This is a genomic window from Methanobacterium sp., assembly GCA_030017655.1.
Taxonomy (GTDB): Archaea; Methanobacteriota; Methanobacteria; order Methanobacteriales; family Methanobacteriaceae; genus Methanobacterium_D.
In genome coordinates this window covers 57672-114533 of the sequence record JASEIM010000002.1, presented here as the reverse complement: position 1 = coordinate 114533, position 56862 = coordinate 57672, and the positions used below count along the sequence as shown (strand labels likewise).

The following is a 56862-nucleotide window of genomic DNA, read 5'->3' as shown; positions in this document are numbered from 1 at the left end:
ATCCAATGGGGAGATTGCAATATCTTTTGTTGGTTTATGTTCTCCTAATTCACTATCTTTTATTAATTCAACATGTCCAAACCACCAGAATTTACATGTAAATCCTGAATTATCACCGAAATTGAAACGGCATTGATATTCACTGCTAAATTCCCCTTCTGTATAATGCAGTATATCTGCACCCATTCCAAGATTTAACAGCAAGTTATAACCATCTGAAAGCTTGAAAAAGATCCATTTTCCTTTATTATATATATTCTCAATGCTTTTTCCTATTATTTGCCTTTTAAAATTATCTGATTCCATGTTCAGGCATTTTTCCTGAATTACATCAACAGATTCAAACTTTTTTGATTTCAATTCATTATTCATTTGCTTGCTTAAAATTAAAATTTCGGGAAGTTCTGCCATTTAAAAACCTCGTATTTCAGTTCATGGATGGGAAATATTTATTAACAGTTTCTTTCACATCTTCTAACCATAATTCTCGTTCCTGAGGAGTGCTTGTGACAATAATTCTGTACATTTTTCTGTAAAAGTTTTTCACACCGCAGAGATCGAAAATACAGTTTTTCCAGATAGTTTCTAATGGATCTCCGAATACATTCATTTCTCTTTCCTTTGAAGTATTCGCCGTGTTGAATACAAGCGCGGATTCTGCTTTTAATAGACCATTTGGGACTCCTTCACCACTATCGCCTTCCAAAAACTCGTAAGCTACTCCTGCACGTATCACACGGTCAACGTAACCTTTTAAAATTGCAGGGGGTTGTCCCCACCAGTTTGGGTGAATAATTATTATTCCATCAGCCTCCGAGATTTCTTTGCAGTAATTTTCAATAATTGGATCTAATTCTGCTTCTTTAGGGATTTCTTCACTTAAAAGGATTGGATCGAACTTTTCGGCATATAAATCGTGAAAAATAACTTCATGCCCATTATTTTTTAGAGTTTGAACTGCAGAATCAGCAATAGCATGATTAAAGCTTTCTTTTGTTGGATGAGCTAAAATTATCAGTATCATTTTATCATCTTAGTATCCTGATTTTTTTCCGGTTAATTCTGTTATTTCCACTTTAATTACTGCTGTTTTGTTAAGAGTATTTTGGGAATATTCAAATAATCCATTATCACTGTATTTTTGCATTATAATATCTAAAGCTTCCTTTTTTTCATTAACATCTTCTACAAAATGTGCTTTTCCGAAGCCAATCACACTGTAGTATTTCATTCCCCAATTACATGCTATTTCTGACTTTACAACTTCATTTTCAATATCCACTTCAAAGCAAATGTTATTGTTTTTATTTAGAATATCTATTTTTTGTCCTTCAGATGCTGAATGGAGATAGAGGCAGTTATCTTTAAAACCAAAGTTCACTGGTACAATATAAGGTTTATTATCATTACAAAGTGCAATTCTACATACTTGAGCTTCTTTCAGTATCCATAGAATGGTTTCTTTGTCTTTTATTTCTTTATCATTTCTTCTCATTAATCTGCACCGTAAATACTTAGAATTATCCTCTTATTTAAGATTAATGAAACTGGAATCAAATATTGGAGTATAAAACGTGAATTCATTGAGAAATGATCATTAATTAATTACAGAATAATATTTAGCAAGGAAAAAAACTATATGACAAAAATATCTATCCGGGTAAATTGATTAATCAAATAATGGTTTTAATGTTGATTTACGTCTGGATAAGTATAAAGAACCTCTAAATGATGTTATTGATAGAGATTCTAAAGATTTTGGAAATTATGTATTTGATAAAAATAATGGATCAGTAATGAAAAGATTCATGAGAGCGAATTAGATGAAAAGTTTATGGATGCTTATTATATTATTGAAAAGAATAATGATGTGTTGTACTTTGAAATCATTGAGTATGTATGGAAAGATAAGGGCAAAGGACGTAAACGTGACTTAATAGAAAATTAAGTGATTATATCGGTAAATATTGTACATTAGAAATTGATTTTTCAAAAGAGCCCCAATATCATGATAAATCATTTATTTAATTATAATAATTATTTTTTGAATTTTTTTTACTAACGTTCGTTCGTTAGCTTTATATACTATAGGTGATACAAGTATAGTCAAGAAGCTAACGTTCGTTAGTTTATTGGAGTCATTATCATGAAAAATCAAACATCAAAAAAACCTACAAAAGAAATAATATTTGATGTATCTATCGATTTATTTTCAAAAAAAGGTTTCAATGCAGTATCAGTCCGTGAAATCGCAAGAGGAGTAGGAATAAGGGAAAGTTCGATATATAATCATTATAAAAGCAAAGAAGCAATTCTGGATGCCATAATTGACTATTTCAAATCGGAATTAGCAAGTAGCAGCCCTCCAGAGGAAGAAATGGAGAAATTAATGGAAACACCAGAAATGTTTTTTGAAGTAGGGGCAAAGGCATTTATTGAAAGAATGAGTGTACCAAAGATTGAAAAAATCTGGAGAATTATATCAATAGAACTCTACCACAACGAAAAGATAAGAGAGTTCTTCAAAAGGGAGCTTTTAGAAGTCCCACTTATTGCATGGGAGCAAACTTTCAAGAAAATGATGGAAAAAGGATCCATTAAACCCGTAGATCCAAAATTAATGGCACGTGAGTATTTTTACTTTGCAATTTTCCTTTATTTCGAATATTTTGTCTTGAATTATCAAGAGAGTGACGAAAATTTCATGGAAATGGCCTTGGAAAGGATTTCAAATCATTCTAAATTTATTTTAGATGCTGTAAAAATTTAAACATCTTGAAAAATAAAAATTATAAGAGGATCATTCATGAAAAATAATCCAAAAGTTTTGTTATTGGGCTACAATGGAGCCAATAATACAGGATCTGAAGCAAGATTACTCTCTATAATAGAGGATGTAAGGTCAATTTTAGGTCCTAAAACTCTTATCACTGTTCCCACATTAAATGAAGCTAATTTAAGGCGGTATCTTAAGGAAGATGGATTTTTGAAAATCGCGCCAATTGCCTCAATATTCTTTTTTGATATAAGAAGACTGGTTAAAGAACACGACATTCTTATTTTAGTTGAAGGTAGCTGTTACATGGATACATGGACATCAGCACTTCTCTGGGCGTTTCTATGGGGCACAAGGTGTGCAAGCAATTTTAAAAAGCCAAGCTTAGCATATGCAGTGGATGTGGGGCATTTATCTAATTTTAACAGGTGGTTAGTCAAGCGAGAAGCCAGTAAAACTGATTTAATTGTAACAAGGACTGGAATGGCAGCAAAAGAGCTTAAAGAAATTGGAGTCACTGCTCCAATAGATGTAACAGCCGACTGTGCATTTACATTTAAAACAGAAGAAAAAGATGGAAATATTTTAAAAGAAAGTTGGCCAGGTCAGGATTCAAGTGTTGTCGGATTGGCGCCAGTTGATTTTTATCTGTGGCCGGTGGTGATGCGTCCATGGGGCAAAAAGGAAAATCAGTATAAATGGCCCTATTATTTCTCCCGTTCAAAGGATAGAATTAAAAAAAGTGAAGAACTTGCTCTTAAATGGGCCCAGGGAGCAGATAGAATCATTGAAAAACATGGTAAAAATGTAGCATTAATCTGCATGGAAGAGGTGGACGAACCACTGGCAAAGTGCATAAAAGAAAGGATGAAAAATCCTGAAATGGCTAAAATATACTCATCAAGAAATTATAATGCATCTGAGATGACAAGCATTCTAAGAAGCCTTGAACTTCTTGTAACTTCACGTTATCATGCAGGAGTTTTATCTCTTGAGGGTGAAATCCCCCAGATAGCCATAGGACATGACACACGTCTTAGAGGATTTTATGGAGAACTCGGATTGGGAGATTATCTGATAGATTATATGTCATCTGAAATCTGGGATAAATTAAGGCAAAAGGTGGATGAATTACTCGAAAACCCTGGAATTCAACAAGATCTTTTAAAACAGGGAATTATTGAGCATCTTAATCGAGCCAATAAAAATCCTGAAATTTTAAAGAATTTTCTCCAAAAATATGGCTGGAAAGTGAGAAAATGAGTAATATTATACTCCTTACTGGTGCAAATGGTTTTTTAGGCACACAAATTGCTTTAAATATCCTTAAAAATCACGATGATAATATTATAGCTTTGGTAAGGGGTAAAAATAAAGAAGATGCTGTAAATAGACTACGCAGATCTTGGTGGGAGTTTCCAGAGCTTTTACAGGAAATGGATAAGAAAATTCAGGTATTAAATGGGGATATTACTAAAAATGATCTTGGATTGGAAAAAAGCGAATATGATGATCTGGTTCAAACAGTTACTCATGTAATCCATACTGCTGCAGACTGGAGATTGAAAGCTACCCTTGAAGAACTTGAAAAAACCAACGTTCAAGGAACCCAAAATGTACTAAAATTGGCCCATCTCGCACATGAAAACCATGGATTAGGGCGATTTTCTCATATATCCACTGCATATGTGGCGGGGGGTAAAGAAGGTACAGTTTCTGAAGATTCTCTCACACCAAAGTACGGATTTTTAAGTGATTATGAAAAAACCAAGTATGAAAGCGAAATTGAAGTAAAGAAATCATCATTTGATGTATCTATTTTTCGTCCGAGCATGATTGTCGGTGAATCATCCACAGGATATATAAAAACATTTAACACGGTTTATGTACCTCTCAGACTTTATTTAAATGGAAAATTAAAACTAATTCCAGTTTCATCAGCAATGAAAATTAATTTGGTGCCAGTAGATTATGTTGCAGATGCTGTAGTTAAATTAACATTTGATAAAAGGGCCACAGATAAAACTTTTCATTTAACAGCCCCTAAAGAATCATTACCTACAGTAAAAGAGCTGATTCAATTTGTTAAAGTATGGAGTCAGGAAAATCTCAATCTCAAACTAAATGATCCAATATATGTGTCATCAAGTAGTTCTATTATCCAAAAATTTGCATCTTTTGGCCATCTATTTGGAAAAGGAACTTCCAGATTGCTTGAAACTATGAATACACTTTCACCTTACTTCAATGAAAATAGGGATTATCTAAGAGATAATACGGATGAATTACTTGGGTCCTATAATTATAGATGGCAGGATTTAATGCCTAAAATCCTGGAATTTGCAGTCTATTATGGATTTTTCCACAGGTCTGACCGTACTGTTCATGAACAGGCCCTATTCCGGCTTAAAAGCAGCAGCAAACCCGTTAATTATTATGATGTGATAAAGAAAGAATTTAAAAAGAAGAATTCAATTGACGTTTATAAGGACATACTTAGTGCTACAAAATCACTTAAAAGTTTAGGAATCAGTAAGGGAGATAGAGTAGCAGTTGTAGGATTTAATAGCACACGTTATTTAACCATAGATATGGCAATTGGTTTAAACGGTTCTGTGAGCGTTCCACTTTATTATACCAGCCCATTAAATGAAATTGAAGAAATACTGGCTGATAGTGAAGTAAATGTTCTTTTTGCAGGTACTCCTGACATAATTAATCAATTAAAAAAACTTGAACTAGAAATTCCTATAGTTTCCTTCTGCCATGAGGAAACTAATCTTCCATCTCATATAATTCCATGGAATAAATTCCTGAAAATGGGCAAAAATGAAAAAAATATAACTAATGCACCTGTACACTTCAATGATACTGCCACCATCCGATATACATCCGGAACAACTGGAAAACCAAGAGGTGTAGTTTTCAATCATGGAAATCTACGTTGGATGGCTGAATTTATTGCTTCAATGCCTCCATGGAAGGATCGAATTAATGAAGTTTCTTATCTTTCATTTCTCCCTATGAATCATGTGGTTGAAGGAATTATGGGGATATATTCTCCTTATTATGCTCCTGCATCTTTAAAATTATATTTTTTAGAAAATTTTGGGGATCTTGGAGAAATTCTTCCAAAAGTAAGACCAAAAATTTTCTTTTCAGTACCCCGTTTTTACGAAAAAGTATGGTGTAATGTTTTGGAGTCCGGAATTGGCAAATTTTACCTTAATTCCAGCGGATTTTTAAAGAAAACCTTAGGAAAATTAATTAAAAGACAGATTCTTAAAAAAGCAGGTCTGGATAAATGTGCTCAGTTAATTGTTGGTTCGGCCCCAATAAGCGATGTTCTACTTCAATCTTATCATGAAATGGGCATTGAAATCCATAATGCATATGGATTAACAGAAGCACCTCTAATTACAATAAACAGATCTGGAAAGAACAGGATAGGTACAGTAGGTGAACCACTTCCATCTACTGACATCTGTATAGATAAAGATGGAGAAATACTGATAAAAGGGCCGCAGGTGACATCTGGATATTTTAAGGGGGATTCAGATTCTCTTTTTAAAGACAGCTGGCTTTGTACTGGCGACTTTGGCCATTTAACCCCTGATGGTTATCTGGTAATTACCGGGCGCAAAAAAGAAATTATTGTTAATTCCTACGGAAAAACTATAAGTCCCCTCAAAATTGAGGGATTATTGAAAAGTATCCCGGGAATTGATGAAGCAATGGTAATTGGCGATAGTAAACCGTACTGTAGCGCATTTTTATGGGTGGAAAAAGCAGAATTAAATCTAAATGATATTGATAATTCCATTAAAAGAATAAATGAAAAACTTTCAAGACCAGAAGAAATTAAAGCATGGGTAATTTTGAAAAATGACTTATTTATAGGTGAAGATTTGACTGCAAACCTTAAACTTAAACGAAAAGCAATTATTGAACGTTATGATGATGTAATTAAATTTATTTACAATTCTGGATTAAGACCGGATAGTATATTATATTATGGCCGTGCTGAGGTGCAATCATGAGTATAAGACTAAAAATTGCATCATTCTGGCTTCCAGATTTTATTTTAAAGAGAGAACTTGATAATGTGGCTGAAAAAACAATAACAGGTTTGAATAATGTTTTAAAGCAACATAAGCCTGAGAAAATGGAAGAAATTATTAAAAAGGACCAAATTTTAAGGGGTAATCTGGAAGAAAGAAGATCTATAATGGCAAGTATCCATAATAATCGTGTTAATGCATTAATTGAAGTGTTAGGATATGAAAAAGCTATTGAATTTGGAAGAAATGCCATGTTTAAGGTTGGTTATCAATTAGGACAGGATGCTCGCCGAAGACTTGGAGTTGGAACCAGTTTCGAGGATCTTGAAGCTGCGGCTAAGATATTATACAGAATACTTGGAATTGAATTTAAAATAAAAAATAAAGGTGGAAAAATAATCATGGTTGTGAATAGATGTGCATTATCTAAATATTATTCTCCTGAAGCCTGTATGGTTCTAAGTGCTGCAGATGAAGGTGTAGTCCGTGGTTTAAATAATAATATGAACATGAAATTTAAAGAAAGGATTACTGAAGGAGCATTAGATTGTATAGCTTATATAAATGAGGTAAAAGTATGAGGGCAATAGTCATAGGAACTGGTGCTGGGGGAGCAACCGCTGCACGTGAATTAGCAAATAATGGCTATGAAGTTATAATACTGGAGGCAGGAAAACCATTTAAACCATTCAGACGGCTTTTATCATTTGCATCTCCTCTGCGAAGGACTGGCCTTTTAGGAAATGAGAAAAATATCACCCGACTATTTCCTCCGATGGATACAATGCGTTCATCAAATGATCTGGTACTTGTGAGGGGTATAACAACAGGAGGCTCTACTGTACTTTCATGTGGAAATATGGTGCGTGCAGAACATGGGTTAAAGGAAATAGGGCTTGATCTTACACCAGAATTTGAAGAGATTGAAAGAAATATTGGAATAGCTGAATTTCCAGTTAAAAGATGGCGGCCAGTCACCAGAAAGATGTTTGAAGTTGCAGAAAAACTTGGTCTGAAACCAAAAGCTACTCCAAAAGCTGTAGATAGTGTTAAATGCGTATCATGCGGGTTATGTGAACTTGGATGCACTACTGGTGCAAGATGGGATTCCAGAGCCTTTTTAGATGATGCGATCCGTGCAGGTGCAGTTCTACATACCTCGTCACCCGTTGAAAGAGTTATAATTGAAGATAGTCAAGCAAAAGGAGTTATTGTTAAATCAAGAGCCATTAAAGCAGATATTGTAGTTTTAGCTGCAGGGGGAATTGGTACTGCGCAGATACTAAAAGCCTCAGGATTGCCTGCTAAGGATAACTTATGGGCAGATATAGTTCTTACATTAGGTGGAGTCCTTAAGGGGGCAAATCAGCTTAAAGAACCTCCCATGGTGTGGTATACAAAACATAAAGATTATATTCTCTCTCCTTATCTGGATATTCTCTCCCACTGGTTCCATAAACCATGGCGGGATGTTTCTATTGAGGATAGGGTCGGTATTATGGTAAAACTTGCAGATATAGAAGAGGGAGCAGTTTTCGCTGATGGAAAAGTGCAGAAAGCCATTAAAAAAGAGGATCATATTCATCTCAATGAAGCAGTTGATGTAGCTAAAAAAATTATGGAATCTGCCGGTGTTTCAGGTCCTTATATTAATGGTGTACATAATGGGGGTCATTTAGGTGGTACTGTTCCTCTTAAAGCAGAAGATGTTAGTTCGATGAAACCTTCATGGTTACCTAAAGACTTATGGGTTGCTGATCTCTCTTTAGCGCCCCGATCACAGGGTTTACCTACAATATTGCTTACTGCAGCGCTTGCATTAAGGGTTGCCCATAAGATACTTGAAAATGAAAGGATTTAATAGGTGTTAAGACCTATTATAGAATAAATATGGATAGTTAAAGGGGTTTTCAATATGTCTGTAAATCAGAATGAGGCTAATTTAGAAGCAATAACAGTTACAATTGCCCATTTAGAAAAGAGTAAAAAATGCGATGAAAAAGTAATTGAAGCGCTTAAAGAGGAGAGGGATAGGATTCTAAGGGAACTGAATGTGCATAGTCCTTGAATGGAAAATAAATAGGATTTAATTTTAAAATATTTTTGTTTTTATTAGTTATCAATCATTTATCTGATTAAAATAAAAAATGATAGGTAGTTTGTAATTAAGATTATTCAGCCTTCAATTTTTCCAATTTAGCTTTAGCTTTTCTGAATGTACTTAAAAACGAGTCTTCATCCTTTGTTGGAATAATTTCCAGCCCTAATTTTCTTTGTTTGTCAATCCAGTCAGTGGTAAATACTGGAAGATCGATTTTGATAGGTTCCTGTGTAGGATTAACTACTATAATGTTCCTGTAAGGGAAATCAACTTCAACTATGTATCCGCCGACACTTATAATGTGGAGGGGTCTTACTACGAATTTCATATTATCTAATCCTTTGATGTATTATGTTTTTATTAAATTAATGGGTTATAAGAATGCTGCAACTATTGCAAGCACTCCTAAGATTGATGTGGCTGCCACGACAGGATAAAACTGTCTGAATGTGAATATTGGGGAAAATGCACTCATAACGGCCATAAAAACAGGGAATAATATGGCTACTGCAATTGTTACCAGTATTCCTGGGTTGAATATATTTGGTGGTATTCCAAGGAACATTGTTGCAAACAGACTTGCAAGTACAAATATCAGAAATCCTCTTGTGATGTAGGTGTATGCCCTATATTTGGACATATACTCAAGATATGGCCCTTCCATGACATCTGCTTTGGTTTTCATTATTGCAAATGGGTATTCATTCATTAATATCATGAAACCGATGAAATAGACAATTGCACCTATAGCTCCCGCTACAGTAAAGAGTACTGGCCCGTTTAACTGTTGGAATGCAATTATATCTTTAAGGTATATACTTCTAGCCATTGCAACAGGCACGAAAAGCGCAATGTACAATGGGAATGACCCAAATGCTATAAGACGGAATGCTCTGAGGGTACTGATCTCTTCGATAAATGATCTTGTTGCATCAACATGTTTAGCGCCTTTTACAAGGTCTGGAAAGGGCATATTCACTGATAACACTGATTTTGATAGTGAACCCATAAACATGTACATAATCTCTTCAACTTTAAGTAACCCTACAACAGCTATAATGCTTGCTAAAGCACCTAAAAAGTACATTTGGGGCATTAGGAATAATAATATAAACACCACTATGATTAAACTGATTAAAGGGAGTGCATTGTATAATTGGGGCATAGGAGAGTTTGGAGTCATTGCCTGTTTAAAGAAGAATTTAATTGGGGCCATAAATCCGGGACTTGAAATTGGAGGGCCGACTCTCTGCTGTATTCTTGCTTGAACGAATTTTCTTTCAATACCTGGAAGCCATACACTAACTGCAAACGCTACGATTAACGTTCCAATCACTGCTGCTAGCGAAATTAAAATCATTGATATATCAGTATCCACTATTTGCATTCCCATTTCTCCTGTTAATTCTATTTAAATAAATTTAAGAGATCAGATTTCTTTGATCTTATATAATTCTATTTTTCCTAAATGGATGATCCACTATTTGTATCGCACGGTCGGTGCATGTAAAGCATGGATCACATTGAACTACTGCTAATTGTGCATCTGTAATGTGCGTTCCTATACATGCAAACTCCATTGTATTTATATTTGTTATGGAAGGTGTCCTAATTATTGAATTTCTTAATCTCCCATCTTCAATTTTATAAGAGTGATAAAGTTTACCTCTTGGAACTTCGATGTAACTCCTTATAATGCCTGTATCCTGCATTTCCCAGCTTCTGTTTGTTATTTTTCCTTCAGGAAGGTCTTTAATGGCTTGTCTAATTATTTTTATACTTTCTGGGATTTCAAGGACACGCATAAGAAGGTTTGCTTTAACATCTCCAGTATCCTGAGTGATCACATCGAATTCAAAAGGTTCATATTGTTCCATGTCACGTCTTAAATCCACTTCTATACCTGTTGCTCTAAGAGTAGGGCCGGTTGTGGCTAATCTTCGAGCATCGGCTTTTGTAATAGCTCCTATACCGCTTATACGGGACATGACCATTGGATCTCTAATGAATCTATCTGCAAATTCAAGAACTTTTTCTTCAATATAGTCCATACCCTCTTTGATCTTCTGGATTCTCATTTCATTTAGTTCACATCTGGGTCTTACGCCACCAATGATTGAAGCTCCATATTGTACACGGTTACCTCCAATCATACGGAGAAGTTCCATAACGGTTTCTCTAATATAGAAGAGTCTCATTGAAAATGTTTCATGCCCCAGTACTTCGCTACCGTGGGCAAGGTAGAGAAGGTGGCTGTGTAATCTTTCCAGTTCTTCCATGATAATTCTGATATATTCTGCACGTGGAGGAACATCAATCTCAAGCCCTTTTTCAGCTACAAGACATGAGTTCCAGATATGGCTATTGGAACAGATACCACATACTTTTTCTGTAAGGCTATTTGCCTTTTCAACAGGTAATCCTTCCATTATTCTTTCAATTCCTCTATGATTAACACCTATTGTTAATTCAGCGTCTCTTACAATTTCATCTTCAACGAATAACCGCAGTCTGTAAGGTTCTAAAGCGGCAGAGTGAACAGTACCCATTGGAACTTCTGTTTCGATTACTTGAGTTGTGATTTTGTTATTATTATCCATAATGACACCCCTTAGCCAGAAAATAGCTCTGACTTCATTTATTATAAATTATTCTGCATTTAATAGTAAAGGTAATGCTGCAACTACTCCTGAGAGTACATCTTCAGGTCTAACTGCACATCCTGGAACTTTAGCAGCAACAGGTATAATTTCATCAACCGGTCCTGATATCTCTTCAGAGGGTATGTCTCCATGAATGTTCTTGTAGACACCACCCATTGTTGCACAGGCACCTGCTGCAACAACAGCTTTAGGTTCAGGTATTGCTTCATAAATTGCTTTTAATGGCTCTTCTACATGCTTTGTAACAGGCCCTGTTACGACAAGCACGTCAGCTTCCCTCGGATTCCATGTTAAAAAGACTTTATATTGTTCTGCATCGTATTTTGGTGAAAGTATACAGTTTACTATTTCTATATCGCATCCGTTGCATCCTCCAGTATATACAAGCATTACGTGCACGGCTCTTGCTCTTGAATATGATTTTAAACCCAAATTCATCCCTCTTTTTAAGGTTAGTTTAATTTCTTTGAATAATTATTTTGAATTTTCTTGATCCTGTCTTTTTCTTAATATTGCTGTGTCAGAGAGAAATTTGGCGATATAAGCCAGTTTATCATCAGATATTTTAACTGGTTTTTCCAGCATTTCTCTTACATCAGGATTTACATCTCCAACATCATTTGGATGTATAGTGCCTGCTTCTCCAAATAAAGCATAAAGCGGACAAAAATCATGGCAATAATAGCAGTTTACACATTTTAGGCTATCTATAACTGGTATTTCCTCTTTTATTAGTCCTTCCATTAATTCAACAGGTTCATCAAGTTTTACCATTTCAATTGCGCCTGTTGGGCATACATTTTTACATCCTGCACATCCTATACATGATTCTTCAGCGACTTTATCTGTAGGCACAATTCGACCTTCAAGGATTTTGCTTCGAAGTTCCATGTCGGTTACTCTGTCTGAAGCGAACATAATCCTTTTTACGTTGCTATACGTTCCCTCCAGTATAATTCTAACTAAATTTTTCATTGTGATACCTCAAATTCTCTTTCGAATAATATCGCTCTTGCAGGGCACACATTGTTACATGCACCACAATATATGCATTTTGAATCATCTACAGTAAGTCTTCCTTTTTCATCTTCGTAAATAGCTTCCTCTGGACAGGTTTTCATGCATAGTTTACAGTTCATGCATAGTTTATTTTCCACAAATACAAATCCGTCTTTTATTGATTTTTTGCGCATGGTGGTTAGGGGAATTGCATCCTGAGGGCAGTGAATTGCACATTTTTCACATAATGCACATTTTCCAAGATCTACGCTGATACTACCTCTTTTAAGAGTTATAGCATCTCGTGGGCACTGCTCTGCACATATACCACAAGATATACAATCTTTCGATATTTTTCCTTCCCATATAACAGTCTGGAAGCTTCTTGCTTCATTAAGATCGCAAGCTTTAACACATCTACCGCATGAAACACAATATCCTTTTATTCTGCGCTCATCTTCATCAGATTCTCTTAAAATACCCACTGGACATGCATCCAGACATTTCATATCATCGCAGTCATCGCAAAGTGAAGGGTCATAGCGTAGTTTACCTTCCACTATCTTCAAGGCTCCTTGTTCACATGATTCAGCACATAAACCGCAGTTCAGGCACGAAATTATGGTTCCATCAATCTTTTCTCCTTCTTCAGGTTTTCTGATATTCACCTTAAAATCTTCAACATACATTGCGTTATTAGGACATTCCTTAACGCATTTAAGACATAATGTACATTTTTCAGGATCTATTGTGTTATCTATGATGGCTTCTGCAGGACAAACATCTTCACATACTTTGCACTCTGTGCAGATTCCAGGTTCAGTATCAACTATTATAGCATCTGTTGGGCAGTAATATTCACATCTACCGCAAAGGGCACATTTTTCTGCATCGGTAATCACGTTAATTCTCTGGGCTATTTCTTCCCCTTTCTTTGCTTTTACAGGCGGTTGTATTGTTAAATTCAGCGCTTCCAGGAGTTTAATTTGGCGGTCTTCAATCAGATCATATGCATCAACCCGAGCATTAATCGGGCATATGTCTGCGCATAATCCGCATCTTGAACAGATTCCTTTTACCATGTCTCCTTCGATTTTGATGTTATTTATGGGGCATGTTAATTCGCAAACTCCGCATGCATTACATTTTGCCCTGTCTACAACATATCCTCCATATTTGTTTTTGAATATGGCTCTATTAGGACATGCTTCTGCACAAGCGCCGCAGGTGATACAGCTAAATGCTTTGCCCTCTATCAATCTTATTGCACCTGTCGGACATTCTTTGATACATTCTCCAATGCCTTCGCATTTATTAGTTGATAAAAACATGATCTTTGCCCTCTGATATTTTTGCATATATTTATGTGTACTTAATACACTTCTTGTAACTTCAAATTGATTTTTTTCAGACTTTATTACATTAAATGATTCTATTAATTCCTCTTTTTTTACCTTCCAAATGTTAATTTTCCAATCATTATCCCAATAATAGCTGCAACAAATCCTGATGCAAGTGGAATATCTTTATAGTAAGGGAAAGGTCCAAGGTAATATGCTACTGCTATTGCTGCAATTAAAACAATTGCATAAACTTCTTTGTCAAATTTTAAATTACTTTCAGGAACAGGTTTAATCCGTGTCCCTAGTATGAATCCCATTAATAATCCTAATGCCATTGGACCGATGTAGAAAATCATTGTTCATTCTCTCCAATAATTTTATCACTTTCCAAGAAAGCTATTACCACAGCACTTAATCCTACTAAAACTTTAATACCTACTGCGAAGTTCAGGTAAGGTATGATTCCAGCACCTATTGGATCCGGATAATTAAAAATGCCTTTTATTGCAGGGGGAATTATGCCATAAAGATCGACCCCTAAATTATATAGATAAAATCCTGAGAATAATAGGCCTGCAACTCCAAAAAGTACAAATGTCAAAGCCCCAGCACTCTCAAGTGAAGCTAAAAAGTTATGGGAAAGCTTAAAAGGACTCTCTTTAAGGCCGTAAACAACAATACAGAATATTAATCCTCCTGCAATCATTGCACCTCCTTGAAACCCTCCACCTGGAGTTATGTGGCCTCCAAGTATTGTGTTAATTCCTAAACATATAATTATAAGGGATATTGGAAATACGAATAATTTAAGGATTGTACTCATTTACCTTCCTCCTCATCCTCTTCTTTTCCTCCAAGATCTACCATTCCTCTTCCAAATATTAATAATACAACAACAACTGCAGTTACAAGTATCAAAGCTTCCCCAAGGGTATCATATCCTCTAAAGTCAAATATTACATCCGTAACCATGTTAGGGGCAATGTTTGGGCCTATCCAGTTATAAAGATTACTGATTCCGGGATTTAATATTTGTTTAAATTCGTATATTGCTTGAAATAATGTAACAGCAAATAAAGCCAGCGAAATACTGGCAATAAGGTTTCTTATTCCTTCAGACATTTAGACTCCCCCAGTAGAACAATGTTACAATAATACCAAGTGCCAAAATTACATAAAATACCATTCCATTTAATGAATCGTTTTGTTCTCTTTTTAATTTGGGCATTATTGGCATGGCAAAAACTGCTGCAGCTATCAATATAAGAACCACAAATATCATCAGAGCAGTGTTAAGGAATCTTAGCATTATCACTGCGACTAAAAGAGAGGATAATAGCGTTATTTCTGCTGCTAATGTTGATGAAGCCATGATGCTGGTTACAGGTTCATCTTTTTCAGTTTCTCCCTGAACTTTTTTAATTTTATTTATTATAATATCATAAAGGCTCATATAATCCCTCTATTATCGTTATATCAAACTATTTGCAAGTACCTGTAAGAAATTGGTCACGATGGATGGGAAAAGACCAAATATAATACACACGATTAGAAATACAACCATTGAGAATATGGTTGCTTTAGGTATCCTTCCATTTTTAATTTCAAGATCACGCGGTTTAGGGCGCATGTAAATGGCATAAAATGCCTTCATAAATGTCATGAAAGTCACAATACTTAGAAGTATCATGATTATGCCGAGTTCAGGTATTCCTGCATCTAAAGATGATTGAATCAGCATTAATTTACTCTGGAAAGCGTTTAATGGGGGTACACCGGCCATTGCAAGCCCTGCCAAAAGTACCAACAGTGCAACTTTAGGAGCTTCTACCATCATTCCTCCAAGTTTCCTTATATCGCTTTCACGAGTTTTATAGAGAATTGTACCAAACCCTATAAATAAGAATGCTGTTATTATAGCTTCATTTACAGCCTGGAAAAGACCTGCAGTTATACTCATCGCTGTTCCTAATCCAAGACCTATTCCAATATAACCAAGTTCTCCAACTGCAAGGAAACCAATAATTCTTTTAATATCAGTTTGCATTAATGCCATTGTTATACTTAGTATCATTGCAGCAAGTGAAATAGCTATTATAAATACTTTTGAAAATGGCAAATATGAGAATATTCTAAAGATAATGACCCCAAGTGCCACGAGTGTAAACACAGAGAATGCTTGAAGTAAGGCAGCTCCATGTGGTAAAGCTTTACTGTATACTGCTGACTTTATGGTGTGGAATGGTGGAAGCCCTGAACCATAAAGCCATCCAAATGTTATAAGACAACATGCCATGAGTAATACGGGGTTTTGTGGGTCTACAAGGCCAGTTTTTAATGAATAGATTATATCGGTAATGTTAACGTTACCTGTAACTCCTAAAAGGAGAGCTACTCCAAGTAATAAAAGTGGTGAAGCGATGCTTCCTAAAATCATATAGTTTAAGGCAGTTTCATAATTCCCTTTAATTTTTGATGCTACTACAACTCCCACTTGAGTCACTGCTAATATTTCAAAGAAAACATACAGGTTGAATATGTCATCTGTAAGGAGAATTGCGGTTACTGAAGCAACTCCCATGAACATCAGGAATGCATATACTCCTGATGGTTTCTTTGTTTCATTTAGCGATGTTAATATGGATAAAAATGCAATTAAACCCAATATAAATACTAATAGCTTCTGAGCATTACCAAATAAATATGTTATGGCCGGGTGGAATACATTTAAAGCTGAAGCGGTTATGTATGCTGGTAATCCTTGTGCTATTGTTGGATTTTCAACCAGAGGGGCATATCCTCCGAAATAGTGAGGACCATAACTTGTAATTAAAGGTATAATTGGTAAAACCAATGCAATGATAATTGCAATTACTTTTACTGTCCGATCATTTTTATGAAGCAGATTTAAAAGCAATGCACAAGCAATTGGAATTATAACCATTAATGGTATCAGTGGATTCATAATTCGCCCTCCTTTAAGGACCAGTAAATGTGATTTTGAATACCAATGTGTTTTATTCGAAACATCTTGTTACTCTCCAAGAATTTTTGATGCTTTTATGGATCCGTGTTTTTTATATAGTACTATTATTAAACCGAGCATTACAGCAAGCGTACTTGCTCCAATTACAATGCTTGTTAGAACTAAAGCAAATGGTAGGGGATACGCTGCATTTTGAGCAAACCAATCTACAGTCATTTCCGGAAGGAGAATGTAAACAATTCCACCTGCTTTATAACCCATTGCAACTATGAAAAGATTTACTCCATCTGCAATAAATAAAAGCCCTATTACCTTTTTAATTAAGTTATCAATGAAAATGGATGCAAATAAGCCTATTATTATCAATGCTCCTGCTGTAAAGAATGATCCGAGTTGTGGGTCTAAAATCATGATAATCCCTCTAAAGTGCTAATTAGTCTTCCTCCATTCTACGTGTCTTTTTAACGGCCAGTGCAAAGAATACTGGAACTATGGCAGTACCTACTATGGCCTGGGTTAATGCTACATCGGGAGCCAGTAAAAATTGGAATAGGAAAGCAATTGCAGCTCCTGCAATTCCAGTTAATATTGCAGCTTTAAGGAGATCTCTTTGAGTAAGTGCTATAACAGCCCCTAAAATAGCTACAATCATTAATATGTATTCAATCATCTTGATTCCTCCCCATAATAATATGCATTGGCTATAGCATGGGATGCAAAAGGTGTAAGGAAGAAATATGTAACTGCTAAAAGTGGCTCATCCAGGGCAAGTAATGCTACAATACATGCCATATCCGCCACACCAAGCATATGAACTCTGGCATAGAGTATTCTTTCTACATCGTCCTTATATCTTATAATTCCAAATGCAGTAAGGACTATAAGCACTGCTGCTATTATCATTATCGCTGATTTTATCAAAGTAATTATATCTGCCACTTTACCATCCTCTTATAACCTTTGAAAACGCTATAGTACCAATTGGACCTAAAATAACCAGTGCATAAGCTATATCTTTACAAAAAGCTATTCCATAAATATTATTGACTAAAATTAGTATAGTTGCCACCGCTATACTCAAACCAAGCAATCCTACAATTCCCATGGATATGGTTTTTCTGGTTGCAATTCTTATTGTTGCAATTGCGTAAAATGCTAGTGCTGCTATTAAAATATATTCAGATATCTGTAGTATATCCATTTTAACACCTTGTAATTTATTGTTATCTACTCTAACCATCCTTTTATATAAGGTTCAAAGGATATTATGTCCTCTTTAGCTCTTGGAACAATTGTTGCAACTTTTATAACGCAATTTTCAGAATCTACATCAATTGAAAGCGTTCCTGGAGTTAGAGTTATGCTGTTTGCAAGTATAACCTGGGAAATTGGCCTTTTAAGCTCAGTATCAATTTCTACTATCACTGGTTCGATTTTTCCATTCAAAGTTCTTAGTGCCACGTCAAAGGTGGCTTTTATAATTTCTATAATGAGTATGATAAAATATGCAATTGCATAAAATATTCTAAATACGATATTCATTGATTAACCCCTCTAAATATTGCAAACGATATAATTTTTAGATTATCTGGCTAATTGTCATGGTTAATGCGTGAAGAATCATAAATCACCTTAAGAAATCTAACCATGAAACATGTAATTATAATGATAAAACATGATATATAAACCTACCTCTTTTTTCTTTTAGTAGATATTTTTGGTCAATACTCAGAGTTAATGATAATATATTAATTTTTATTATTTTTATTATTCCTAAAAGGTTTTGGAGAATTTAAATGTAGTATATTTATTTAATAAACCTTGCAAACATTTTACAGTTTATTAAGTTTATTTAAAGAAAAAATATACAAAATTAAAGGTAATTTTAATGATTCTAATAGATATTTACAATTATTAAATTATTTAAATTTATTTTAGTGTAATATAAATTCTCAAAATATAATTTAATTATTAATTTTAATTTAATTATAACTAAATAGTTTATTAAACTAAATTTATGAATAAAATATATTTAAACTGATGTGAATCTGAAATATAGTATTAATAATTGTTTTATAATAATATAAAATCTAATTTAAGATTTAATTTTTTTTTAAATTATTTTATTGTTACTATTGTCACAATAGATCAATAATATTAAATACTTTTAATTGAATATAATCATAATGTAAGATTGTTCTAACTATCACATGTTTAGAAGGTTATTAGTAATTAATTATACTTTAAAAGGCATAAAGGAGGCAATTCATTGCCTGCTAGAATTTATGTAGTTGAAGATGAAGGCATAACTGCAATAGGACTCCGAAGGCTACTAAAAAATTGGGGATATGAGGTACCTAATTTTGCTTTTTCTGGGATAGAAGCGTGTAAAAAAATAGATGAAATAAATCCAGATTTAGTTCTAATGGATATTAAGGTTAAAGGAGAATTCGATGGAATAGATGCAGCAGAACATATAAAGAAGCATTTTGATGTCCCAATAATCTTTTTAACTGCTTATAATAGTAAAGACTTAATTGAACGTGCCAAAAAAGTAGGTTATGAATATTATGTGGTAAAACCATATGATGAGGAAGACTTACATCAAAAAATTGAGAATGTGTTTTCTAAATATGGAATTAAATCTTCTGGGGATGAAATTAAAAAAGAAGAAACTTCTTTAAATGAAAATCTTGAAGAATTCCCTGAAGAAAATAAAAATGTATTTGAAAATTTATTTAAAAACGATCTAATTACAAATCCCTTGTTAATTGCCGAAAAAAGCGTTAAAAATGATTCTGATGAATTAGATTCAGAATTGATAGAAACAGGCAAAAATCTTTCTGAAAACTTTAAAAATGGTAAAAATGCTATTATTATCGTAGATAATAACGGATATCTGAGATATATGGATATAAATTCATTGTCCTTTATTGGATGTGAAGAAGAATTTGCAATCTCAAAAAATTTCGATGAGTTAGTTAAATTGTCGAATGGGTGTAATGTCACGGATATTTTAGTTAGAGAGCCCTTAAACAAAGGAACTGTAGTAAAAAATCAGATCAATTTGGTTACAAATGATGAAAATAAAATCAATGTAAATTACAGATCTTTACCAATTAGAATAGATAATGGAAATTTTGCAGGCGTATGTATTGTATTTGAAAATGTAAAATCATCTGAAAAACCAAAAGAAAAAGAAGAGATGGATAATTCAATTAAAGATTTAAATGAAGATGATAATTGTGAAATAGACTTTAAAGAGGTTTATTTAAAAATACCTATCCCTGTTGGAATCTTTAATTCAGATGGATTGATATTATATTTTAATAAAGCTGCTCTAGATATGTTTGAATTGTTAAATATTATGGAATTAGAAGATTTAAACATTTTTGAAGAGTTTGAGTTTAAAGAAGAAGATATAAATAATTTTTTTGAAGGAACAGACATAATAAGTTCATTTAATTTTAAATTAAAGGGATCTGACTGTGATATTGGATGTGAATTAAGTTTAAATCATCTGGATTCATGGGGAAATAATCCTTTAATCATGGCGGTGTTTCAGAAAAAGTCTGTTAAAGAACATAAAGTCAAACAGGACAATAAAGAATACCGAAAAAATCTTGATGATAATGATACGAATGCTTTATGTGTTTTTTCACCGGAGGGGACAATTAAATATGCTAATAAAACATTTTACAGCCAATTAACCAGCGGAAATAATTACTTCAGTATTTTCCCCAACGCCCTTAGAATTAGAATAAAAATGTCCATAAGTTCATTAACACAAGAAAATAACAAGATTACTGTTAAGAATCTAACAAAAATGTCTGATAATGGCTTGAAATTATGGAATTGGGTTTATAAAGGTGTTTTTGATAATAATGAAGAATTAATAGAAATAAATTCATCAGGCCATCAAATAACTGAAAATTTTAGTGAAAATATAGATTTAGAGAGCCATAACAAATTAATTGAAGAAGAAGTGTCTGAAAATAGAATTATGAAGAGAATATCATAGTTAATAATCTATTATTCCTAAAATAAGGCGTTTAATAAATATGGGGTGGAAAAGTGGCTGAATTGGCTGAAATAACTGAGAAATATATTGGTAAAGGTACATTGTTATTTACATATTTAATTTTGCTTTATTTGTTTGGAATTATTATTTTCAGTGGATCAAGTTCCCAAACGGTTTTCAGTGATTTTTCAGTCCCTTTGATTAATCTGGTGGTTGCAGCAGCGTTGTTCTATGCTGCTTTTTATTCAAAAAGATATGGTCGAAGATATTTTATAGCATGGATGATGCTGGGTGTTGCTCAAATCTCATATGCTACTGGTGATTTTGTATATGGAATACTTGAAGTTTTTTATGGAATTCAACCGTTTCCCTCAATTGCAGATGTTTTTTACACACTTTTCTATCCATTTTTTGCTATTGGGCTCATATTAATGACTAGACTTAAATCAGTGCCCACAGAACCTTATAAACATTACAAAAACATATTTGACGCGTTAATTATAGTTATGGCCATGGTCCTGATTCTTCAGATTATAATATTTAATCTGCCAGTTGTAACAAATCAATTTGACACTTTAAGTATTACAATAAGCATGGGATACATATTTATGGATTTATTATTATTATTTATTCTTGTATATTTCATGTTCAATTTATCAACCAAAACAAAAAGTCTTCCATTTTTATTGCTGTCTATAGGTATTGGTCTTAAGATAGCCAGTGATTTCGGATTTTTCTTCGAAAGTATGTTAGGGAACTATGAGTCTGGAAGTGTTGTGGATTTAATCTTTGTCGTTTCTTATTCTATCATTGGGTTTGCAGCTATGACACAAGTTAGTGATTATGGATTAGAAATAGAAAAATCATTATCAAGGTTTAGATCATTGTTTAGATCTGAATTATTTAATTATGTACCAGTATTAGCCACTTTATTTGCATTTTTAACAGTCTTTATTAGTTATTACTACTCATTATCCAACATTTATGTTTTTACAGCGGGAATAAGTATTATAATAACTTTAGCACTTATACGCCAGATTATTACATTTAAAGAAGGTAAAAAAGTACAGAACATGCTAATGAAATCTCTTAAAGAAAAGGATGTACTTATAAAAGAAGTTCATCACAGGGTCAAAAATAACATGCAAATTATTTCTTCTCTTTTTAACCTGCAACAAAATTCCATTAAAGACCCTGATTCGTTAGCGGCTTTTAAAGATACAAAGAATAGAGTAAATACAATGGCAATGGTGCACGAAAATTTGTATCATTCACAAGATTTGAGTAATTTGGATATTGGGAAATACATTGAAAATCTTTTAACCAGCTTATATAGGACTTATGTAACTAATCAAAAGTTAGTTCATTTGGAAATGGATGTCGAGCGAGTAAATATGAGTATTAATACTGCAATTCCGTTAGGTCTTATTATTAATGAACTTATAACTAATTCATTAAAATATGCGTTTCCAGAAGGGAAAAAAGGAGATATACTTTTGGGTTTATACTCAGAAAATGGTGGATATGCCCTTTATATAGTTGATAATGGTGTTGGATTTCCAGAGGAAATAGACTTTAGAAATACTGAATCTTTAGGTATGCAACTTGTAAATACTCTTGTTGAACAAATAAATGGAACTATAGAGTTAAATAGGAATAAAGGAACTGGATTTATAATTAAATTCCAAGATAAGGCATGAAAATACTTCAAATTTTAAAATATTTATGATATATCTTAAAAATTCATTTTATGTTTTGAAAATTAAAATGAAGGATAAAAAAATCCATAAAATAAATAAAAAAATCCCTGCACTTTTTTTGAATTTCTTAGATGAAACTGGATTAAACAAACTTATTCCACTTGGAGTGAATAAATCCAACATTATATGGCTGATAATTCCAAGAAATATTGCTAAAAAGGTATAATATGGATTAATATTAGCATTATGTGTTAAAATGATACCTATGGGCGTAAGAACGAGGAATGGTAGGATTAATTTCTTATTTAAAACAATAATCCCTAAAATTAAGGAAATTAAAATTATTGAAAGCTTACTTTCCAAATTAAATCCATTAAATAGTGAATTAAGCCCTATAACGAAAAATGCCAGCAGAAATGATAACAAAAGTGCTCCAAAAATTGAATGTGTAAATCCTCGATGTTTAGAAATATGAAAGATAAATGCCATTGTAATTATTGAAATTCCCAATAAAAAAGGTAATTTAAGCATGTAAAGTAAAATTAACAAAATCATTCCGAAAATAACCATTAACATAAGATTTTTTTTCTTCACATGGTGATCCATATCGATCATGGATGCGCCAATAACAGCCAGAAAAAGATAAAAAACATCCTGAATAAATGGTAATGCAATTATAATAGAAAATAAAGCGTGTTTTTGATAAGAAGGCATTGTATCACGTTACTGGGATATTTGCTCAAAATAGTGTTGATTAGACTATTTTAAAATATCTTAAGTAGGATTTCATTTGCAAATAGGATCTTTCAGGACTTTTTCCATCCACCATGCCATTTCTTGAAACCACTTCACAGGTTATAGCAGGAATTCCCGTCAGATTGCATTCATCTTCAAGTGCTCCGTTGTACATTTTCCCTGCTTCTTCATGGCAGATTATTTTAGATGATGTAACTTGGGTAATGTATTCTGCCATCAGAAAGCTCTTGTAACATGGACTTTTTGAGCAGAAAACACTTTCAATTCCAGGATTACTTCCGGGCTTTGTTGAGTGGAAATCAGCCACAGCACGTATGTCCCGAGTTTTAAGAGTTTTTATTATGATATTAGATATGAAACCACCTTTTGAAGCGCTTCTATTCATATCTATCCCTTTAAATCTCCTTGAATTTTCCATTGTGGCATGAGGTACTGCAAACGGTATTATATACACAGTTCCATTTATTTTAACTCTTGATAATTCATTAATCAGCCATATTGCAGCTATCTGGGGTGGAAGCTCGTTTCCATGTATTCCAGCAGTAATCATAACTTTTGGAATTCCTTGCCCTATTTCTAAAAGGGGGGTTCCTTGTTCTGCTGCGGGGATTAATTCTTGATTAAAATGGCTTTTTGATATATATTTCATTAATGAAACATTTTTTTCGATTTTGCCCCCGGTTTCACTGGATATTATGCTTATTTTTCCTCCCAAGACCATGACTTCCACCAAGTTTAAATTGATAATTAATTATAGTTATTTTATATTTTTTAACTGACTCATATAAATAATCAAGGTGAAATAATGAAAAAAGTCGTTCTCGCGTTCAGCGGAGGTTTAGATACATCAGTGTGCATTAAATTACTGGAAGAAAATTATGATATGGAAGTTATTACAGTATGTGTGGATGTAGGTCAACCTGAAGAAGAAATAGAAAGGCCAGCAGCAGCTGCAGATAAAATAGGTTCCTCAAAACATTATACAATCGATGCAAAAGAAGAGTTTGCAGAGAATTTCATATTCAGAGCGATAAAAGCTAATGCTATTTATGAAGGTTATCCATTAAGTACAGCCCTTGCAAGGCCATTGATTGCCATGAAAATAGTTGAAATTGCAAAAAAAGAAGGTGCAGACGCAATAGCTCACGGATGCACAGGTAAAGGGAACGATCAGTTCAGATTTGAAACTATAATAAGAGCAATGTCGGATATGGATGTAATAGCACCAATAAGAGATTTAAATCTCACCAGAAGTGAAGAAATAAAATATGCGGAAGGTCACGGCATTCCTCTCCCATCTGATAAGCAGTACAGTATCGATGAAAACCTATGGGGAAGATCCATTGAAGGAGACATCCTTGAAGATCCGATGGTTGAAACTCCGGAAGAAGCCTTTAACTGGACACGTTCAACTGACGACGCGCCGGATGAGGCACAGATTCTGGAGATTGAATTTGAAAAAGGAGTTCCTGTCGCTTTAAATAATGAAAGAATGAAAGCACTGGATCTCATTGGAAAATGTAATGAGATTGCAGGATTGAACGGTATTGGAAGGATTGATATAATTGAAGATAGGATTATCGGACTAAAATCAAGGGAAAACTATGAAGTACCTGGAGCGATTTTACTTATTACAGCTCATAAAGCTCTTGAACAGCTTACATTAACAAGAAGCGAGCTTAAATTTGCAGCATACGTGTCTGAAGTATATTCTGAGCTTATATATGATGGATTATGGCATGATCCATTAAGAGAAGATCTTGACGCGTTGATTGATAAAATGCAGAGAAGAGTAACCGGAACTGTAAAAGTGAGACTCCATAAAGGAAATCTCAGAATACTTGGAAGAAAATCTCCTTACAGTCTTTACAGTGAAGAAACAGTTTCATTTGAGGATAAAGGTATGGATCAGCGTGAAATGACCGGAATGGTTAAAAATTACGGTATTCAGGCCGCTTCATACAATAAGATATGTAAAAAGGATTAAATATCCTTTAAATTTTCTTTTTAAGTTAATTCTAATTAATATATATTTAAATCATATATATTGATTTTTATATTTTCATTTTTAATGAAATCCTAATTATTTGAATAGCATTAATAAACATCTTATTGGTGTTATTTATTGGGATTTCTGGCTTTAATCGTTTTAAGTTCTGGATGCACATTCTTTGGATGGTTTATGGATGTTTTAAGTACAGATGATAGTTCCGATAATTTTATAGTCCTCAATAAAACTACTAATGGAACTTATTTTGTTGCTGGTGTTAGTTTTAAATGTCCACATAATTGGCATGTTGGTGTTATAAAAGAAAAGGGAGGTACCATTATTGTAGCTGCTCCTATGCTTCGTGAAATTAATAATACCTCAATATCTGCATCTACATTTGGTCCATTTGGATTTGAAAGTGGAGGTGTTGCCTGGTCATCTGCTGATCCTCAATTTGAGGCAGATATAATCTATAATAATGGCATGGCAGAGCAAGAAGCAATTAATATGGTTAAAAATAACATGCTCCCTGGAAATAAGATTTCAAGTGATAAAATCATAATAGATGGTCGAAATGCCTTTAAAGACGTAGTAATATTCAATGAAACTGTTGAAATAATGAGGTTTGAATACATATACTTCGTGAAAAACGAAAAAACATACTTAATAACATTTTCAGACTTACATAAAAATTTCGATAAAGAAAAAAAGAACTTTGAAATGATTCTTAACAGTTTTAAAGTTCAATGAAATAATAAGATTATCCGTATTAAGAAAAAAATTCGCAAAAATTATTAATCAGTTTCTACAAATAATAAAATGTGATAAAATGGCGTTTGAACTGATAACACTTGCTCTAATAGTACTTATTGCGATAATCGGGATAGTAGTACTGGTTAAAATAGGCGGATTACTTTTAAAAATAGCAGTTCATGTGATTCTTGGATGGATTTTCCTCGTTCTGGCAAATATCATTCCCTTTATCAATATTCCAATAAACATATTAACAGTTTTAGTTGCTGGATTTGGGGGAGTATTCGGAGTCATACTTTTACTGATTGCCCAGGCATTGGGAATTAATTTAGCTATCTGAATGCATCATCAATGTATTTTATCATATCACTTGCTGTAAAGTGGTATTCATATTTTTTTGAGGCCATATCTCCTGCTCTACCATTTATATAAGCTCCAAGGCATGCAGCTTCAAATACATCATGACCTCTGGCCATTAAGCCTCCAGCAAGACCTGCAAGGCAATCTCCAGTCCCTCCAACGGTCATTCCAGGATTACCTGTTTTATTGATCCTTGTTTTTTCACCATTGGATATAATATCAAAAACTCCCTTTAGAAGAACTGTGCATCCATATTTTTTTGAAACATTTGAAATTATATTAATTCTATTTTCCAATTCTTTAGGCATTTCTAATCCAAAAAGAGTTTTAAATTCGGCACTATGAGGAGTAACCACTAAATCGTTTTCTATTTCTTTAATTAAATTAACATCTAATAATTTTAAGGCATCAGCATCAAATAACATGGGCTTTTTAATTTCTTCAACCAGTTCATTAAGTGCGGATGCGGTTTCTTCATCCCTACCCATTCCACAGCCGATTACAATCGAATCAGCCCTTTCTGAGAGTTCTAATATTTTCTCAACATCATCTTCTACAATAAATTCATTAGAAAGCGTATTCACGATTAAATCTGGTGAATATGATCTTATTGTTGGAGCTACACTCTTGGGGCTTGCAACATAGACTAAATCAACTCCTGATTTAAAGGCTGAAAGTGCTGCAAGTGTTGGAGCGCCGGAATAATCCTGACTTCCACCTACAACGAGAACTGTGCCGTTATTCCCTTTATGAGAAGATATATCTCTTTTTCCAAGTCTTAGAAGATCCCCTTTTCCTAAAAAGGTTTCAGCTTCCTCTGGAATACCTATATCATATAAGATAATGTTCCCAACATATCTGATCTTTGCATGTTTCAGCCCAATTTTAATTTTATGAAATGTTAAGGTGAAATCTGCCTCAACAGCCTTATCTGGGACTTCTCCAGTAAGCGGATTAAGTCCGCTCGGCACATCAACGGCAATTTTAATACCTTTGGAATCATTTATAATGTCTATTGCACTCGAAATGGGCTCTTTTATTTTGCCTTTAATTCCAGTTCCAAGCATTGCATCAACAATGACTGGAGAATCAACTTTTTTAAGTGATTTTTGATTTTCAATCACTTCTAAATTAAGTGAGTTTATACCTGAACTTATATTTTGAATTGCTATCCAGTTATTAAGGGTTTCATTGGATTTAATTTTATCTGGATTACCTAAAAATAATAAATCGACTTTATATCCATTGTTTAAAAGATGTCTTGCTGCAACAAAACCATCGCCGCCGTTACCACCAGTACCTGCAAATATGGTAACTTTACAGGGGTCTAATGTGTCAATTATATGATCAGCTACAGATTTACCTGCATTTTCCATAAGTGCTGATCTGGGAATCCCTAAATCTTCTGCATTACTATCGACAACCATCATGTCTTTTGGAGTCATATTATCACCATTACAACCTGATTTCAATGAAAATAAACTTAAAGCGCCTTTTGAATAAAACAATATCTTCAAGAAATCGTAAAGGCTGAATAAATTCCACTTAATATCACTAATTATATAATCTATAAAACAAATTATTTAATAATAACCTCAATTTGTGTATAAATTAATATTATTTCCATGGTGATTTGGTGGCCCAAAGAATTAAGCTTCCTATGATTATATCCAATGATATGCCGTTTATTTCTTATTCTGTTTTAAAATATGCATTTTTAGCACTTATGCTGTTGCTGGTTTATGGTATAATTGGATCCGTGTACATAATGAACCTGGATATAATTAATTCGATTTATTTTACTATTATAACTGTAGCAACTGTGGGTTATGGGGATATTAGCCCAATCACACCTCTACAAAAATTTTTTACAATAACTCTTGTTTTTGGGGGGGTTGGTTTAGTTGCTTATGCATTTACTTTAACAATAACGGTGGTTACCATGGCTGTAGAAGAAATTACAACTGGTTCCAGACAGAGAAGGCGAATGGCTGCAACTAAAAACCATTTTGTATTGTGTGGATATGGTAGGGTCGGTGCGGCAGTCTTTAGAGAGCTTAAAAAAAGGAACCAAACTGCAATAATAATTGAAAGAGATAGAAAAATAGTGGAAAAGGAGTTATGGGAAGATCCCGAGGTTCTTGCAATTCCCGGAGACGCAACAGACGAAAGCATATTGAAGGATGCAGGGATAAAAAGAGCCAGAGGAGTCATAATAACAACAGGAGACGATGTAGATAATTTATTTATAACCTTAACTGCACGAGAAATACATCCAGAAATATGGATCGTGGCAAGAGCCAGTAAACGTGAAAATATCAAACGACTTTACAGATCTGGCGCAGATAAGGTGATATCGCCTGAAACAAGCGGGGGAGAAGATATTTACTTTGCAGCTATTGAGCCTACCATCACTAAAATCACCATGATGCATGATGTCTCCAATATCAAAAAAGAGGCGGAAATCATTTTGAAACACGGATGTACCCTTGAAAATATAGAGTACCATTTACCTGAATTTAAGGAACCGCTTGAAAGAAAAATTGGAATATCCAAAATTGACGAATTAAGCCGATTTATGGGCAGTTTAAACCGTGATTCAACAAGAAAAAGATCATTAGAAAAAATATATGAATCAGTGAGTGGAATACACTCTCACTGGATTTCAGGTCCAGATAAAGAGAGCCTAAATAAAGTTATAAAAGAACTTGAAGAAGAAGGACTGTTACTGGGTGTTAATCTTAATGAAGATGAGATAAGAGAAGTAGCAAGAAAATATGGTAGACTGGTTGAAGTTGTTATAAAACCTGAAATGAAGATTACCGAAACACATGCTGTTGGAGATATACGCGAAGAGTCTGAGATAATTTTGAAACATGGATGCACTCTGGAAGATATTGAATATTATCTTCCAGGATTCCGCGAACCGCTGCGCCGAAAAATAGGGTTATCAAAAATTGAGGATATGGAAATCTTTTTAGAAAACTTAGAACATGATAATACAAAAATGGAAGCCCTGGAAAGATTATATGCCCTTTCAGGGGGAGGAATACATTCTCATGTAATCTCAGGCCATGATACTAAGAGCCTTTCACTGGTAGAAAAAGAATTGAAAGAAAAAGGATTCTTGTTAGGAATTAATTTAACTCAAGAGGAGATAAAAACTAAAATTAAAGAATATGGAAGAGTAGTGGAGCTACTTTTAAAACATGAAGTTACTAACCTCGATGATAAACGAATAATTATTAATGAGGGCGGCAGAATTTTAGATTCAAAGCATTATCTGCCTGGTGTAAGACAGGTTGTCACCAGGAGTTTGTATATAAATACAGAAGAAGATCTAAAAAACTGTGAAAAGGAACTTAGAAAACCAGATGCTCGAAGGTCTGTTGAAGCATTATATGAAATTTCAAGGCATATTCATTCACATACTGTTGCTGCACCTGACGTTAAAACTATTAAGAGAATTGAAAAGGTTCTGGATAAAGAAGGCATACTGTTAGGCGTTAATCTTCCTGAAGAAGAAATATGGAGAATTGTAGAGGGAGAAAAAACTTAAAATTTATCTATAAAAGGTAAAAATTTAAACTTTAGATAAATATAAAAAGGTGATAAAATATGAAGGCAGAGGAACTTAAAAAAAAGTGTCCTGAATGTGGCTGTGAAGATAAACATATTTTAAAGGATTCAGGAACAGTAGGGGTTGTAGGTGGCCCTCAACATAAATCCTCAACAGGATTTAAGTCCAAAGAAGGTAAATATAGATGTTCAAACTGTGGATATATATTTAAGCTAGAATGAAGTACTAAAATTAATTTATTTTGGCTTTTCTCTGTAAAAAATAGCTGTACATGTACATAAGTCGTGTAAAGGGGGTAGCATTTCGGCCTGATCGATCTTAAAGATTTTCTTGTCATAGGCTTCATGACATTGACTGCATGCATCAATGGCTTTAGTGATTTTAAAGTATTTAAAACCTTTTTCCTTATGAATATACCAGTTTCCAAGGTTTTTTATCCGGCTTAATTCATTTTTACTTATTTTTTCTGCTTCTTCATATGACAAATTTGTTTTGGATACAATCTCATTAGTGGCCTCTATTAATCCTCTACCTTCAGATACAATTTCTGCTAATAATTTCATAATAGTTAACTTTGTATCCTCATCAATGGGATCTATATAGTCCATATTATATAATTCAGGAATTAGAGCTACTTCTTTGTAAGCTGATCTTTGCATTTCAACAGAAATATCTTTTTTTGGAACCTTATCTTCTTTTAATAGTTTATGTATGCCATCTGTATAATCAATGGTGATACTTAATTTTTCTGCTGAACTACCACTTTTTCCTTTTGCAAGTCTGGAGTCTTCATTAAATGCTTCAACGATAGTTTTAACTCTTTCTGTATTATAAGGAATATTCAGCGATTCAACCTGTCTTAAACTACCTCCGCACTCGCATTCTTCGAAATCTTTCAGGGATTCTCCTTCTTTGAGCTTATAATATCCCTCGCATTTTTTACATATAAGATAAGGCATGTTAATCACAAAATCCTTGAATTTTGATATTAGTTTCTAAAAAACAATAGTTATTATTATTCTTGATATTAAAATATATGTTGTATATAATAATATAGTTAAGTTAAGTATTAAAAGAAAATAAAAAATAAAAATTAATTAAATCTTCTTAAAATAATTCATGAAGATTTATTTTGTATGCACCTAGATTTCCACCGAAGTTTCCAGCGCTTATTTTTAAAACGCCAGGGACTTTGACAGCAGCCTCGATTCCAACTTTCATTGCTTCTTTAACGGCTTCTTCGGTAGTTCCATCAATAACAATTTCATATATACCATTTACATCGGCTGGAACTTCGCTATCTTCAACTTCATCTTTTAATGTAACGCACATTTTCTCGTTTGTTGATGCTCCCAGGAATTTGTACTTGTTTGATCCAACTTTGGAACCAGAAGCAACAACTCCTCCAGGGAATGGAGTTATTGTGCCTTCAATTGCTCCAATAGCATCAACAGCAGCTTCAGCTGCAATCAAAGCTGATGATGGACTGTCGCCCATTATAAAGAAGTTTCCACCAGCTACACCTGATTTTATTCCTAATTCTGCTTCGACTAAAAAATCACCAGACATGATTGGAATGCTCCATATTTTTCTTCCATCAATGTCTAACTCTTTTTCGAAGCCATCTCCGAAGAATTTTAGTTTTTGACCAGTCTTTAGTTTTTCATCAGCATCATCTAAAGCATCAAATGCTGCAGTTGTGGCAGCAGTGAGTAAACACATTCCAACTCGTTCTAATAACTCGTGATCAAGTTTCTTTTTGTCCATATTACATATCATTATCATGTATCCAGGTCTTCCATCAGGAGTTTCTTCTGGAGGAACGTAACAATCAATACCTGCTTCTGCAGGACAACCAATAACTGAAGTCCCATAGCCTGTTGCTTCAGTTGCTGCTATTTTTGCCAGTTTTTTAGTCGCTGCAGTTACAAGAACTCTTGAAACCTGTATACCGAATGCTTCTGCAAATGTATCTTCTATTTCTACACCGTTTATTTCCATGATTATCACCGTTTGATGGTAGATTGAGAAATAGTATATATTTTTCTATTTGAATTTTTAATTAATTTCGGGATGGTTTAAAAAATAATCTTGAATGTGGTTCCTTCATCCCTGTAAAGCTCTATTTTTCCATATAATTGTGTTACTAAGGCATTTACCAGTCTTAATCCTAAAGTCTCAGTATTTTGAAAATCAAGATATTCAGGGAATCCAACTCCATTATCTGCAATTATAAGAATATGCTTATTGGATTTCAGATAAAATTCAACACCAATTTCCCCCCTACCATTTGGAAAAGCGTGTTTTATAGAATTACTAACCAGTTCATTTATAATTAATCCACAGGGAATTGCAAAATTAATATCCAGTAAAATGTTTTCTACATTGATTTTTTGTTTTATAAATTTAGAATTTATCCCATAAGAGCTTAAAAGGTCATATAGAAGCTTTTTAATATATTCTGCAAAATTTATCCTGGAAAAGTTATCTGACTGATAAAGCTTTTCATGGACAATAGCCATAGATTTAACTCGATCTCGACTCTCTTTTAAGATTCTAATTGCATTTTCATCTTTTAGACACTTTGATTGAAGATTTAAAAGAGAGCTTATTATTTGCATATTATTTTTGACCCTATGGTGAATCTCTTTTAATAGCACTTCTTTCTCTTCAAGGGATGATTTAAGCTGATTTTCTATTCTTTTAAGCTCCTGAATATCACGGGTAATATATACTGCTCCTGAAAATTCACCTTTTTCATTTGATAAAGGGTTTCCAATGGTTTCTACCCAGATATAATGTCCGTCAGCATGCTTATACCTATGTTGAATTCTTTTTGGCTTTAAAGTGGCAATAGCTGTTTGAATTGCATTTATAATTATGTTTAAATCATCAGGATGTACTATTTTGATTAATTCAATGTCTTTCTTTCCAATTACATCTTCTACTTCGTATCCGAGTAGATCTTTTAAGGAAGGGCTTACATATTCAAAAATGCCTTTTTTATTAACCTGATAAATTAAATCAAGCATATTATCAGTTATTAAGCTTAAATGTTTCTCCCTTTCCTTGATGGCTTCTACAATCCTTTTGTAATTAGTTATATCCTTTGCAATACTGAAAATAAGCTTTTCATTATGAAATTCAATAATTCTTGCGTGTATCTCAAGAGGTAAAATTGATCCATCTTTTCTAAAGTATGCAGTTTGAAATTTTAATTCTTTTTTGGTTTCAAGTTCTTTAATTCGAGGGGTTATAATCTGTTCAAATTGGGGAATTACAAGATCATGGAGATTTAATTTCATTAATTCGTCTTTAGTATAACCAAGAGATTTACAGGCATTTTGATTTACATAAATGAAATTTCCCTGAAGATCATGTACAAATATAGGATCAACAACATTATCTAAGATTAGAGATTTTAATTTTTCTTCCAAATCATTTTTTTGGTGTGATAATTCACTAAAATCACGATTTGAATTTTTAAGTTCTTCTATAATCTGTTTTTCAGGTTTATCTATATTTTCCATGCGTGCTTCCCCGGGCATCTAAATTAATATATATTTATAATAAATATTATCATTTAAAAAATTACTTATAAATGTAAGAATGGTAAAATGCATTTTTTTGTAAAAATAATTCATAATTAATCATATTTTCTTGAAATTCTTTCTATTACACTTGCTCCAAAGTAAGGAAGCACACCCACCCCTATAATTGAAGTCATCCAGAATGATATTAGTCTTTCGATAAGGGTTGCTGCAGCACTTATTGAAGGTGGAACGCCAGCAGCAGAAAATAGAACTATCATTATTCCATCTACTGCTCCAACACCTCCTGGAAGAAGTGGAATCAACCCTAAAAGGCTGGAGATTATGAAAACTTCTGCAATTATAATTAGGGAAACATTTACATCAAAAGCCGAGAATACAAGGTAAACTCGTAATATTTCAAAAAGCCAGATTGTAAATGATATTAAAATTCCGTAAATCAGGACATTTTTATCTTTAACCATAACCCGCATACTGTTTTGAAATCCTGCTATGGCCGAAATCGCTCTTTTTTCGAGTTTACTTCTATCTTTTTTTGAAAATCTTTTTATAATCCTTACAATCCAGAGGGTAATTTTTTTACCTGCATTTTCGTTGAGGGACATGTAAATTGCAATAAAAAAGACTATTAAAAGGAGTATTACAGAAATAATAAGTATATAAACAACTAATGTGGGTAAATTCAAGTATAGGACTGATGCAACTATAGTAATTATTGCCAGAACCATGAATGGAAACGTATCAAGCCCTCTATCTGCTATTACAGTGGCAAATGATTTTTCAAAGGTAGTTCTCGAGTATTTACTTAGAATATAACCTCTTATGGGCTCACCACCACCTCTTGCACTGGGGGTGATGTTATTAATAGCTAATCCAACCATCAGCATTGGGAAAAGATGTATTTTTTTAACTGAAATATTAACGGCGTATGTAGTTATTGCCCAGCGCTGAGTCCAGAATATATAAATTACAAATTGAATAATGATTGCAAGACATATATACCATAAGTTGGCTAGTTTTAACGCATTTTCAATATTTTTAGGACCTATAATTAGGATCATGGCTGCAAGAATTCCAATTCCTACTAAAAACAAAATTAATGCCTTAAATTTCATTTTTCTTGTACCAAATATTTTTGTAATTTAATTCAGTATAAAATCATAATCTAACGGAGTGAAATTAAATATGAGTTTTATATAAATTTTAATTATATAGATAAATTTTTAAAACTATAAAAATTTGGTTTCATAACTTAAATCTGTCGGATCGAGCAGTACGACAGTTTTTTCTCCTGATAAATAACCGCATGTTTCTCCGGGGTTTATAACTAATGTTTCCCCTTCTATTATCTCTAATTTATGAGTATGGCCCCTTACAACAACATCATATTTCCTGCTTTTAACTAAAGCGTCAATAATGGTTTCATTTGTACCGTGATTAACTGCAATTTTCTTCTTATGTATATCAAGCTCTATTAAACTGTCTAAAAAGCACATATCCTTAAAAAAATGTCTTAAACCATCTTTCTCCCCATCATTATTACCAAAAACAGCTTTAAATTCACAATTAAGATTTTTAAACTCTTTAGCTGTGAAAGGAGATATTAAATCTCCGGCATGTATAACCAGTTCTACTTCGGAGTCGTTAAAGAAATCCACAGCTTTTTTAATAGTATCTAAATTATCATGTGAATCTGACATTATACCTATCATATTTATATCTTTGTAGATTACTTTATAAATTTATGATCACATTTATGATAAGTCCAATAACAACATTTATAAGTCTTCAAATTATACTGTATGGTAAGCCAATTCTTGGCTTATTTAGGATGTGAATAAATTGTTTAGAAATAATTACGGAAGAGATAATTTCTCAGATAGAGGAAATTCTGCTCCTATTAATGTAGGAGACGAATACGATGTTAAAATTGAAGATGTTGGAAGAGATGGCGACGGAATCGCAAGAATAGAAGGGTTTGTAGTCTTTGTTTCAGGTGCAAAACTCGGTGATGAAGTTAAAATTAAAATCAATTCAACAAGAAGAAACTTCGGTTTTGCGGATATAGTTGAATAAATAATTAAAATTATTTTTAATTCTTGAAAAAATTATTTTTTTAATATTTTCTTGAATTTTTATTTATTTTAAATGTAAAATTGCTTTGTAATTACTTTTTTTGAATTATAGCTTGTAACTATGATCTTCAGTTAATTTTAAAAAATATAATAGAGTATTAAATTAAATACCAAGCTATAAGAACTAAAATACCTATAAATGCTATAATTAGATAGTTAATAAGTACTTTAACTTCTAAGTCTCTTATATCATCAAATTTATAAAACCTTTTAAATGCAAGATAGGCAAACAGCAGTGTAATAAACCCGGAAATTAACACAGAATAATCCTCTGCAATTTCTAAAAAGATTATGTTACCTAAAATAAATATTATTAATCCTATTGCAATTATTTTTAAATTAATTGATTTTCTGTTAAAATAGGATAATAAAGGTCTTTTAGAAGAGTTGGAAGATTCTTTACCTGATTTTTCAGGAGATTTTTTTGATGGTTTTAGAGGCTTTTTACAATTATAACAAACTTCGGCGTTTTTAGCATTTTTAGTTTTACATCTTGGACAGAGTATTGTAGAAACCATGAAATCACTCTCAATGAATAAGTTTTTTATTTTTTTTTATGATATCAATTGTTCAAGCTATATACTGACATCATATTTATAAATTTCAGAACATTTCAAAAATTTTCTTTTTTTATTTGTCTTAATTACAGTTAGAATAGTTTTTCATGGTTAAAAAATTCAAAGAAAATTTTTATTCTATTTTTAGGGGATCATTATTTTAAAATTATAATAAGTAGCTTGAACATAAATATTAGAAAAATATAAGGAGGTTTTAGATGGATCTAATAACACTCATTATCATTGGGATTATTGTTCTAATTATTTTGGGCCTTTCGATACGCATAGTAAACCAGTATGAAAAAGGGGTTGTTTTTCGTCTTGGAAAAGTAATTGGAGTTAGAGAACCTGGGCTTCGTCTTATTATACCTGTAGTTGATAGGATGGTAAAAGTTTCCCTCAGGATTGTTACTATGCCTATTCCCTCACAGAATATAATCACTCAGGACAATGTTTCAATAGATGTTGCAGCTGTAGCGTATTTTAAAGTTGTTAATGCTTACGATGCTGTGGTAGCCATTGAGAATTATAATAGAGCTGTGAATCAGATTGCTCAAACCACCATGAGGAATGTTATAGGGCAGTTTCTTTTGGATGATGTTTTATCTTCAACTTCTAAGATAAACGAGAGAATTAAAGAAATAATAGATAAACACAGCGAACCATGGGGAGTTCAAATTACTGCTGTGGAAATTAAGGATATAAGACTTCCAGAAACAATGCAAAGGGCAATGGCAAGGCAAGCAGAAGCAGAAAGGGATAAAAGGGCTAAAATCATCGCTGCAGAGGGCGAATTTTTATCAGCAGCGAAACTTGGAGAGGCAGCAGATGTAATAGCGGCACATCCTGTTGCACTTCAGCTCAGGAATTTACAGGTTCTTTCTGAGATATCTGCAGAGAAAAATTCAACTATAATATTCCCTGCACAGTTTATGTCAACTATTAAAGACATAAAGAAATACATGGACTCAGAAGGACTATTAAAATAGGTGAAATTCTTTAATAAACACCTACTTATTTATTTTTAAAGATTAATGGTTATATTTATATATTCTGCTTGAGTATCTAAATACGATATCAATGATTGGGCAACTTAGAAAAAGAGATTTTTTTATAATAGCAGAACAGTTAGGCTTGATAATGATAGGTATTGGTGTAGTAACGCTAATACCATTATTAGTTGCCTTAATTTATAATGAAGGGAACTATATTTCATTTATAATTCCGTCAGGAATGTCTATTTTGTTGGGTTTTATTTTAAGGAAGATATTTGAAGGTAAGAGTGGTAGAATTGCCCTTAAACATGGTATGATAATAGCTTCAATTGCATGGCTTTGGGCGGCATTAATAGGAAGTCTTATTTTAATGCAAGCGGCAAATATCTCATTTTTAAATGCTTATTTTGAAAGTATGTCTGCATGGACTGGAAGTGGCCTTTCTATATTTTCTGATGTTGAGATACTCTCTAAATCAGTTCTCTTTTTGAGGAGTATTGAACAGTGGATTGGAGGGCTTGGTGTTGTTATTGTGGTTATTGGAATATTAATAAGACCAGGGACAGCTGCAGCAAGATTATATAAGTCCGAAGCCAGAGAAGAGAAGATAAGGCCAAGCATCCTTGGAACTGTGAAAGCAATATGGTGGATATATCTTTTTTACACTGCTTTAGGGATTATTTTGTATGTTTTTGCAGGAATGCCTCTTTTTGATGCTATAAATAATACATTTACTAACTTAGCAACTGGTGGAATGTCCATTAACAATGATAATATTGGAGCGTATCATAGCAATGTGATTTATATTATAACAATTTTTCTAATGATTTTGGGAGGTACAAGTTTTCTTGTGCATTATAAAGCTTTAAATGGGAAAATTAAGGCTGGATTAAAGGATATTCAATTTCAGACCATGATTATCTTGATTATTATATTTTCAATACTTTTAATTGTAAATGCAAATTTTATACCAATAGAAGCTTTTTTTCATGTAGTATCTGCAATAACATGTACTGGTTCAAGTATTCCTCCATTAAATACCATGATTGCATGGCCCCAGTATGCAAAAATATCTATAATTCTTTTAATGATTGTTGGGGCTGCTGCGGGTTCCACTACTGGTGCACTTAAGCTTATTAGAGTTATTACAGCTTTAAAAGGGATTTACTGGGAGATTGTAAGAATAGTGGCCCCTGAAGGTTCTGTTTTGCCAAAAAAAATATCAGGTAAACCCGTATCTGATGTAGAAATTAAAGAAGCAGGTTCTTATGCCTTTATTTATCTTATTTTCATTTTTATCAGCTGGCTTGTCTTTGTACAGTATGGTTATGATGCCTTAAACTCTCTTTATGAGGTCTGTTCAGCGCAAGGAAATGTGGGGCTTTCGATGGGTATAACATCCTCAACAATGCCTCATATCCCTCAAATTTTCCTGATTTTTAATATGTGGATTGGAAGACTTGAAATAATCCCTGTACTTGTTTTATTAAGAGCATCAATAGATGCATTTAAAAGATTTTAGATTTTCATTGAAATCTTTTTATAGTATGATGCGAAATAGTTGAAAATTGGATAGTTTCTACTGGAAAATATCTTAAATTTAATACAGTTAATTGGTGAATTATATGTATATAGTCATAATGGGTGCTGGAAGAGTTGGATTGCACCTTGCATCTAATCTTGTTAGTAGAGGGCATGATGTTACCCTTATTGAAAATGATGAGCATTTATGCAGTAATGCCGCAGCAGAACTGGATGCACTGGTTATTTGCGGCAATGGTACAGATACCAAAACTCTTGAAGAAGCCAATGTTGGGGAAGCAGACGTTTTTGTTGCAGCTACAGGAAATGATGAAGCAAACCTTTTATCCTGCATACTTGTTAAGCAATACAATATCTCAAAAATCATTGCAAGACTAAGTAACCCTGATCATGAGGAAGCATTTAAAAAAGTAGGCATAGATGATGTTATAAGTCCTGAACTGACAGCAGCTGGTTATCTTGAAAAATTAATAACCAGACCTAAAGTAGCTGATTTAATAGTGATAGGAAAAGGAGATGCAGAAATACTGGATATTACAATAAAAAATAAGAAGGTCATCGGTAAGCATGTAGGTGATATTAGCCCTACGGATGACTTTATAATAGTTGCCGTGTATAAAAATGGCGAAATAACCATTCCTAAAGATGATATGGTTTTAAATGAAGGAGATAAAATTTCAATTCTCGTTAAAACTGATGCTATTAAAGATGTAGTTAAAATGTGCACAAAATAAGTTTAAATAATTATTTTAATGAGAGCATAACATGGATTTTTTTACTCATTTTTTAGTTCCCTTCATCATTTTATTTGCCCTCAAAAGCAAAAATAAGCTTGCAGGTGGATTTGGGGGTATTTCAATTGATTTTGATACATTCATATCATGGATTGGCTTGTTAATTCCATCATTATTTGTTTTTTCGCATAGGGGAATTACACATTCCTTTATTTTTGCAGCAGTTACTTCAACGCTTTTTTTATATATTATATCCAGAAAAAGGATAAATGAATTCATAGGAAATATAATAAAACGCGATATATCTGTGGAATTTACCTTTAAAACAGTTGGAATAGCTTATTTCGGTGCAATTATTCATTTATTCCTTGATTTTTTAACATCAAGAGGTATACCTCTTCTTTATCCATTTACGCTTGAAAGATTTAGTGCGGAAATTTATTATTACATTGATATAACCACTGCGGTTATAGCGCTCATTGTTTTATCTGTTCTTTACCTGAAAATGGATATGAAGTACAAGAAGGGGGCAATGGCAATTTTCATGATTATTTTATTTTCTTTTGGAGGAATCAGGGCTTATGAAAAGATTAATGCAATTGATGATAATCCAGTAAGTGGAAATTTCACATATATAACTGCATATCCCACAATGGACATTTTCACATGGACAATTGTTGAAAGCGATAATAAAAACAGCACATATCATTCATTCAACTACAACACATTAAATAAAGAACAATCAGATACAAAAACAGTTCAAAGCCTTAAGGTCATGGGTGGCAGCGTTCAATCGGCTCAAGAAGCTATTGATAAAGCAAATAATCTCCCTGAAGTTCAAAATTTCAAATGGGACGGATATTATCCCTGTATAAATGCCAGTTATAATGGAAATGTATGGGAATTAACATATTTTGATGTTATTGATACAGGATATCACAATAATAATATGAAAGTGCTTATTCCTCAAAATTAGGTATTTTCTTTTATTTTAAAGAAAATAATATTTTAAAATAAATTGAAGAGTAATTAAAAACTTTTGATAATTCTATAGGACATATTAATGTGTTCAGAACCGTTACTAACTGCAGGGCCGTGTCCTGGAAGGAGATATTCTACGTCAAGTTCGGTTAATTTTTGTATAGACTCCCTGAGCATGTTAATATCCCCTCCAATATCATATCTTCCAAATCCTCCATCGGCAAATACAGTATCGCCAGATATTAATGTTTCACCATCATAAAGGCATATTCCGCCAATAGTATGTCCTGGAGTATGAATTACCTCAAAATCATTGATTTTATCCCCTTCTTTAAGATGAAAATCAACTTTCGCTGGTTCAAGATTTTTCCCGAACATATAAGCTGCAGTTGCAATATTATCTCCCTTTTCAAGTGCAGGAGCATCTGCTTCGTGAATGCCGATTTTTGCATTGAAAAAATGGTTTCCACCGGTATGGTCAAAATGACAATGTGTATTTACAACACGCTTAATATCTTTGGCAATATTAAAACCGGCGTTTTTGATTGAATTAAGCACATATTCAAAGTTTTCTCCTGTCCCTGTGTCAACGATCACATCATCAAAAAGATAAATATTAGAGTCAAATCCAGTGCCCTCAATCATTGTGATATTGTTAAATTTTTTCATTTAATCACACTTTTATTAATTAATTAAATTTAGCATTTAAAATAAGTTATATTTAATGAGTTTTATAATAATGGTTTAATTTAAAAGTAAAAAGCTCTCAAACACTATGCGTTTGATAAGGGGAAGTGGGGTCACTGGGATTTGAACCCAGATCCTAGGATTTCTCTTGTCTCAGTACTCCAATTGATCATCATTGGGTACTAAACCTCAGCGCGCGCGTTTCTTCAAAGACAACTGGAGTCCCAGATGATAGCCTGGTTACACTATGACCCCTCGATAATAATTTATTTAAAAATTGGAAGCCAAGGGAGAGATTTGAACTCCCGTGTAATGGATCTGCAGTCCACCGCTTCGCCTCTAAGCTACCTTGGCATACCATAGCGCATTAGATACATTATATGTTGTTGGTATTTAAACCTTACGGAGTGAAACAATATCTTAAAAATTGGTGAAATTTGAATATTAAATTCAAAATTTCAATAAATAACTACTTTAGTTTTTAACGTTTTAAATCTTTCCTATTTTTAAAATAAAGTATAAAATTATAGTTATTGATCTTTTAATTTTTCTTTTATTATTTTACGCTTTTTTAAAGTGGTTTTAAGAAGTTTATCAAAGAGAAGAGGTAAGTTTTTATCCATAACTCTGATACCTTCTTCTGTGATGCCGCCTTTTGTTGCTACTCGTGAAATAATTTCTTCAAAGCTCATATTTTTATCATGAAGCAGTTTTGCAGTTCCATAAAGCGTTTTTATAACCATTTCATCCGCTTCTTTTTGACTGATATTACTGTTTTCTGCACATTTTCTGGCAAATTCCATAAAAAATTTGGCAATAAATGCCGGAGAACAGCTTGTTAAAACTGTTCCCACCTCAAAATTATTTTCTTCAATAATTTTTGCAGTGCTAATTGAATTGAATAGATTGTTTACAAATTCAGATTCATTTTCAGTCACTTTTTCATTGTGATAGATCAGAGAAACTCCTTCATTAACTTCAGAAGTTAAACTTGGGATTACTTTAGTAATTTTTCCTTGAAAGAGGCTCTCCACATTTTCAGTTGTTAATCCTGCAGAAATATAAATGATATGGGATTTATTTGAAAGATAATTTTTTATTTCTTCAATTATCTTTTTAACAGAGGATGTGCTTACAAATAGGAATATTTTATCGCATTTATTTGCTAAATCATGATTATCGTCTGTTATTTCAATTTGTGGATGCTGTTTTTTAATATCTGTAAGTTTGTTCTTTGTTCTATTTGAAATGACTATTTCATGGGGTTTTAATACATCGGAGGATAAAAAACCTTTTATTATCATGCTGCCCATGCTTCCGTAACCAATGAATCCTATTTTTGTCATGATTTTACTCCTTTTAGTTATAAATGGAAAAATATGATATTTTTATAAGTTTATCTTCTCTAAATATATTAAATTCAAATTTTCTGTAAGTTTTTCCATTTTATATATGTTGTAATTGAGTTTTTCATACAATTTGATGTTTTTTTCAGATTTATGGCCAGTTATAATCTCATATTTTTTACAGTAGCTAAATTTATCTTCTATTTCTTTCATTATATTTTGTTTCTATGCCCTGATTTTGGAAATCAGGGTGTATAATAAGTCTTCCTATATAACAAGTTTCTGAATCTATTAAATTTCCCATTACAGAGCCAATTATTTTCTCATTTTCAACTGCTTTCAGAAATATGCCCTTCTTAAATTCATCTTTTATTTCATCCAGAGTTTGTAGGAGGGGAGGGATTTTAAAGCCGTTATAAATTTCTGCCTCGCTTTGATAAGCTTTTTTTTGAAGGGAAAGTATTTCACTTAAATCAGATTCTTTAGCTCTTTTAATAATCATTCTAATCATCAAAGTTTAAGTTTTAAGAATATTTAACTTGTTTAATACTATATGCTATTAAATAAGTGATAACAGGTCTTTCTTATTTAATAAAATTTATATATAATTTGTTATAAACATCTAATTGGTGATTGAACATGGCAGTGGTGTATGATCCTGTAACTATTGTTAATCTCTTTTTTTGCATAATAATAGTATTTCTGGGTTATATGGGATATAAAAAGATGGATAATGCGCTTCCTCTTTATATTGGTGTGGCATTTGGCCTCTTTGGTATTTCACATCTTGCAGTTATTCTTGGATATGCGAGCTCAGAAGCGGGTTTAGTGCTAATTAGAGGATTTGGGTATCTAATAGTTATAGCTGCTCTGTATATCATAGCTTTTAGACAGTAAATGATATTGGATTCTGTGGAGCATAGATGAAAAATTTAATAGATTTTACAGATTATCTGTTAATTTATTACCTTAATTTTTATTATTGATTTCATTTTGATCAAATAATTTAAAAACTTTATATATCTTTTTCAAGGATTTAAATGAAAATTATAGCAAATATTGGATTTTATTTCTGTTTTATTTGGATTTAAAGTAATTTCTGTTAAATAATTAAATTTTATATATAATAAATAATAATTATATATTAATTAGTATTACATTTTGGAATAGTATTGGAGCTGTAAATATGAATAATATTAATATTTTAATTTTTGAAAATGAAGCCTTTACTGCACTAAATCTTCAAGAAAGGTTTAAATTTTGGGGTTACAGATCTCCATTTATAGTTTCATCAAAAAAAGAAGCTCTCCAAATAGCTAAAGATATTAAACCTGATTTAGCATTGATTGATATTGGATTAAAAAATAAAGACGATGTAATTGAGATTGCTAAAAAAATAAGTGATGATTTTGATACAGCGGTTGTATATATTCTTCCCTTCTATGACGAGGAAATTATGGGATGTATAAGGACTACAAAACCATATGGATTTCTATTGAAGCCTTTTGAAGAAAATCAAATAAAATTTAAAGTAGAAGAGGCTCTTTACACACGTAAATTAGTTAAAAATTTGATTGCAAGTAAATGATATTTTAAATTATTATATTTACTTCATTGACTAATTTGATGGGATATATAACGACATTTTTAAAATAAAAACATAAAAAATAGATTAAATGATCTTTTTCAAAATTTTACCGCTTAAAAATTCAGGAGAGACAAATTTTTCATATACAGGAAGCCTTTCATCTAAAAATAAACCCATTTGTTCTGTCATTATTCTAAGATCCTCTAATTCAGGCCAGGGTGCTTCTGGATTAACGTAATCTTTTGTAATTGGTGAGACACCACCCCAATCATCAGCTCCTGCAAGTAGAAATACCTGGGCAGTCCGTTTATTTAGATTTGGAGGAACTTGAACTCCAATATCTGGAAAAAGAAGCCGGGTAACAGCAACCATTTTAATCATTTCAAGTAGGGAGGGTTCTTTCCATGATTCCATGGGAATTCCAGGTTTTGGTTTGAAATTCTGGATTATAATCTCTTGAATATGTCCATATTTATCATTTATGCGCTTTATTTCCAGGAGGGATTCAGCACGTTCTTCTATAGTTTCCCCAATCCCTAAAAGTAATCCTGTTGTAAAGGGTATTTTCAGTTTCCCAGCATTTTTAATGGTTTTAATTCTTAAATATGGATCTTTACCAGGACTTTTCTCATGAGCTACTGTTTTCATAAGTCTTTTACTTGTAGTTTCTAACATTAAGCCCATAGAAGCATTTACTTCTTTAAGTTTTCTTAATTCTTTTTTTTCCAGCACACCCGGATTACTATGGGGTAAAAGCCCTGTATTATTAAGGGTTTCTTCACAGATAAAATAGAGATAATCAATCATGTTCTGGAAACCTGCATCTTTAAGAGCTACTTTAACTTCTTCTGTTTCTTCTGGACGCTCTCCAAAGGTAAATAGTGCTTCTTTACATCCATATTTATCGGCTTCATTCAAAATACTGAATATCTCTTCTTTGCTCATTAAAATTCTTGCATTTTCATTATCAGGAGTCTTTTTAAAGGTACAATATCCGCATTCGTTCCTGCAAATATCTGTAAGAGGTAAAAAAACATTTTTTGAATATGTGATTCTATTTGTGCCTCTTAATGATTCGGCAGAAGATAATAAAGATAAAATATCTCTGCCCTTTGCATTTAAAAGAGATATTATCTCATCTTTTGAATATTTGTCCATGATATCCCTGTTTATACTTAAAATAAAAAATAAAATCTCATTCGAGATTTGCAACAACAACTTCAACAAACCGGGGGCCTATTCCACCTACTTCAATCCATGTAACAATAAAAATCCCCATATTATTCTGAATCCCAAGAGCATATTCGACCTGGCAATTCATGGCTTCCAGAGATTGTTTAAGCTTTTGAATGCCTGAAACATCTGTTTCAGTTTGAATTGGTACGTTTTCCCGTATTCTTTCATCCATAATGCCCAGGAGGTTCCCGCCTTCTTTAGAGAACATATCAACCTGGCGTGCACCAATGTCCTTAAAAAGATCTGAAAGGAAAACATCCATTTTTTCTGAATCAAAACGTTTTCTGGACATTCCTCTTACAATAAGGATGTTATGGGCGTCTATAGCTGGCCGTGATCCATGAAATGCTTCTAAAGCGGTCATGATTTTTCCTGCAATTTTATTTGTTTGCATCACTGATTATCCTCTCCAGTTAGTTAGAAAATAGTTAATTACTTTTTATTTCTTCCATAGCTTCAATTTCATACTTGAGCTCGCCTAAAGTAGCTACTTTTTCTGCAAATGCATTGTGTCTGTGTATGCTTTCTTCATTAACCTGTGTTACAGTGACAAGAGTATCATCAGGGAAATGTTTGAATTCTTTTACAATTTTCTGCACCATATTTCTAACACAATCTTCGACAAACATTGGATTATTGTGGGCCTGAACAACAATAGCATTTTCATCAGGTCTTTTAAGGAGTTCGCAAACAGAAGAACTCATAGATTCTTCAATGATCCTTATAATCTGTTCCACGCGTATAACTGCCTGGTGCGGAACTTCTATCATAATCATTCCACGTCCTCGCTGATTGTGAGAAGCAAGAGAAACAGAATTAAGTACTCTTTCGGTTGTTTTTTCATCTAAAAATTCAAGTAGCTTTTCTTTTGATGTTTCACGTACAGATTCCTGAGCACATGGGCATGCAGTCATTCCTATTACTTCTGCACCCACCATTTTTCTTATTATTATTTCTTCACCATCTCTGTAACCGGTGGCATCTGCCATGATGTTGGTCATCTCCTGAGTCTTTAAATCAGTGACTGGTGACTTTTTAACAACCATAAGGTCACTTTTCATGCTTACTTCTGCTCGTCTTGCGTATTTGTGTTTTTTAAGAAGACGGGTTACTATTTCAGCACATAGTGATTCTATTTCAACGGTTGAACCGTTTACAACTTCTTCAAGCACATCGCTTATTGCTTCTGGATTTCTGGACATGTGGATTCCTCTCTGTTTACTTGGGAGATCCACATATGCATCAAAGGTTGGTAAGAGTATAATGGGTCGTTTTCCTTCTCTTTCAATTTTTAGAAGTTTTTTTACCCCTTTAACACCGACTCGTGTAAGATGCACGGGAATTTTAGGTATTTTATCTTGCGTGTCTGGAAGACATTTGATTGACAAGTTTTTTCACCCCAATTAAATGACCTTGGGCTTTGGAATTTAATAGTTAAGCCAAGTCTTTATTTTTTTCAGTGTCAATATGCAATTGATTACTATTTTATTTCAATTTAATTTATATCATAATACATTTCAACTGATTTATAAATGTAATTAAAAAAATCATTAAAACTTATTTATATGCCGTAATTTAAAAAAAAGAAGTTAAAAATAATATATTTTTATGAAATTACATTAATGAATTCTTCTGGAGTGGTATCTTTCAGGTTATCAATGGCAATTATTTTTGCATTATACAGTTCTTTTGCCCTTTTTGAAAGAATTTCACCGGCTTTATCAGTTTCAACAATTACAAAAATTTTATCCAGATTGAAAGTGCTAATTTTTCTTTCTATATCGTTTTTCACATGTTCTATTTTCTTTGAAATTCCTTCAAGTGCAGCTTCAGGGATTTTGGGATTCAAAATTTTCATATCCTCCACCTCAAGAGGCACTCCAGCCACAATTATTCGCTGAGGGTCAACTCCGAATTTTGAAAAGGATTTTTTAAAACTGCTCTTGGTTGTTAGGATTAAAAACTCTTCAGATAATTTTTTAATTTTTTCTTCAACACTTTCTTTTTCAATCACACCAAAATCAGCTAATAGTTCATCTAATTTATTTCTTACCCCTATAATTTTATTACAGAACTGATTTGAGTCATTTTCATTAAGTTTATGGGATGGTCTGCTTGAATATATAAATTCTTCAGCTTCAATCAATTCATTTATAATTTCGCCATACAAATCAGCATTTATTTTCCCTTCCTTGGGGGATTTAAGTTTTTCACATTCGACTTTGGATTTCCCTGCTTCTTTAATTAGTTGTTGAGCTTGACGAAGTCTTAATTTTTCCATGTAATATCACCATTAAAATTCAAAAAATGGGGAAAATATATCTTTTATTTGATTAAATGTGTTTTGGTTAACATCTCTGACATTCAGTTTATGTTTATAATAATCTTTACTGTTTATATTATTCAGTGCATTTATCATTTTAATGTTACACCTTGAAAGCACATCTAAATTATATCCTCCTTCTAAAATTAAAGCCATTGATTTTGTAATGCTTCTCATCTTATTTATTATATATTCATAAAAATCATCAGTGAGAGCTAAACTTGAGAGAGGATCATTTACATGCCCATCAAAACCCACGTCCAAAAAATAAAAGTCAGCACTAAATTTAGAAGCTGCAGGTCCGAGAATTTTCTCTAACATGTAAATATAGTCATCAGTTGTTGATCTGGGGGCCATGGGGATATTGAGATTATATCCTTCACCTTTCCCAGCACCAATTTCTTCTACAAAGCCTGATCCTGGGAAAATAGTCCTTGGATCTTGATGAATAGAAATATAGAGGACATCAGGGTCTTCATAGAATATTGACGCGGTTCCATTGCCGTAATGAACATCAAAATCTACTATTAAGAATTTTTTAATTTTATATATATTTCTAAGATATTCCAGTGAAATTGCTAAATTATTAAAAAGGCAAAATCCCATGGCTCTATCTCGAGTTGCATGGTGGCCAGGGGGCCGTGCAATTGAATAAGCATTTATATCCTGATTAAGAGCTAAATCCGCGGCTTTAATCGCACCACCAGCCGCTATTTTGGCTGTTTCATAGCTTTGAGGTGATGCAAAGGTATCATAGTCAACATATCCTCCTCCACCTTCACATAGACTTTTAATGTATTTCACATGGCTTTCTGTGTGAACTCTTAAAAGATCTTTTTCGGACGCGGCTTGCGGCGTTAATATATCAATTTTATCCCAAATACCTTCATTTTTAAGGGAATTAACTATTATATCCAATCTTTTTTGATTTTCAGGATGACTACCAGTTTTATGGTTTTTATAATTATCTGAATAAATTAATGAAGTCAATTTAATACGCCTTTTTATGTTATTAAAAATAAGTGAATGTTAAAATAAATATTTTTCTCAATAGAGGTTAATTATTATAATTAAAAAAAATATGGAGGTTATTCTCCTCCAGTAATTACGTCTAACTCATGTTGTTTTTCTCTTTGTTCTAATTCTCCTCCTTTTATGCAGTAAGTGTTGTAAATTTCTCCAACATCAAGTGCTTGGGCTAGAGGACATTCAGGACATTTACAGGTTTCATAATCATTTTCGCTAATGCAGTTTTCACTAGCTCCTAATGCGCAAAATAGTCTTTCATTTGCATTTTGTGCGCATTCATTGTATGTAGGACATGTTGGACAAATGCATTGGTTTTTGTAGTCTTCTACTGCTTTATTTCTTTCATCTTCGGACATCTGGCCTATTTCATCCATTTTTTGTTCAAACTTATCCATATATATCACCTGTAATAGATTTGTTAGTTATAGTTATTAATAATTTATATAATTATTTTCATAAATATTAATTAAACCCTCAAAACTTTTTTCTCATATACCAGTTTACTTCTTTTAATATCTTTATCTTTGGAGCAATAAAAAGAACTTTTAAATCCATATTTCAGGTATACAGGACAATCTTGCGGGCATAAACATTTTCTTTCATGAATAGGGCAATCACTGCTGCCTAAAATGCAATAAAAAAGTTCTTTACTTTTTTGGGTACATGTATTGTAGGTTGGACAAGCATGACAGATGCAATCTTTTTTTAGTTCTTCAATGAAGCGCTTTTTTTCTTCTTCATCCATTTCTTCAGCTTTAAAATCAATGAATTCCATGTTTTTACACCATTGGAATATTAATTTAAATTTATCTAGTAATAATTAGTATTAATTATCTAATAAAATTTTGTAAGAATAAATTAAATTAAAAAAGATTTAAAGAATTATTTCAGACATACTACTGTGGAATAAATATGAAATCCAAACACATTGAAGTACTGAAGGGCCATAATTACGGGGACTTAATTTTAGAGACTGAATACTGGTTTATTTTATTAGCACCTGACCAGAAAAATTTAGGTACCTGCGTAGTTGCATTAAAAAGGAAAGAAGGTGATTTAGCAGGACTTAAAGATGAAGAATGGAACGATTTCAGTAGTATAGTAAAGAATTTACAATCTGCATTAAAAAATGCATTTAGTTCAACAATGTTTAATTGGGGATGTCTTATGAATTCATCATACCTTAAAGATCCTCCAAATCCTCATGTGCACTGGCATTTCATACCAAGATATAGAGAAAAAGTAAAATATGAAGGTCTTGTTTTTGAAGATCCTTTTTTTGGCTTCAGCACAATGAAATCAAAGGAGGGGGTCCGTAAAATACCAGAAAATGTTCGGATGAAAATAATTGAGAAAATAAGGAGTAATCTTGAAATATAGGCTGAAATCAACTATTTTCAGTAGATACTGTCTTATCGTTATCCATTAAAAGTAGTATAAATATTGCCATAAAACAGGTTACTGTATAAACAATAAAGGCAATATTGGTGCTTTTTAGGAATAAGGGATAATATTGGGGGGTTATTTGGACATTTCCAATATATATGGCAAAAATCAGAATAACAACTCCTAAGCTTAGAACCTGCCCGGTAAACACCATTGTTGAAACGGTTGCTGAAGCAGCCCCGTATATTTTTTTGCTAACAGAATTCATAGCTGCATTTGTAGCAGGAGATGAAAAAAGACCTAACCCTATTCCAACAAGAATTAATCCAAAAATTATGAAGTTTAGAGGAGTGTATTCATTTAAAAAAGTAAATGAATAGAGTCCGATGGTAGTAATTGTCATTCCTATTGAGGCAATTATGCGAACGTTAATTTTATCTGACATTCTACCTGCAAAAGGGGATAGAATTGCCACAGAGAGGGGCTGTAATACCAATATAATCCCTGCAGCTTCAGGACTTAATAATTTAAGATACTGAAGATAGAGGCTCAATAAAAAAGTTATTGAAGTTGTCCCAATATTAATTATTAGAATAGAAAGTATTGAAATTGTGAAGATTCTATTTTTAAAGATAGATACCCTTAAAAGAGGATATTTTAATCTATTTTCATATTTTAAGAAAACTATGGTTCCTAAAATTCCAGTTAATATCAAAAATTTACCTAAATTTTCTGCAAGCATTGAAAATCCTTGCATCAGAGCAATTATTATAAAAAAGAATAGTATGGAACCGATAAAATCGAATTTTTCCCCCTTAGATCCCATCCAATCAAATTTAAGTTCGAATAACACAATTAATATTAATAAAATGCCAAAAGGAATGTTAAAGATAAAAATACTTCTCCATCCAAGTTGTTGAACTAGAAATCCTCCTAATATTAACCCACTAAAAATTCCCGTATAAACTGCGGCGACATAAATTCCATAAGCTCTTCCTCTTTCTCTAGGTTGGAAAACTGAAGAAATAAGAGCAACTCCAGTTCCAAATATCATTGAACAGCCAATACCTTGTAAAAAACTGAATATTAGTAGTGAGATGCCTGAGGAGGATATTCCTGCAAGAAATGAGGCAAATGTGTAAGTTATAATTCCATAAAGAAAAATTTTTTTTCTCCCATATATATCTGCTAATCTTCCAAATGGAAGTATTAGTGCAGCGTTAGCTAAAATAAATGCTGTTGGAATCCAACTTAGTAAAATTGCATCTAATATAAATTCTTCTCCAATAGAAGGAAGTGCAACATTGAGAGAAGTCCCCATAAAAGGTATAAGGAATGATCCAAGGACTACAGTAATTAAAACTGTATTTTTGAAATTTTCATTGCTCATTTTACCTTGCCATTATTATATCAGTAGATACACAAAATAAAGATTTACTAAAATTCCAAAGGCAAATAAAGAAGAAAGAACACGATTTACTAAGTTCATGGCAGCTATTTTGTCCTCTGTTCTATAATAATAAGCTAATATAGCAAATATCAAAGGAACTAATGAAATTATGGATATGATTTGGAAATTGATGGAAGGATACAGGTTTGTTTGGGAAATTAAAAGGAAATAAATTGTAGCTAAAAGTCCAGAAACTCCAATTAAAGTAAATCCAAATTTACGGCCTTTTTTTACAATAATTGTATTTTTTCCCCCTATTTTATCAACTTCCATGTCAGGAATTTGAACAGCGCTGATAAAAAGTGTTTGATAAAGCATTATAGCCAGTGCAAAAATGAAAAAAGGAAAATCTAAAGTTCCGGTCATGGTCAGATATCCCATTCCCGGAAAAATAATTCCAGTTAAAATGGTTGCTACTTCACTTAATCCTCTGTAAGACAATTTTATGGGTGGTGCAGCATAAAACCATGCTAATAAGTTCCCAAAAACAACAAAAATCAGGAACCATAAGGAATAGGAGTAAATGACCATGAAAACTATTGCCATAACAATAGAAATAATCATTAATGTAACAGAGAAATTTATAGCAAATTTTCTTAAGTCTGGATTTTCAACCAGAACTCCACTACCACCAGAAAAAGGTGTTGGGCTCCCATGTTTATCGCAATCAATATCGAAATATTCGTTACTGAACTGCATTGAAAGATGGGCCATGAAAAAGATTGCATAACCAAATAAAAACTTACTTAAAATAAATTCTGAGTTCAGTAAAACGGCTAACAGTGCTCCAATGCTGAAATATAAAAATCCACCGAAGACAAAGTGAAGTTCTGCTATTTTTATGATTTTTGATAATTTATTGAAGTTCATAAATCCTCCTCATCAATAAAAATCTGAATTTTAAATGACAATCAATCATCTTTAATAATATTTGTAAATAACAATATTACTTATTTGCGGTTAAATCATAATTAAGATGGGCATATTTTCAGATTTTATTGGCTGAAACGGCTTTTTTCACGTTATTTTGTTATTATACAATAATCAGCAGATAATTAATAAATTATTTAAGTCTAGTATTACATAGGTATATTAGAATTATTTTTCAGGAGGTAATAAACATGGCTGAAGAAATGATGGAAAATATGAGTAATTTGGTTAAAACGACAGTTGATGAACTTTTAAAAGTTTTAGCCACAGATAATGTAATTGGAGAAACAATGGAAGTTGAAGATAAGGTAATAATTCCTTTAACCAAAATTGGTCTGATGTTTGGATCAGGATCAGGAAGCGGAGGAATGCCTGGTCAGAAAGGTATGGGCGCAGGTGCAGGTGGAGGGGCAGGAATACAACCTGTATCAGTAATAGTCGCATTTAAAGATGTTAAAGGCCCATCAGGAGTACAAATACTGTCAGTGCGCGGTATGGGTCCTGTATCTAAACTTGCAGAAGATTTAGGTTATGCTGCTAAGAGAATGATTGAAAAAGAAGGTGGACCTAGCGAAATGATGAAAAAAAGGAAGAAAAATGATGGGTAAAAAAGGAGAAGAGGGTAAAGAAGAATTTAAAGAGCCCGGAACAATGTAAAATAATAATAAGAGTGGATCATAATTGGCATATCTTATTGCAGCCATCATAATCCTTATTATCATTTTAATTCTAATAGGGATTTTGCTGGTTCCTTTTCAAATTTCAATGAATCTTTACAGAAGGGGTCCTGTAAATGAAGGGCATTTTAAATTGAGCTGGCTAAGAATTAGGTTAATCCATAGAAAAATTCCATCGGAAGAGAAAAAACCGAAAAAAGAAAAAAAGGAAAGAAAGGAAGAAAAAAAAGTAAATTTTAATAGGATTCCAAAGATATTAATGTATCTTGAGGAATCTTTACCATCCATTCTTCGCATATTTCAGGCATTTTTAAGATCTGTTTCTATTAAAAGAATTTCAATCAATTCTATTATTGGATTGGAAAGTCCGGTTGATACGGCAATATTGAATGGTTATTTATTGGGCTTAGCTTCTATAATTAATATTTTTCCTAAAACTAATTTCACAGTTGACCCTGATTTTAATAAGGAACGTATAGACGGTTCTATATTAATAGAAATAAAATTAAGACTTTTATGGATTGTCATTGAATCTTTAAAGGCATTTACCAAAAAACCTGTAAGATCGTTATTTGGTGAACTTAGAAAAATGCGGGGATAAAATGATTAAAACGAATTTCATGAGGGAATTAGAAACAATTTTAGGAGAATTTCATGGCTCTAAATCAGATATAAATGAAATTCATAAGATAATAAAAAGTAGTATAAAACCAGAAAAAAATAAAATAGTTGGAAAGGCTATTGAGCTTGATAATAGGACAATTCACCCAATAATACAGACAGTAACTATTAAAAATAAAAGTCAGGTTTTTTTAACTGTTGAAATATTTCCTATTGCTCTGGTGATTGAAGAACCAGACGATAAATACGTAATTTCTCTTACGAATGATGAAGTTAATTCAGAAAAATTTATGGGGATGATTTCCCCTAAAAATTGAAAAATTATAAAGATTCTGGAGACATTTTTGGGTTATTTGAATTTAAACTGCCTTACCGGCTAAAAATATCTGTGGAACCCATATCTTCTTTAACTATATTTAAAACGGTCTGTGTATATGTTCTCTGCACATCGCCTTCTCTCAATAATTCTTTAACAAAGGCATCCAGTTCGGTAGTATCTTTAAATTTTGCTATTAATATGGCATCAAATTCACCGGTAACGTCATAAATGCCGATAACATTTTTATGGTAGGCAGTTTTGTTTTCCCAGTTGCTTAAAACTCCTCCTTTAACTCTAACACCTATAACGGTGGTTAATTTATAACCAAGTTTGGAATGGTCTATCTGGGGAACGAATTTTTTAATAATGCCTGATTTCATGAATTTATCCACTCTGTTATGCACCGTACCTACGGATATATTCAATTCACGTGAAATTTTCCGGTATGACATCCTACCGTCTCTATTTAATAAATTGAGGATTTTTTTGTCTGTTTCATCAATTTTTATCACATCATCTGCATCGTCCATGTTTAAACCCCTGTAAATAATATAAATTATATGAACAATGTTTAATATATAGCTTATATTATTTAAATATATTATAAAATATTGTAATATTGATAATTAAATATGAATATATTTAAGTTAAAGAATAATATTGATTTTTTTGGTAAAATAAAAAAAATAAAAAAAAGAGTTTTTGTTTGATTGAATCTTTTTTAGTAATTATTCCAGGGATTCAGAGAATAATATGCCTATAGATCTAGCTTGGAACATTGTTAGGTAGGCACTAGCTACAATCCATAATAAAGGACCTATTATGATAATGATTAAAATAGCTCCAATTATCCCAGCAATAATTCCTACAATGAATGAAGTTATCATTATTGCTATTATCCAGAGTATGTAGTCTCCCCATCCAATTGCTTTGATTCTATTTAATACTTCACTGAATCTGAATGCTGCTCCAATTTCACTGTCATACAATGCCATGTTAACAATAGCAGGATATAGTACTAAAGCAAATATTATTGATACTATAATATCTATTAACAAAATAACTATTGCTATACCAGATAATAGGGCAGAAGGGTTACTTGGGTCGCTTAACATTAATGGGAATAATGCAACGAAATATATTATTAGTGGTACAATCATGTAAACAATGCTCACAATGAGTATTTTTATACCATCAATAAACAGTTCTCCAAGATCGTCAAATCCTGGCACCTCATCAACACCTGCTAAGGTCGATTTAATGATTCTTAGCATATATCCTGCACTCATAAAGTTTACAATTGGAATTATGGATATAACAGTCAAAATGAGTATTTTTGTCCAATCGCCTAAAGGATATTTCAATGAATTTGTTATATTATCTACGATATTCACCTTTTCACCTCCGTTTTCTTTTTTGGCATAAGCCGATACTTTATATGGCTGTCATTTTATATAAATCATGCTACTTAAGGATATTAAAAAGAATTAAAATTTAATTAATTCGTTAGTTCAATATTCAACTTTTATTTTTAGTTACTGGTGTTATTATGATTTTTTCATATAAATTTCATATCATAACTCATGACAACATTTAATTACTATGATGTAAAATGAACATTAACGATCTTTATATATCTAAAAGAATAAAATTAGAATCTTAATATAAAATTTATCAATTATGAAATTAAAAAATAACAAAAACTCACTATGTAATAGGTGAAGGAATGAGATGGGGAATAGTTATTGTAATAATACTCCTGCTTATGGGGGGATTAATTTTTGTTTCAAGTGCAAATGGCACTATAGAACCTTTAGGAAGACTGGGATTCGTTAAACTTGCCAATCCAGACATGTATCCCGGACATCCACATTCTCAGCTTTTAGCACAGTATGCTGAAGAAAGAGGATCAAAATGTGCTCTTGTTGTGCACTTTGCAGGAAGTTCTAACTACAGAAGCTACATGGAAGGAAACGTTTACATAATAGAAATGGCGTTTATTGACACTCAAGGAACAGGAGCTACAGGAAATATAAATTATTTAGATTCTCTTAAAGTAGCTTTATTTGGAGTTCCTGATGGTAGATATAAATATAAATCAGATGGAAAGGTTTATGACACGTATGAAGAGGCAATGGATCATGTATATAAAAAAGCAGCAGATCACGGCCAGGAAGGACCTATTCCGATGGTATGGCATGGAACGGCAAGGAGTGGAAACCCTATAATTACTCAGGGTTGTGGATATCCATTGTACTTTGAGATAGCCAGAAGGGAATACGGAATAATCCCTGCTTATTATTATACACTCAAAGGAATGCTTTTACCGTACTTTGACTTACCATACAGGAATTTCGAGCTTCAACATGCCTCAGAACTTCAACAGTATTATACTCAGGGAACATTAGACTATGAATAAACTTTTTTATTCATTTATTTTTGAATCAATAGCCTGAATAAGGAATCACTGCTTTTTAAGCAGGATTTCTTTTAAAATAGTTAATGGGACATTAGTTTTTATTCCAGTTGGTTTAAAATGAGTCCTGGATACAAAATAACCTTCGTTTCTAAGGGCTTCAATGACATCATCAAGACGTGGAGCACTTGTTTTTAAATTTTTACAGACCTGATGGATATCATAATAGGTTGCAGGAGCATCTACCTCTAAATACGCAGTATTCAGCAG

General features: G+C 32.6%; 68 protein-coding genes and 2 tRNA genes (2 of these 70 running past the window's edge). 25 read left to right on the top strand and 45 right to left on the bottom strand.

Features of this window, described 5'->3' with window-relative positions:
* The 3 genes in view from QMD61_01905 to QMD61_01895 are tightly spaced (at most 16 nt apart) and all read right to left on the bottom strand, a layout consistent with a single transcriptional unit that may run on beyond the window.
* A protein-coding gene (locus QMD61_01905; GenBank protein ID MDI6723381.1) for a DNA-formamidopyrimidine glycosylase family protein crosses the window boundary here: on the bottom strand, positions 1 to 411 show its 5' portion. It extends 399 nt beyond the left edge of the window; the window shows 411 of its 810 coding nt (coding positions 1-411); the start codon lies at positions 409 to 411; the stop codon falls past the left edge of the window.
* 16 nt (positions 412 to 427) lie between these two features.
* Complete coding sequence (locus QMD61_01900; protein ID MDI6723380.1) at positions 428 to 1024, bottom strand: NAD(P)H-dependent oxidoreductase; 597 nt, start codon at positions 1022 to 1024, stop codon at positions 428 to 430.
* Positions 1025 to 1033: 9 nt separating this feature from the next.
* Positions 1034 to 1495 carry a pyridoxamine 5'-phosphate oxidase family protein gene (locus QMD61_01895; protein ID MDI6723379.1) on the bottom strand — a complete coding sequence of 154 codons (462 nt, stop codon included), beginning with the start codon at positions 1493 to 1495 and terminating at the stop codon, positions 1034 to 1036.
* A gap of 651 nt (positions 1496 to 2146) precedes the next feature.
* Here QMD61_01895 and QMD61_01890 point away from each other — a divergent pair.
* The 6 genes from QMD61_01890 to QMD61_01865 are packed head-to-tail and all read left to right on the top strand — an operon-like array spanning position 2147 to position 8905.
* Positions 2147 to 2770: a TetR/AcrR family transcriptional regulator gene (locus tag QMD61_01890; GenBank protein ID MDI6723378.1), complete on the top strand. Its 624-nt coding sequence runs from the start codon at positions 2147 to 2149 to the stop codon at positions 2768 to 2770.
* A 36-nt stretch (positions 2771 to 2806) separates the two neighbouring features.
* A complete protein-coding gene (locus tag QMD61_01885; GenBank protein MDI6723377.1) occupies positions 2807 to 4039 on the top strand; it encodes a polysaccharide pyruvyl transferase family protein in 1233 nt (410 codons plus the stop codon).
* A complete protein-coding gene (locus QMD61_01880) occupies positions 4036 to 6816 on the top strand; it encodes an AMP-binding protein (protein MDI6723376.1) in 2781 nt (926 codons plus the stop codon). Before QMD61_01885 ends, QMD61_01880 begins: the two co-directional genes overlap by 4 nt.
* Entirely contained in the window at positions 6813 to 7418 is a 606-nt protein-coding gene (locus tag QMD61_01875) for a hypothetical protein (GenBank protein MDI6723375.1), read from the top strand. The genes QMD61_01880 and QMD61_01875 overlap by 4 nt, the downstream gene beginning before the upstream one ends.
* A complete protein-coding gene (locus QMD61_01870; protein MDI6723374.1) occupies positions 7415 to 8698 on the top strand; it encodes a GMC family oxidoreductase N-terminal domain-containing protein in 1284 nt (427 codons plus the stop codon). The genes QMD61_01875 and QMD61_01870 overlap by 4 nt, the downstream gene beginning before the upstream one ends.
* Positions 8699 to 8752: 54 nt before the next feature.
* Positions 8753 to 8905, top strand: coding sequence for a hypothetical protein (locus QMD61_01865; protein MDI6723373.1), 153 nt, complete (start codon positions 8753 to 8755; stop codon positions 8903 to 8905).
* Positions 8906 to 9008: 103 nt separating this feature from the next.
* On the opposite strand, the gene ehbP is transcribed toward QMD61_01865, so the two are convergent.
* The 16 genes from ehbP to QMD61_01785 all read right to left on the bottom strand — a co-directional run bounded on the left by ehbP (position 9009) and on the right by QMD61_01785 (position 18471).
* Positions 9009 to 9266, bottom strand: a complete 258-nt coding sequence (gene ehbP, locus QMD61_01860) for an energy-converting hydrogenase B subunit EhbP (GenBank protein MDI6723372.1) — start codon at positions 9264 to 9266, stop codon at positions 9009 to 9011.
* Between the two features lie 45 nt (positions 9267 to 9311).
* Positions 9312 to 10325 carry an NADH-quinone oxidoreductase subunit H gene (locus QMD61_01855; GenBank protein ID MDI6723371.1) on the bottom strand — a complete coding sequence of 338 codons (1014 nt, stop codon included), beginning with the start codon at positions 10323 to 10325 and terminating at the stop codon, positions 9312 to 9314.
* 58 nt (positions 10326 to 10383) lie between these two features.
* Positions 10384 to 11538: a nickel-dependent hydrogenase large subunit gene (locus tag QMD61_01850; protein ID MDI6723370.1), complete on the bottom strand. Its 1155-nt coding sequence runs from the start codon at positions 11536 to 11538 to the stop codon at positions 10384 to 10386.
* Positions 11539 to 11586: 48 nt separating this feature from the next.
* Complete coding sequence (locus tag QMD61_01845; GenBank protein ID MDI6723369.1) at positions 11587 to 12033, bottom strand: NADH-quinone oxidoreductase subunit B family protein; 447 nt, start codon at positions 12031 to 12033, stop codon at positions 11587 to 11589.
* A gap of 42 nt (positions 12034 to 12075) precedes the next feature.
* Entirely contained in the window at positions 12076 to 12576 is a 501-nt protein-coding gene (locus QMD61_01840) for a 4Fe-4S binding protein (protein MDI6723368.1), read from the bottom strand.
* Entirely contained in the window at positions 12573 to 13931 is a 1359-nt protein-coding gene (locus QMD61_01835) for a 4Fe-4S binding protein (protein MDI6723367.1), read from the bottom strand. The genes QMD61_01840 and QMD61_01835 overlap by 4 nt, the downstream gene beginning before the upstream one ends.
* A 119-nt stretch (positions 13932 to 14050) precedes the next feature.
* Positions 14051 to 14299, bottom strand: coding sequence for an energy-converting hydrogenase B subunit J (locus QMD61_01830; protein MDI6723366.1), 249 nt, complete (start codon positions 14297 to 14299; stop codon positions 14051 to 14053).
* The gene (locus tag QMD61_01825; GenBank protein ID MDI6723365.1) at positions 14296 to 14766 is read right to left on the bottom strand and encodes an MnhB domain-containing protein; all 471 of its coding nucleotides are present in this window, start codon (positions 14764 to 14766) and stop codon (positions 14296 to 14298) included. The genes QMD61_01830 and QMD61_01825 overlap by 4 nt, the downstream gene beginning before the upstream one ends.
* Positions 14763 to 15065, bottom strand: coding sequence for an EhbH (locus tag QMD61_01820; GenBank protein ID MDI6723364.1), 303 nt, complete (start codon positions 15063 to 15065; stop codon positions 14763 to 14765). The genes QMD61_01825 and QMD61_01820 overlap by 4 nt, the downstream gene beginning before the upstream one ends.
* Positions 15058 to 15396, bottom strand: a complete 339-nt coding sequence (locus QMD61_01815) for an energy-converting hydrogenase B subunit G, EhbG (protein ID MDI6723363.1) — start codon at positions 15394 to 15396, stop codon at positions 15058 to 15060. The genes QMD61_01820 and QMD61_01815 overlap by 8 nt, the downstream gene beginning before the upstream one ends.
* 18 nt (positions 15397 to 15414) lie before the next feature.
* Positions 15415 to 16908 (bottom strand): energy conserving hydrogenase EhbF, encoded by a 1494-nt coding sequence (gene ehbF, locus QMD61_01810; GenBank protein ID MDI6723362.1) that lies wholly within the window; start codon positions 16906 to 16908, stop codon positions 15415 to 15417.
* 69 nt (positions 16909 to 16977) lie between these two features.
* Positions 16978 to 17340 carry a cation:proton antiporter subunit C gene (locus QMD61_01805; protein ID MDI6723361.1) on the bottom strand — a complete coding sequence of 121 codons (363 nt, stop codon included), beginning with the start codon at positions 17338 to 17340 and terminating at the stop codon, positions 16978 to 16980.
* 22 nt (positions 17341 to 17362) lie between these two features.
* Positions 17363 to 17599, bottom strand: a complete 237-nt coding sequence (locus QMD61_01800; protein ID MDI6723360.1) for a DUF4040 domain-containing protein — start codon at positions 17597 to 17599, stop codon at positions 17363 to 17365.
* Positions 17596 to 17868 (bottom strand): cation:proton antiporter, encoded by a 273-nt coding sequence (locus QMD61_01795; protein ID MDI6723359.1) that lies wholly within the window; start codon positions 17866 to 17868, stop codon positions 17596 to 17598. The genes QMD61_01800 and QMD61_01795 overlap by 4 nt, the downstream gene beginning before the upstream one ends.
* A 1-nt stretch (position 17869) precedes the next feature.
* The gene (locus QMD61_01790; GenBank protein MDI6723358.1) at positions 17870 to 18130 is read right to left on the bottom strand and encodes a monovalent cation/H+ antiporter complex subunit F; all 261 of its coding nucleotides are present in this window, start codon (positions 18128 to 18130) and stop codon (positions 17870 to 17872) included.
* 26 nt (positions 18131 to 18156) lie between these two features.
* On the bottom strand, positions 18157 to 18471 hold the full coding sequence (locus tag QMD61_01785; protein ID MDI6723357.1) for a Na+/H+ antiporter subunit E: 315 nt from the start codon (positions 18469 to 18471) through the stop codon (positions 18157 to 18159).
* Positions 18472 to 19198: 727 nt separating this feature from the next.
* On the opposite strand from QMD61_01785, the gene QMD61_01780 reads away from it, so the two are divergent.
* Both QMD61_01780 and QMD61_01775 read left to right on the top strand, forming a co-directional pair.
* Positions 19199 to 20950: a response regulator gene (locus QMD61_01780; protein ID MDI6723356.1), complete on the top strand. Its 1752-nt coding sequence runs from the start codon at positions 19199 to 19201 to the stop codon at positions 20948 to 20950.
* Between the two features lie 53 nt (positions 20951 to 21003).
* Positions 21004 to 22650 (top strand): sensor histidine kinase, encoded by a 1647-nt coding sequence (locus QMD61_01775; GenBank protein MDI6723355.1) that lies wholly within the window; start codon positions 21004 to 21006, stop codon positions 22648 to 22650.
* A gap of 48 nt (positions 22651 to 22698) precedes the next feature.
* On the opposite strand, the gene QMD61_01770 is transcribed toward QMD61_01775, so the two are convergent.
* Together QMD61_01770 and QMD61_01765 are read right to left on the bottom strand one after the other, a co-directional pair.
* Positions 22699 to 23364 carry a metal-dependent hydrolase gene (locus QMD61_01770; protein ID MDI6723354.1) on the bottom strand — a complete coding sequence of 222 codons (666 nt, stop codon included), beginning with the start codon at positions 23362 to 23364 and terminating at the stop codon, positions 22699 to 22701.
* Positions 23365 to 23404: 40 nt separating this feature from the next.
* Positions 23405 to 24127, bottom strand: coding sequence for a succinylglutamate desuccinylase/aspartoacylase family protein (locus QMD61_01765; protein ID MDI6723353.1), 723 nt, complete (start codon positions 24125 to 24127; stop codon positions 23405 to 23407).
* An 84-nt stretch (positions 24128 to 24211) separates the two neighbouring features.
* Between QMD61_01765 and QMD61_01760 the strand changes: the two genes are divergently transcribed.
* The 3 genes from QMD61_01760 to QMD61_01750 all read left to right on the top strand — a co-directional run bounded on the left by QMD61_01760 (position 24212) and on the right by QMD61_01750 (position 26489).
* Entirely contained in the window at positions 24212 to 25393 is a 1182-nt protein-coding gene (locus QMD61_01760) for an argininosuccinate synthase (GenBank protein ID MDI6723352.1), read from the top strand.
* Between the two features lie 138 nt (positions 25394 to 25531).
* On the top strand, positions 25532 to 26146 hold the full coding sequence (locus tag QMD61_01755) for a PsbP-related protein (protein MDI6723351.1): 615 nt from the start codon (positions 25532 to 25534) through the stop codon (positions 26144 to 26146).
* Positions 26147 to 26225: 79 nt separating this feature from the next.
* Positions 26226 to 26489: a pro-sigmaK processing inhibitor BofA family protein gene (locus QMD61_01750; GenBank protein ID MDI6723350.1), complete on the top strand. Its 264-nt coding sequence runs from the start codon at positions 26226 to 26228 to the stop codon at positions 26487 to 26489.
* Here QMD61_01750 and QMD61_01745 read toward each other — a convergent pair.
* Complete coding sequence (locus tag QMD61_01745) at positions 26482 to 27954, bottom strand: NAD(P)H-hydrate dehydratase (GenBank protein ID MDI6723349.1); 1473 nt, start codon at positions 27952 to 27954, stop codon at positions 26482 to 26484. The genes QMD61_01750 and QMD61_01745 overlap by 8 nt on opposite strands.
* Positions 27955 to 28169: 215 nt before the next feature.
* Here QMD61_01745 and QMD61_01740 point away from each other — a divergent pair, with 215 nt between their 5' ends.
* Together QMD61_01740 and QMD61_01735 are read left to right on the top strand one after the other, a co-directional pair.
* Positions 28170 to 30068 (top strand): 3H domain-containing protein, encoded by a 1899-nt coding sequence (locus QMD61_01740; GenBank protein MDI6723348.1) that lies wholly within the window; start codon positions 28170 to 28172, stop codon positions 30066 to 30068.
* Between the two features lie 59 nt (positions 30069 to 30127).
* Positions 30128 to 30310, top strand: coding sequence for a hypothetical protein (locus QMD61_01735; GenBank protein ID MDI6723347.1), 183 nt, complete (start codon positions 30128 to 30130; stop codon positions 30308 to 30310).
* 15 nt (positions 30311 to 30325) lie between these two features.
* Here the strand turns inward: QMD61_01735 and QMD61_01730 are convergent, their stop codons facing one another.
* The 5 genes from QMD61_01730 to QMD61_01710 form a co-directional block, all read right to left on the bottom strand.
* Positions 30326 to 31048 carry a hypothetical protein gene (locus tag QMD61_01730; GenBank protein MDI6723346.1) on the bottom strand — a complete coding sequence of 241 codons (723 nt, stop codon included), beginning with the start codon at positions 31046 to 31048 and terminating at the stop codon, positions 30326 to 30328.
* A gap of 148 nt (positions 31049 to 31196) precedes the next feature.
* Complete coding sequence (fhcD, locus tag QMD61_01725; protein ID MDI6723345.1) at positions 31197 to 32090, bottom strand: formylmethanofuran--tetrahydromethanopterin N-formyltransferase; 894 nt, start codon at positions 32088 to 32090, stop codon at positions 31197 to 31199.
* A 77-nt stretch (positions 32091 to 32167) separates the two neighbouring features.
* Positions 32168 to 33619, bottom strand: a complete 1452-nt coding sequence (locus QMD61_01720) for a PAS domain S-box protein (GenBank protein MDI6723344.1) — start codon at positions 33617 to 33619, stop codon at positions 32168 to 32170.
* Positions 33620 to 33735: 116 nt separating this feature from the next.
* Complete coding sequence (locus QMD61_01715) at positions 33736 to 34755, bottom strand: UPF0104 family protein (protein MDI6723343.1); 1020 nt, start codon at positions 34753 to 34755, stop codon at positions 33736 to 33738.
* Positions 34756 to 34869: 114 nt separating this feature from the next.
* Complete coding sequence (locus tag QMD61_01710) at positions 34870 to 35340, bottom strand: metallophosphoesterase (GenBank protein MDI6723342.1); 471 nt, start codon at positions 35338 to 35340, stop codon at positions 34870 to 34872.
* Between the two features lie 142 nt (positions 35341 to 35482).
* On the opposite strand from QMD61_01710, the gene QMD61_01705 reads away from it, so the two are divergent.
* Positions 35483 to 35716 (top strand): TRAM domain-containing protein, encoded by a 234-nt coding sequence (locus tag QMD61_01705; protein MDI6723341.1) that lies wholly within the window; start codon positions 35483 to 35485, stop codon positions 35714 to 35716.
* A gap of 157 nt (positions 35717 to 35873) precedes the next feature.
* On the opposite strand, the gene QMD61_01700 is transcribed toward QMD61_01705, so the two are convergent.
* Positions 35874 to 36293 (bottom strand): zinc ribbon domain-containing protein, encoded by a 420-nt coding sequence (locus QMD61_01700; protein ID MDI6723340.1) that lies wholly within the window; start codon positions 36291 to 36293, stop codon positions 35874 to 35876.
* 257 nt (positions 36294 to 36550) lie between these two features.
* Between QMD61_01700 and QMD61_01695 the strand changes: the two genes are divergently transcribed.
* The 4 genes from QMD61_01695 (at position 36551) to QMD61_01680 (ending at position 40579) form a co-directional block, all read left to right on the top strand.
* Positions 36551 to 37321: a slipin family protein gene (locus QMD61_01695; GenBank protein ID MDI6723339.1), complete on the top strand. Its 771-nt coding sequence runs from the start codon at positions 36551 to 36553 to the stop codon at positions 37319 to 37321.
* A 91-nt stretch (positions 37322 to 37412) separates the two neighbouring features.
* Positions 37413 to 38849, top strand: coding sequence for a TrkH family potassium uptake protein (locus tag QMD61_01690; GenBank protein ID MDI6723338.1), 1437 nt, complete (start codon positions 37413 to 37415; stop codon positions 38847 to 38849).
* Between the two features lie 103 nt (positions 38850 to 38952).
* Entirely contained in the window at positions 38953 to 39603 is a 651-nt protein-coding gene (locus tag QMD61_01685) for a TrkA family potassium uptake protein (GenBank protein ID MDI6723337.1), read from the top strand.
* A gap of 31 nt (positions 39604 to 39634) precedes the next feature.
* Complete coding sequence (locus QMD61_01680) at positions 39635 to 40579, top strand: metal-dependent hydrolase (protein MDI6723336.1); 945 nt, start codon at positions 39635 to 39637, stop codon at positions 40577 to 40579.
* A 53-nt stretch (positions 40580 to 40632) separates the two neighbouring features.
* Here QMD61_01680 and QMD61_01675 read toward each other — a convergent pair whose 3' ends face one another.
* The 5 genes from QMD61_01675 to QMD61_01655 all read right to left on the bottom strand — a co-directional run bounded on the left by QMD61_01675 (position 40633) and on the right by QMD61_01655 (position 43119).
* On the bottom strand, positions 40633 to 41253 hold the full coding sequence (locus QMD61_01675; protein MDI6723335.1) for an MBL fold metallo-hydrolase: 621 nt from the start codon (positions 41251 to 41253) through the stop codon (positions 40633 to 40635).
* Positions 41254 to 41379: 126 nt separating this feature from the next.
* Positions 41380 to 41526, bottom strand: a tRNA-Trp gene (locus QMD61_01670).
* 27 nt (positions 41527 to 41553) lie between these two features.
* Positions 41554 to 41625, bottom strand: a tRNA-Cys gene (locus tag QMD61_01665).
* A gap of 176 nt (positions 41626 to 41801) precedes the next feature.
* Entirely contained in the window at positions 41802 to 42617 is an 816-nt protein-coding gene (locus QMD61_01660) for a pyrroline-5-carboxylate reductase dimerization domain-containing protein (GenBank protein MDI6723334.1), read from the bottom strand.
* A 193-nt stretch (positions 42618 to 42810) separates the two neighbouring features.
* A complete protein-coding gene (locus tag QMD61_01655; GenBank protein ID MDI6723333.1) occupies positions 42811 to 43119 on the bottom strand; it encodes a GNAT family N-acetyltransferase in 309 nt (102 codons plus the stop codon).
* A 137-nt stretch (positions 43120 to 43256) separates the two neighbouring features.
* On the opposite strand from QMD61_01655, the gene QMD61_01650 reads away from it, so the two are divergent.
* Complete coding sequence (locus tag QMD61_01650; protein ID MDI6723332.1) at positions 43257 to 43514, top strand: hypothetical protein; 258 nt, start codon at positions 43257 to 43259, stop codon at positions 43512 to 43514.
* Positions 43515 to 43803: 289 nt separating this feature from the next.
* Positions 43804 to 44205, top strand: coding sequence for a hypothetical protein (locus QMD61_01645; GenBank protein MDI6723331.1), 402 nt, complete (start codon positions 43804 to 43806; stop codon positions 44203 to 44205).
* 84 nt (positions 44206 to 44289) lie between these two features.
* Here the strand turns inward: QMD61_01645 and cofG are convergent, their stop codons facing one another.
* From cofG to QMD61_01610, 7 genes are all read right to left on the bottom strand, one after another.
* Complete coding sequence (cofG, locus tag QMD61_01640; GenBank protein ID MDI6723330.1) at positions 44290 to 45363, bottom strand: 7,8-didemethyl-8-hydroxy-5-deazariboflavin synthase CofG; 1074 nt, start codon at positions 45361 to 45363, stop codon at positions 44290 to 44292.
* Positions 45364 to 45400: 37 nt separating this feature from the next.
* Positions 45401 to 45835 carry a DUF2120 family protein gene (locus QMD61_01635; GenBank protein MDI6723329.1) on the bottom strand — a complete coding sequence of 145 codons (435 nt, stop codon included), beginning with the start codon at positions 45833 to 45835 and terminating at the stop codon, positions 45401 to 45403.
* 34 nt (positions 45836 to 45869) lie between these two features.
* Positions 45870 to 46829 (bottom strand): GTP cyclohydrolase MptA, encoded by a 960-nt coding sequence (gene mptA / locus QMD61_01630; protein ID MDI6723328.1) that lies wholly within the window; start codon positions 46827 to 46829, stop codon positions 45870 to 45872.
* Between the two features lie 218 nt (positions 46830 to 47047).
* The gene (locus QMD61_01625; protein MDI6723327.1) at positions 47048 to 47722 is read right to left on the bottom strand and encodes a DUF2100 domain-containing protein; all 675 of its coding nucleotides are present in this window, start codon (positions 47720 to 47722) and stop codon (positions 47048 to 47050) included.
* Positions 47723 to 47734: 12 nt separating this feature from the next.
* Positions 47735 to 48754 carry a histone deacetylase gene (locus QMD61_01620; GenBank protein MDI6723326.1) on the bottom strand — a complete coding sequence of 340 codons (1020 nt, stop codon included), beginning with the start codon at positions 48752 to 48754 and terminating at the stop codon, positions 47735 to 47737.
* Between the two features lie 98 nt (positions 48755 to 48852).
* A complete protein-coding gene (locus QMD61_01615) occupies positions 48853 to 49188 on the bottom strand; it encodes a DUF2769 domain-containing protein (GenBank protein MDI6723325.1) in 336 nt (111 codons plus the stop codon).
* A 71-nt stretch (positions 49189 to 49259) separates the two neighbouring features.
* Positions 49260 to 49568: a DUF2769 domain-containing protein gene (locus tag QMD61_01610; protein MDI6723324.1), complete on the bottom strand. Its 309-nt coding sequence runs from the start codon at positions 49566 to 49568 to the stop codon at positions 49260 to 49262.
* A 137-nt stretch (positions 49569 to 49705) separates the two neighbouring features.
* Between QMD61_01610 and QMD61_01605 the strand changes: the two genes are divergently transcribed.
* The gene (locus QMD61_01605; GenBank protein MDI6723323.1) at positions 49706 to 50173 is read left to right on the top strand and encodes an HIT family protein; all 468 of its coding nucleotides are present in this window, start codon (positions 49706 to 49708) and stop codon (positions 50171 to 50173) included.
* A gap of 7 nt (positions 50174 to 50180) precedes the next feature.
* On the opposite strand, the gene QMD61_01600 is transcribed toward QMD61_01605, so the two are convergent.
* Entirely contained in the window at positions 50181 to 51569 is a 1389-nt protein-coding gene (locus tag QMD61_01600) for an MFS transporter (protein ID MDI6723322.1), read from the bottom strand.
* Positions 51570 to 51584: 15 nt separating this feature from the next.
* On the bottom strand, positions 51585 to 52499 hold the full coding sequence (locus QMD61_01595) for a prenyltransferase (GenBank protein ID MDI6723321.1): 915 nt from the start codon (positions 52497 to 52499) through the stop codon (positions 51585 to 51587).
* A 251-nt stretch (positions 52500 to 52750) separates the two neighbouring features.
* Here QMD61_01595 and QMD61_01590 point away from each other — a divergent pair, with 251 nt between their 5' ends.
* The 3 genes from QMD61_01590 (at position 52751) to QMD61_01580 (ending at position 54174) form a co-directional block, all read left to right on the top strand.
* Positions 52751 to 53167, top strand: coding sequence for a spore germination protein GerW family protein (locus QMD61_01590; GenBank protein ID MDI6723320.1), 417 nt, complete (start codon positions 52751 to 52753; stop codon positions 53165 to 53167).
* Positions 53168 to 53240: 73 nt separating this feature from the next.
* Positions 53241 to 53837, top strand: a complete 597-nt coding sequence (locus QMD61_01585) for a DUF2953 domain-containing protein (GenBank protein MDI6723319.1) — start codon at positions 53241 to 53243, stop codon at positions 53835 to 53837.
* 1 nt (position 53838) lies between these two features.
* Positions 53839 to 54174, top strand: a complete 336-nt coding sequence (locus QMD61_01580) for a hypothetical protein (protein ID MDI6723318.1) — start codon at positions 53839 to 53841, stop codon at positions 54172 to 54174.
* Between the two features lie 52 nt (positions 54175 to 54226).
* Here QMD61_01580 and QMD61_01575 read toward each other — a convergent pair whose 3' ends face one another.
* Together QMD61_01575 and QMD61_01570 are read right to left on the bottom strand one after the other, a co-directional pair.
* Positions 54227 to 54706, bottom strand: coding sequence for an Lrp/AsnC family transcriptional regulator (locus QMD61_01575; protein MDI6723317.1), 480 nt, complete (start codon positions 54704 to 54706; stop codon positions 54227 to 54229).
* Between the two features lie 198 nt (positions 54707 to 54904).
* Positions 54905 to 55570: a DUF4013 domain-containing protein gene (locus QMD61_01570; protein MDI6723316.1), complete on the bottom strand. Its 666-nt coding sequence runs from the start codon at positions 55568 to 55570 to the stop codon at positions 54905 to 54907.
* Positions 55571 to 55902: 332 nt separating this feature from the next.
* On the opposite strand from QMD61_01570, the gene QMD61_01565 reads away from it, so the two are divergent.
* Positions 55903 to 56595, top strand: coding sequence for a hypothetical protein (locus QMD61_01565; protein MDI6723315.1), 693 nt, complete (start codon positions 55903 to 55905; stop codon positions 56593 to 56595).
* Between the two features lie 45 nt (positions 56596 to 56640).
* On the opposite strand, the gene QMD61_01560 is transcribed toward QMD61_01565, so the two are convergent.
* Positions 56641 to 56862: the end of a tRNA (guanine(10)-N(2))-dimethyltransferase gene (locus QMD61_01560; protein MDI6723314.1), read on the bottom strand. Its footprint extends 927 nt past the window's final position; only the last 222 of its 1149 coding nucleotides appear in the window; its start codon lies off the right edge, out of view; the stop codon is at positions 56641 to 56643.

What these genes read in the sequence shown, in the direction of transcription:
- QMD61_01900 (MDI6723380.1), bottom strand. Translation starts at nt 1,024, where the DNA reads ATGATACTGATAATTTTAGCTCATCCAACAAAAGAAAGCTTTAATCAT.
- QMD61_01895 (MDI6723379.1), bottom strand. Translation starts at nt 1,495, where the DNA reads ATGAGAAGAAATGATAAAGAAATAAAAGACAAAGAAACCATTCTATGG.
- QMD61_01890 (MDI6723378.1), top strand. Translation starts at nt 2,147, where the DNA reads ATGAAAAATCAAACATCAAAAAAACCTACAAAAGAAATAATATTTGAT.
- QMD61_01885 (MDI6723377.1), top strand. Translation starts at nt 2,807, where the DNA reads ATGAAAAATAATCCAAAAGTTTTGTTATTGGGCTACAATGGAGCCAAT.
- QMD61_01880 (MDI6723376.1), top strand. Translation starts at nt 4,036, where the DNA reads ATGAGTAATATTATACTCCTTACTGGTGCAAATGGTTTTTTAGGCACA.
- QMD61_01875 (MDI6723375.1), top strand. Translation starts at nt 6,813, where the DNA reads ATGAGTATAAGACTAAAAATTGCATCATTCTGGCTTCCAGATTTTATT.
- QMD61_01870 (MDI6723374.1), top strand. Translation starts at nt 7,415, where the DNA reads ATGAGGGCAATAGTCATAGGAACTGGTGCTGGGGGAGCAACCGCTGCA.
- QMD61_01865 (MDI6723373.1), top strand. Translation starts at nt 8,753, where the DNA reads ATGTCTGTAAATCAGAATGAGGCTAATTTAGAAGCAATAACAGTTACA.
- ehbP (MDI6723372.1), bottom strand. Translation starts at nt 9,266, where the DNA reads ATGAAATTCGTAGTAAGACCCCTCCACATTATAAGTGTCGGCGGATAC.
- QMD61_01855 (MDI6723371.1), bottom strand. Translation starts at nt 10,325, where the DNA reads ATGCAAATAGTGGATACTGATATATCAATGATTTTAATTTCGCTAGCA.
- QMD61_01850 (MDI6723370.1), bottom strand. Translation starts at nt 11,538, where the DNA reads ATGGATAATAATAACAAAATCACAACTCAAGTAATCGAAACAGAAGTT.
- QMD61_01840 (MDI6723368.1), bottom strand. Translation starts at nt 12,576, where the DNA reads ATGAAAAATTTAGTTAGAATTATACTGGAGGGAACGTATAGCAACGTA.
- QMD61_01835 (MDI6723367.1), bottom strand. Translation starts at nt 13,931, where the DNA reads ATGTTTTTATCAACTAATAAATGCGAAGGCATTGGAGAATGTATCAAA.
- QMD61_01830 (MDI6723366.1), bottom strand. Translation starts at nt 14,299, where the DNA reads ATGATTTTCTACATCGGTCCAATGGCATTAGGATTATTAATGGGATTC.
- QMD61_01825 (MDI6723365.1), bottom strand. Translation starts at nt 14,766, where the DNA reads ATGAGTACAATCCTTAAATTATTCGTATTTCCAATATCCCTTATAATT.
- QMD61_01820 (MDI6723364.1), bottom strand. Translation starts at nt 15,065, where the DNA reads ATGTCTGAAGGAATAAGAAACCTTATTGCCAGTATTTCGCTGGCTTTA.
- QMD61_01815 (MDI6723363.1), bottom strand. Translation starts at nt 15,396, where the DNA reads ATGAGCCTTTATGATATTATAATAAATAAAATTAAAAAAGTTCAGGGA.
- ehbF (MDI6723362.1), bottom strand. Translation starts at nt 16,908, where the DNA reads ATGAATCCACTGATACCATTAATGGTTATAATTCCAATTGCTTGTGCA.
- QMD61_01805 (MDI6723361.1), bottom strand. Translation starts at nt 17,340, where the DNA reads ATGATTTTAGACCCACAACTCGGATCATTCTTTACAGCAGGAGCATTG.
- QMD61_01800 (MDI6723360.1), bottom strand. Translation starts at nt 17,599, where the DNA reads ATGATTGAATACATATTAATGATTGTAGCTATTTTAGGGGCTGTTATA.
- QMD61_01790 (MDI6723358.1), bottom strand. Translation starts at nt 18,130, where the DNA reads ATGGATATACTACAGATATCTGAATATATTTTAATAGCAGCACTAGCA.
- QMD61_01785 (MDI6723357.1), bottom strand. Translation starts at nt 18,471, where the DNA reads ATGAATATCGTATTTAGAATATTTTATGCAATTGCATATTTTATCATA.
- QMD61_01770 (MDI6723354.1), bottom strand. Translation starts at nt 23,364, where the DNA reads ATGCCTTCTTATCAAAAACACGCTTTATTTTCTATTATAATTGCATTA.
- QMD61_01765 (MDI6723353.1), bottom strand. Translation starts at nt 24,127, where the DNA reads ATGGTCTTGGGAGGAAAAATAAGCATAATATCCAGTGAAACCGGGGGC.
- QMD61_01760 (MDI6723352.1), top strand. Translation starts at nt 24,212, where the DNA reads ATGAAAAAAGTCGTTCTCGCGTTCAGCGGAGGTTTAGATACATCAGTG.
- QMD61_01750 (MDI6723350.1), top strand. Translation starts at nt 26,226, where the DNA reads ATGGCGTTTGAACTGATAACACTTGCTCTAATAGTACTTATTGCGATA.
- QMD61_01745 (MDI6723349.1), bottom strand. Translation starts at nt 27,954, where the DNA reads ATGACTCCAAAAGACATGATGGTTGTCGATAGTAATGCAGAAGATTTA.
- QMD61_01740 (MDI6723348.1), top strand. Translation starts at nt 28,170, where the DNA reads ATGATTATATCCAATGATATGCCGTTTATTTCTTATTCTGTTTTAAAA.
- QMD61_01735 (MDI6723347.1), top strand. Translation starts at nt 30,128, where the DNA reads ATGAAGGCAGAGGAACTTAAAAAAAAGTGTCCTGAATGTGGCTGTGAA.
- QMD61_01730 (MDI6723346.1), bottom strand. Translation starts at nt 31,048, where the DNA reads ATGCCTTATCTTATATGTAAAAAATGCGAGGGATATTATAAGCTCAAA.
- fhcD (MDI6723345.1), bottom strand. Translation starts at nt 32,090, where the DNA reads ATGGAAATAAACGGTGTAGAAATAGAAGATACATTTGCAGAAGCATTC.
- QMD61_01720 (MDI6723344.1), bottom strand. Translation starts at nt 33,619, where the DNA reads ATGGAAAATATAGATAAACCTGAAAAACAGATTATAGAAGAACTTAAA.
- QMD61_01715 (MDI6723343.1), bottom strand. Translation starts at nt 34,755, where the DNA reads ATGAAATTTAAGGCATTAATTTTGTTTTTAGTAGGAATTGGAATTCTT.
- QMD61_01710 (MDI6723342.1), bottom strand. Translation starts at nt 35,340, where the DNA reads ATGTCAGATTCACATGATAATTTAGATACTATTAAAAAAGCTGTGGAT.
- QMD61_01700 (MDI6723340.1), bottom strand. Translation starts at nt 36,293, where the DNA reads ATGGTTTCTACAATACTCTGTCCAAGATGTAAAACTAAAAATGCTAAA.
- QMD61_01695 (MDI6723339.1), top strand. Translation starts at nt 36,551, where the DNA reads ATGGATCTAATAACACTCATTATCATTGGGATTATTGTTCTAATTATT.
- QMD61_01690 (MDI6723338.1), top strand. Translation starts at nt 37,413, where the DNA reads ATGATTGGGCAACTTAGAAAAAGAGATTTTTTTATAATAGCAGAACAG.
- QMD61_01685 (MDI6723337.1), top strand. Translation starts at nt 38,953, where the DNA reads ATGTATATAGTCATAATGGGTGCTGGAAGAGTTGGATTGCACCTTGCA.
- QMD61_01680 (MDI6723336.1), top strand. Translation starts at nt 39,635, where the DNA reads ATGGATTTTTTTACTCATTTTTTAGTTCCCTTCATCATTTTATTTGCC.
- QMD61_01675 (MDI6723335.1), bottom strand. Translation starts at nt 41,253, where the DNA reads ATGAAAAAATTTAACAATATCACAATGATTGAGGGCACTGGATTTGAC.
- QMD61_01660 (MDI6723334.1), bottom strand. Translation starts at nt 42,617, where the DNA reads ATGACAAAAATAGGATTCATTGGTTACGGAAGCATGGGCAGCATGATA.
- QMD61_01655 (MDI6723333.1), bottom strand. Translation starts at nt 43,119, where the DNA reads ATGATTATTAAAAGAGCTAAAGAATCTGATTTAAGTGAAATACTTTCC.
- QMD61_01650 (MDI6723332.1), top strand. Translation starts at nt 43,257, where the DNA reads ATGGCAGTGGTGTATGATCCTGTAACTATTGTTAATCTCTTTTTTTGC.
- QMD61_01645 (MDI6723331.1), top strand. Translation starts at nt 43,804, where the DNA reads ATGAATAATATTAATATTTTAATTTTTGAAAATGAAGCCTTTACTGCA.
- cofG (MDI6723330.1), bottom strand. Translation starts at nt 45,363, where the DNA reads ATGGACAAATATTCAAAAGATGAGATAATATCTCTTTTAAATGCAAAG.
- QMD61_01635 (MDI6723329.1), bottom strand. Translation starts at nt 45,835, where the DNA reads ATGCAAACAAATAAAATTGCAGGAAAAATCATGACCGCTTTAGAAGCA.
- QMD61_01625 (MDI6723327.1), bottom strand. Translation starts at nt 47,722, where the DNA reads ATGGAAAAATTAAGACTTCGTCAAGCTCAACAACTAATTAAAGAAGCA.
- QMD61_01615 (MDI6723325.1), bottom strand. Translation starts at nt 49,188, where the DNA reads ATGGATAAGTTTGAACAAAAAATGGATGAAATAGGCCAGATGTCCGAA.
- QMD61_01610 (MDI6723324.1), bottom strand. Translation starts at nt 49,568, where the DNA reads ATGGAATTCATTGATTTTAAAGCTGAAGAAATGGATGAAGAAGAAAAA.
- QMD61_01605 (MDI6723323.1), top strand. Translation starts at nt 49,706, where the DNA reads ATGAAATCCAAACACATTGAAGTACTGAAGGGCCATAATTACGGGGAC.
- QMD61_01600 (MDI6723322.1), bottom strand. Translation starts at nt 51,569, where the DNA reads ATGAGCAATGAAAATTTCAAAAATACAGTTTTAATTACTGTAGTCCTT.
- QMD61_01595 (MDI6723321.1), bottom strand. Translation starts at nt 52,499, where the DNA reads ATGAACTTCAATAAATTATCAAAAATCATAAAAATAGCAGAACTTCAC.
- QMD61_01590 (MDI6723320.1), top strand. Translation starts at nt 52,751, where the DNA reads ATGGCTGAAGAAATGATGGAAAATATGAGTAATTTGGTTAAAACGACA.
- QMD61_01580 (MDI6723318.1), top strand. Translation starts at nt 53,839, where the DNA reads ATGATTAAAACGAATTTCATGAGGGAATTAGAAACAATTTTAGGAGAA.
- QMD61_01575 (MDI6723317.1), bottom strand. Translation starts at nt 54,706, where the DNA reads ATGGACGATGCAGATGATGTGATAAAAATTGATGAAACAGACAAAAAA.
- QMD61_01565 (MDI6723315.1), top strand. Translation starts at nt 55,903, where the DNA reads ATGAGATGGGGAATAGTTATTGTAATAATACTCCTGCTTATGGGGGGA.